This window comes from Paenibacillus sp. FSL H7-0442 (assembly GCF_038593105.1).
Classification (GTDB): Bacteria; Bacillota; Bacilli; order Paenibacillales; family Paenibacillaceae; genus Paenibacillus; species Paenibacillus polymyxa_D.
On record NZ_CP151963.1, the window covers coordinates 3106371 to 3164041 of the forward strand.

Annotated in this window: 56 protein-coding genes, 3 pseudogenes and 1 riboswitch (1 of these 60 only partly in view); of the genes and pseudogenes, 16 read left to right on the top strand and 43 right to left on the bottom strand. The window is 42.9% G+C overall.

The window, feature by feature from the left end:
* Nucleotides 1-51: 51 nt before the first annotated feature.
* Together MHH57_RS13435 and MHH57_RS13440 are read left to right on the top strand one after the other, a co-directional pair.
* Nucleotides 52-693: a thiamine diphosphokinase gene (locus tag MHH57_RS13435; RefSeq protein WP_341070909.1), complete on the top strand. Its 642-nt coding sequence runs from the start codon at nt 52-54 to the stop codon at nt 691-693.
* Between the two features lie 279 nt (nt 694-972).
* Entirely contained in the window at nt 973-1470 is a 498-nt protein-coding gene (locus tag MHH57_RS13440; protein ID WP_069011717.1) for a C40 family peptidase, read from the top strand.
* 66 nt (nt 1471-1536) lie between these two features.
* Here the strand turns inward: MHH57_RS13440 and MHH57_RS13445 are convergent, their stop codons facing one another.
* The 26 genes from MHH57_RS13445 to metH all read right to left on the bottom strand — a co-directional run bounded on the left by MHH57_RS13445 (nt 1537) and on the right by metH (nt 29175).
* Complete coding sequence (locus MHH57_RS13445; protein ID WP_341070910.1) at nt 1537-2229, bottom strand: response regulator transcription factor; 693 nt, start codon at nt 2227-2229, stop codon at nt 1537-1539.
* Nucleotides 2230-2371: 142 nt separating this feature from the next.
* Nucleotides 2372-3433 carry a ThiF family adenylyltransferase gene (locus MHH57_RS13450; RefSeq protein ID WP_342434204.1) on the bottom strand — a complete coding sequence of 354 codons (1062 nt, stop codon included), beginning with the start codon at nt 3431-3433 and terminating at the stop codon, nt 2372-2374.
* On the bottom strand, nt 3430-4197 hold the full coding sequence (locus tag MHH57_RS13455; protein ID WP_341070912.1) for a thiazole synthase: 768 nt from the start codon (nt 4195-4197) through the stop codon (nt 3430-3432). The genes MHH57_RS13450 and MHH57_RS13455 overlap by 4 nt, the downstream gene beginning before the upstream one ends.
* Before the next feature lie 2 nt (nt 4198-4199).
* A complete protein-coding gene (gene thiS, locus MHH57_RS13460; protein WP_029517436.1) occupies nt 4200-4403 on the bottom strand; it encodes a sulfur carrier protein ThiS in 204 nt (67 codons plus the stop codon).
* Entirely contained in the window at nt 4400-5548 is a 1149-nt protein-coding gene (thiO, locus tag MHH57_RS13465) for a glycine oxidase ThiO (protein WP_341070913.1), read from the bottom strand. Before thiO ends, thiS begins: the two co-directional genes overlap by 4 nt.
* Before the next feature lie 64 nt (nt 5549-5612).
* On the bottom strand, nt 5613-6206 hold the full coding sequence (locus MHH57_RS13470) for a thiamine phosphate synthase (RefSeq protein ID WP_029517434.1): 594 nt from the start codon (nt 6204-6206) through the stop codon (nt 5613-5615).
* A 265-nt stretch (nt 6207-6471) separates the two neighbouring features.
* Nucleotides 6472-6580: riboswitch (TPP riboswitch) on the bottom strand.
* Nucleotides 6581-6674: 94 nt separating this feature from the next.
* Nucleotides 6675-8228: an ABC-F family ATP-binding cassette domain-containing protein gene (locus MHH57_RS13475; RefSeq protein WP_029517433.1), complete on the bottom strand. Its 1554-nt coding sequence runs from the start codon at nt 8226-8228 to the stop codon at nt 6675-6677.
* 184 nt (nt 8229-8412) lie between these two features.
* Entirely contained in the window at nt 8413-9402 is a 990-nt protein-coding gene (locus tag MHH57_RS13480) for a hypothetical protein (protein WP_318627293.1), read from the bottom strand.
* Nucleotides 9389-9943, bottom strand: a complete 555-nt coding sequence (locus MHH57_RS13485) for a hypothetical protein (protein ID WP_165146629.1) — start codon at nt 9941-9943, stop codon at nt 9389-9391. The genes MHH57_RS13480 and MHH57_RS13485 overlap by 14 nt, the downstream gene beginning before the upstream one ends.
* A 1-nt stretch (nt 9944) precedes the next feature.
* Entirely contained in the window at nt 9945-10340 is a 396-nt protein-coding gene (locus MHH57_RS13490) for a hypothetical protein (protein WP_029517431.1), read from the bottom strand.
* A gap of 40 nt (nt 10341-10380) precedes the next feature.
* On the bottom strand, nt 10381-10860 hold the full coding sequence (locus MHH57_RS13495) for a hypothetical protein (protein ID WP_023988985.1): 480 nt from the start codon (nt 10858-10860) through the stop codon (nt 10381-10383).
* A 50-nt stretch (nt 10861-10910) separates the two neighbouring features.
* A complete protein-coding gene (locus tag MHH57_RS13500) occupies nt 10911-12995 on the bottom strand; it encodes a hypothetical protein (RefSeq protein WP_342434205.1) in 2085 nt (694 codons plus the stop codon).
* Nucleotides 12985-14820 (bottom strand): ATPase, T2SS/T4P/T4SS family, encoded by a 1836-nt coding sequence (locus MHH57_RS13505; protein ID WP_342434206.1) that lies wholly within the window; start codon nt 14818-14820, stop codon nt 12985-12987. Before MHH57_RS13505 ends, MHH57_RS13500 begins: the two co-directional genes overlap by 11 nt.
* Nucleotides 14821-15678, bottom strand: a complete 858-nt coding sequence (locus MHH57_RS13510) for a hypothetical protein (protein WP_342434207.1) — start codon at nt 15676-15678, stop codon at nt 14821-14823.
* A complete protein-coding gene (locus tag MHH57_RS13515; RefSeq protein ID WP_340885634.1) occupies nt 15675-16388 on the bottom strand; it encodes a hypothetical protein in 714 nt (237 codons plus the stop codon). The genes MHH57_RS13510 and MHH57_RS13515 overlap by 4 nt, the downstream gene beginning before the upstream one ends.
* A 22-nt stretch (nt 16389-16410) precedes the next feature.
* Nucleotides 16411-17397, bottom strand: a complete 987-nt coding sequence (locus tag MHH57_RS13520; protein ID WP_342434208.1) for an SAF domain-containing protein — start codon at nt 17395-17397, stop codon at nt 16411-16413.
* 40 nt (nt 17398-17437) lie between these two features.
* Nucleotides 17438-18931 carry a serine/threonine-protein kinase gene (locus tag MHH57_RS13525; protein ID WP_342435175.1) on the bottom strand — a complete coding sequence of 498 codons (1494 nt, stop codon included), beginning with the start codon at nt 18929-18931 and terminating at the stop codon, nt 17438-17440.
* A 179-nt stretch (nt 18932-19110) separates the two neighbouring features.
* The gene (locus tag MHH57_RS13530; RefSeq protein ID WP_039271278.1) at nt 19111-20169 is read right to left on the bottom strand and encodes an SAM-dependent methyltransferase; all 1059 of its coding nucleotides are present in this window, start codon (nt 20167-20169) and stop codon (nt 19111-19113) included.
* A gap of 22 nt (nt 20170-20191) precedes the next feature.
* The gene (locus MHH57_RS13535; protein ID WP_342434209.1) at nt 20192-20965 is read right to left on the bottom strand and encodes an ATP-binding cassette domain-containing protein; all 774 of its coding nucleotides are present in this window, start codon (nt 20963-20965) and stop codon (nt 20192-20194) included.
* Nucleotides 20962-21276 carry a thioredoxin family protein gene (locus MHH57_RS13540; protein ID WP_029517421.1) on the bottom strand — a complete coding sequence of 105 codons (315 nt, stop codon included), beginning with the start codon at nt 21274-21276 and terminating at the stop codon, nt 20962-20964. Before MHH57_RS13540 ends, MHH57_RS13535 begins: the two co-directional genes overlap by 4 nt.
* Nucleotides 21273-21611 carry a cyclic-phosphate processing receiver domain-containing protein gene (locus tag MHH57_RS13545; RefSeq protein ID WP_029517420.1) on the bottom strand — a complete coding sequence of 113 codons (339 nt, stop codon included), beginning with the start codon at nt 21609-21611 and terminating at the stop codon, nt 21273-21275. The genes MHH57_RS13540 and MHH57_RS13545 overlap by 4 nt, the downstream gene beginning before the upstream one ends.
* 71 nt (nt 21612-21682) lie before the next feature.
* Complete coding sequence (locus tag MHH57_RS13550; RefSeq protein ID WP_342435176.1) at nt 21683-22531, bottom strand: deoxyribonuclease IV; 849 nt, start codon at nt 22529-22531, stop codon at nt 21683-21685.
* Nucleotides 22521-23339: a DNA-formamidopyrimidine glycosylase family protein gene (locus tag MHH57_RS13555; protein ID WP_025724124.1), complete on the bottom strand. Its 819-nt coding sequence runs from the start codon at nt 23337-23339 to the stop codon at nt 22521-22523. Before MHH57_RS13555 ends, MHH57_RS13550 begins: the two co-directional genes overlap by 11 nt.
* 73 nt (nt 23340-23412) lie before the next feature.
* Complete coding sequence (locus tag MHH57_RS13560) at nt 23413-24261, bottom strand: TIGR01457 family HAD-type hydrolase (RefSeq protein ID WP_081317588.1); 849 nt, start codon at nt 24259-24261, stop codon at nt 23413-23415.
* A 464-nt stretch (nt 24262-24725) separates the two neighbouring features.
* On the bottom strand, nt 24726-25655 hold the full coding sequence (rnz, locus tag MHH57_RS13565) for a ribonuclease Z (RefSeq protein ID WP_029517417.1): 930 nt from the start codon (nt 25653-25655) through the stop codon (nt 24726-24728).
* Between the two features lie 79 nt (nt 25656-25734).
* Complete coding sequence (gene metH / locus MHH57_RS13570; protein ID WP_342434210.1) at nt 25735-29175, bottom strand: methionine synthase; 3441 nt, start codon at nt 29173-29175, stop codon at nt 25735-25737.
* Nucleotides 29176-29456: 281 nt separating this feature from the next.
* On the opposite strand from metH, the gene MHH57_RS13575 reads away from it, so the two are divergent.
* Complete coding sequence (locus MHH57_RS13575) at nt 29457-29999, top strand: cupin domain-containing protein (RefSeq protein ID WP_029517415.1); 543 nt, start codon at nt 29457-29459, stop codon at nt 29997-29999.
* Nucleotides 30000-30099: 100 nt separating this feature from the next.
* On the opposite strand, the gene MHH57_RS13580 is transcribed toward MHH57_RS13575, so the two are convergent.
* The 4 genes from MHH57_RS13580 to MHH57_RS13595 all read right to left on the bottom strand — a co-directional run bounded on the left by MHH57_RS13580 (nt 30100) and on the right by MHH57_RS13595 (nt 32362).
* Nucleotides 30100-30894: an HAD family hydrolase gene (locus MHH57_RS13580; protein ID WP_029517414.1), complete on the bottom strand. Its 795-nt coding sequence runs from the start codon at nt 30892-30894 to the stop codon at nt 30100-30102.
* 154 nt (nt 30895-31048) lie between these two features.
* Complete coding sequence (locus MHH57_RS13585) at nt 31049-31558, bottom strand: hypothetical protein (RefSeq protein ID WP_025724118.1); 510 nt, start codon at nt 31556-31558, stop codon at nt 31049-31051.
* Nucleotides 31559-31678: 120 nt separating this feature from the next.
* Nucleotides 31679-31885 (bottom strand): DUF896 domain-containing protein, encoded by a 207-nt coding sequence (locus MHH57_RS13590; RefSeq protein ID WP_029517413.1) that lies wholly within the window; start codon nt 31883-31885, stop codon nt 31679-31681.
* Between the two features lie 108 nt (nt 31886-31993).
* A complete protein-coding gene (locus tag MHH57_RS13595) occupies nt 31994-32362 on the bottom strand; it encodes a LysM peptidoglycan-binding domain-containing protein (RefSeq protein ID WP_049816988.1) in 369 nt (122 codons plus the stop codon).
* 187 nt (nt 32363-32549) lie between these two features.
* Here MHH57_RS13595 and lexA point away from each other — a divergent pair, with 187 nt between their 5' ends.
* From lexA to MHH57_RS13620, 5 genes are all read left to right on the top strand, one after another.
* Entirely contained in the window at nt 32550-33176 is a 627-nt protein-coding gene (lexA, locus tag MHH57_RS13600) for a transcriptional repressor LexA (protein ID WP_013310545.1), read from the top strand.
* 283 nt (nt 33177-33459) lie between these two features.
* On the top strand, nt 33460-33762 hold the full coding sequence (locus MHH57_RS13605) for a hypothetical protein (protein WP_029517411.1): 303 nt from the start codon (nt 33460-33462) through the stop codon (nt 33760-33762).
* Nucleotides 33763-33997: 235 nt separating this feature from the next.
* On the top strand, nt 33998-34162 hold the full coding sequence (locus MHH57_RS13610; RefSeq protein ID WP_013310546.1) for a hypothetical protein: 165 nt from the start codon (nt 33998-34000) through the stop codon (nt 34160-34162).
* 40 nt (nt 34163-34202) lie between these two features.
* A complete protein-coding gene (locus tag MHH57_RS13615; protein WP_165146693.1) occupies nt 34203-34343 on the top strand; it encodes a hypothetical protein in 141 nt (46 codons plus the stop codon).
* A gap of 228 nt (nt 34344-34571) precedes the next feature.
* Nucleotides 34572-35111 (top strand): GNAT family N-acetyltransferase, encoded by a 540-nt coding sequence (locus MHH57_RS13620; protein ID WP_029517410.1) that lies wholly within the window; start codon nt 34572-34574, stop codon nt 35109-35111.
* Nucleotides 35112-35332: 221 nt separating this feature from the next.
* Here the strand turns inward: MHH57_RS13620 and tet are convergent.
* Nucleotides 35333-36708, bottom strand: a pseudogene (tet, locus tag MHH57_RS13625) (Tet(L)/Tet(K)/Tet(45) family tetracycline efflux MFS transporter).
* 603 nt (nt 36709-37311) lie between these two features.
* Here tet and MHH57_RS13630 point away from each other — a divergent pair.
* Nucleotides 37312-37632 (top strand): hypothetical protein, encoded by a 321-nt coding sequence (locus tag MHH57_RS13630; protein ID WP_029517409.1) that lies wholly within the window; start codon nt 37312-37314, stop codon nt 37630-37632.
* A 985-nt stretch (nt 37633-38617) separates the two neighbouring features.
* Here the strand turns inward: MHH57_RS13630 and MHH57_RS13635 are convergent.
* From MHH57_RS13635 to MHH57_RS13655, 5 genes and pseudogenes are all read right to left on the bottom strand, one after another.
* Entirely contained in the window at nt 38618-38725 is a 108-nt protein-coding gene (locus MHH57_RS13635) for a sporulation protein YjcZ (RefSeq protein WP_080658622.1), read from the bottom strand.
* Between the two features lie 676 nt (nt 38726-39401).
* Nucleotides 39402-39791 (bottom strand): hypothetical protein, encoded by a 390-nt coding sequence (locus MHH57_RS13640; protein WP_039271255.1) that lies wholly within the window; start codon nt 39789-39791, stop codon nt 39402-39404.
* A 20-nt stretch (nt 39792-39811) separates the two neighbouring features.
* Nucleotides 39812-40729: a hypothetical protein gene (locus tag MHH57_RS13645; RefSeq protein ID WP_342434211.1), complete on the bottom strand. Its 918-nt coding sequence runs from the start codon at nt 40727-40729 to the stop codon at nt 39812-39814.
* 471 nt (nt 40730-41200) lie between these two features.
* The gene (locus MHH57_RS13650; protein ID WP_039271252.1) at nt 41201-42004 is read right to left on the bottom strand and encodes a discoidin domain-containing protein; all 804 of its coding nucleotides are present in this window, start codon (nt 42002-42004) and stop codon (nt 41201-41203) included.
* Between the two features lie 170 nt (nt 42005-42174).
* Nucleotides 42175-42309: pseudogene (locus MHH57_RS13655) on the bottom strand (sporulation protein); the annotation flags it as partial.
* A gap of 36 nt (nt 42310-42345) precedes the next feature.
* Between MHH57_RS13655 and MHH57_RS13660 the strand changes: the two are divergent.
* Nucleotides 42346-42651: a hypothetical protein gene (locus MHH57_RS13660; RefSeq protein WP_342434212.1), complete on the top strand. Its 306-nt coding sequence runs from the start codon at nt 42346-42348 to the stop codon at nt 42649-42651.
* 816 nt (nt 42652-43467) lie between these two features.
* Here MHH57_RS13660 and MHH57_RS13665 read toward each other — a convergent pair.
* The 4 genes and pseudogenes from MHH57_RS13665 to MHH57_RS13680 all read right to left on the bottom strand — a co-directional run bounded on the left by MHH57_RS13665 (nt 43468) and on the right by MHH57_RS13680 (nt 45346).
* A complete protein-coding gene (locus MHH57_RS13665) occupies nt 43468-43791 on the bottom strand; it encodes a hypothetical protein (protein ID WP_342424938.1) in 324 nt (107 codons plus the stop codon).
* A gap of 232 nt (nt 43792-44023) precedes the next feature.
* Nucleotides 44024-44218: a copper amine oxidase N-terminal domain-containing protein gene (locus MHH57_RS13670; RefSeq protein WP_238437740.1), complete on the bottom strand. Its 195-nt coding sequence runs from the start codon at nt 44216-44218 to the stop codon at nt 44024-44026.
* A 98-nt stretch (nt 44219-44316) separates the two neighbouring features.
* Nucleotides 44317-44976: pseudogene (locus MHH57_RS13675) on the bottom strand (glycoside hydrolase family 25 protein); the annotation flags it as partial.
* Nucleotides 44954-45346 carry a phage holin family protein gene (locus MHH57_RS13680; protein ID WP_238794834.1) on the bottom strand — a complete coding sequence of 131 codons (393 nt, stop codon included), beginning with the start codon at nt 45344-45346 and terminating at the stop codon, nt 44954-44956. The pseudogene MHH57_RS13675 and the gene MHH57_RS13680, both read right to left, overlap by 23 nt.
* A 623-nt stretch (nt 45347-45969) precedes the next feature.
* On the opposite strand from MHH57_RS13680, the gene abc-f reads away from it, so the two are divergent.
* From abc-f to MHH57_RS13700, 4 genes are all read left to right on the top strand, one after another.
* The gene (gene abc-f, locus MHH57_RS13685) at nt 45970-47457 is read left to right on the top strand and encodes an ABC-F type ribosomal protection protein (protein ID WP_342434213.1); all 1488 of its coding nucleotides are present in this window, start codon (nt 45970-45972) and stop codon (nt 47455-47457) included.
* Between the two features lie 937 nt (nt 47458-48394).
* Nucleotides 48395-50011: a spore germination protein gene (locus MHH57_RS13690; RefSeq protein ID WP_069010592.1), complete on the top strand. Its 1617-nt coding sequence runs from the start codon at nt 48395-48397 to the stop codon at nt 50009-50011.
* Nucleotides 50012-50023: 12 nt separating this feature from the next.
* Nucleotides 50024-51250 carry a Ger(x)C family spore germination protein gene (locus MHH57_RS13695; RefSeq protein ID WP_342434214.1) on the top strand — a complete coding sequence of 409 codons (1227 nt, stop codon included), beginning with the start codon at nt 50024-50026 and terminating at the stop codon, nt 51248-51250.
* Nucleotides 51251-51279: 29 nt separating this feature from the next.
* Nucleotides 51280-52377, top strand: a complete 1098-nt coding sequence (locus tag MHH57_RS13700) for an endospore germination permease (protein WP_342434215.1) — start codon at nt 51280-51282, stop codon at nt 52375-52377.
* Nucleotides 52378-53283: 906 nt separating this feature from the next.
* Here the strand turns inward: MHH57_RS13700 and MHH57_RS13705 are convergent.
* On the bottom strand, nt 53284-54027 hold the full coding sequence (locus MHH57_RS13705; protein WP_340955641.1) for a collagen-like protein: 744 nt from the start codon (nt 54025-54027) through the stop codon (nt 53284-53286).
* Nucleotides 54028-54266: 239 nt separating this feature from the next.
* On the opposite strand from MHH57_RS13705, the gene MHH57_RS13710 reads away from it, so the two are divergent.
* Nucleotides 54267-54701, top strand: coding sequence for a hypothetical protein (locus MHH57_RS13710; protein WP_029517855.1), 435 nt, complete (start codon nt 54267-54269; stop codon nt 54699-54701).
* Between the two features lie 122 nt (nt 54702-54823).
* Nucleotides 54824-55036 carry a DUF6199 family natural product biosynthesis protein gene (locus tag MHH57_RS13715; protein ID WP_342435177.1) on the top strand — a complete coding sequence of 71 codons (213 nt, stop codon included), beginning with the start codon at nt 54824-54826 and terminating at the stop codon, nt 55034-55036.
* A gap of 594 nt (nt 55037-55630) precedes the next feature.
* On the opposite strand, the gene MHH57_RS13720 is transcribed toward MHH57_RS13715, so the two are convergent.
* Together MHH57_RS13720 and MHH57_RS13725 are read right to left on the bottom strand one after the other, a co-directional pair.
* A complete protein-coding gene (locus tag MHH57_RS13720) occupies nt 55631-56029 on the bottom strand; it encodes a YmaF family protein (protein WP_081317533.1) in 399 nt (132 codons plus the stop codon).
* 1296 nt (nt 56030-57325) lie between these two features.
* Nucleotides 57326-57671: the 3' portion of a nuclear transport factor 2 family protein gene (locus MHH57_RS13725; protein WP_342434216.1), read on the bottom strand. 68 nt of this gene lie beyond the right edge of the window; the window shows 346 of its 414 coding nt (coding positions 69-414); the start codon falls outside the window, past its right edge — the gene reads right to left on this strand; its stop codon occupies nt 57326-57328.

Below are 57671 nucleotides of genomic sequence, written 5' to 3' on the forward strand. Positions count from 1 at the left end.
TTAAAAACGATGGTATATATAGGATAGTATCAGAAAGAAAGGATGTTGATTATGACAAAAAAACGAGCGATTGTATTTTCAGGTGGTCGTCTTAATGAAGAAGATTTACATCAAATACAGCCCGATGATTTTATTATAGGTGCAGATAAAGGTGCTCTTTTCCTGATCGAGCACGGTATTACACCACATATCTCTGTAGGAGATTTTGATTCAATCACACCAGAGGAAAAAGAAAAGGTAGAATCAGCAAGCCAACGTATGATTGCGTGCGATCCAGTACTTAAAGACTTAACAGATACTGAGCTTGCTTTAGAAATCGCTATGGACGAACAGGCAGATCATGTACTGATGCTTGGTGTGACTGGTACCCGGATGGACCACACATTGGCTAATGTTCAAATATTGGTACGCGCAATGCAGCATCATATTAGCTGCGCTATTATGGACGCACATAATTATATTGAGCTCACCGGATCAACGCTTGAGATCCAGCCTATGGGCTATACATATACATCCCTGCTTCCTATGACCTCCGAAGTAACAGGCATACAACTGGAAGGATTTATGTATCCGCTGCATAATGCCACCCTCAAAATGGGACAATCGCGTGCTGTCAGTAATAAGCTAACGGCTTCAAAAGGTACGATTTCCATCAAAAGCGGTCTACTACTCGTTATTCAAAGCAAGGATTAATTATGACATTGTTGTAACCATTGTATAAATTGTTTTTCACCCAAAACCCTTGATGAACAAGGGTTTTTCCGTTTATAGAGATTTATGAATCGATATATTTTTTACAAATTGTAATTTTTAATGGTTTTTTAATAATCACTGTGTAAGTCTTGTCCCTCAAGCATTTGAGCGTTCTTTTCCAACTATTAGGCGGCTTCAAAACTGTTATACTCAACGCTGTCAGTTAGTTAGCAACTCAGCAAAATATTGCACAAATCAATTTTTGGAGGTACTTACAACATGAATATGCAGAAAATCATAAAAAAGGTAATTATAGCAGGGGTCGCAGCCACGATCGGCTTTGGTACTTTTGCAATTGAGGGAACAAATACGGCACAAGCCGCCACTACGACTTCAGTAGGCCAAAAAGTAATTAACTACGGTGAAAAATATATGGGAACTCCTTATAAGTTTGGAGCTTCCACAAGCACTACACGTAATTTTGACTGTTCTTCTTTCATGAAGCACATATTCAAGAAATACGGAGTAAATTTGCCGCGTACTTCTGTTCAACAGTCTAAAGTTGGACATGCCGTATCCAAGTCCAATTTGAAAAAAGGCGACTTAGTTTTCTTTTCAAGCGGTAGTCGTGCTACAGGACGCAACATTACCCACGTAGCAGTCTATATGGGCGGGGGTAAAATTTTGCACACTTACGGCGGACCTGGCGTGACCATCTCCGATTTGAACTCTGGCAACTGGAAAAGAACATACATTAAAGCACGCCGCGTGCTGTAGTATGAAACTCATTTTGAAATATGCGAGCCGGGACGAAAAGTTCCGGTTTTTTTTATATGCCCAATACTATTCTGATACGGTTGGTGTTCTGAGTGAATAACCAATACCTCGTTCCGTACGGATCATTTTAAACTTATACCCCTTATCTACTTTAACCCTCAAATGTCTGATATAGACGTCTACAACGTTCGTATCAACGATATAATCATGTTTCCAAACATCCTTCAGAATTTGCTGTCTGCTACAAACTTGGTTAAGATGTATCGCCAGATGAAGCAAAAGATCGAATTCTTTCGGAGTTAATTCCAGCTTTTGTCCCGCTCTGCTCACCATTCTGCTTGCATTGTCTATATGTATATCACCCGCCTCGATCGCCCTTTTCACATCACGTTCAATACCAAAAATTCGCAATAAATTAGCCACTCTAGCCTGAAAAACCCTAGGATAAAAGGGCAGAACGATCACATCATGTGCTCCTTGTTCAAAACAGGAAACAATATGGTCTTCCTCATCTGATGAAGTCATTGCTAATAGCGGGACATGAGGATGGTATTGCTGCCATGTGCGAAGCAAGCCTTGCGAAACCGTCTGTTCTTCTTCTATATTGAGCAGTAACAAATCCACAGGATTATGGGCTACATAAGAGCTTGCATCCGTCGTATTGCTAACATGTACCACCTGATAACCTGCCTGCTCCAATGGACGAACAATTACGGGAGACGCTTCATTTACATTCACAAGCAAAATTAACGGGCTCATCTTTTCACCCACCTGGTTTGGACATAGCATTACATATTGGATACGAACAAGTTTGTGTTATAATCCATTAAAGCATATTAATATTATTGTAACAAAAAAGCAGAAAATCATTCTCCAAAGAATGGCTTTCTGCTTTTATGGTTTAACCCAAATAGCGATGATACAGACTTCTTGCTTTTGCCACGTCCTTTGTCCCATGGATCAGCGCTCTGCCATCTGCAAAAACAACCAAGCGATGCTCGCTTGTACTAAAGGAAACCAAAAACGGATTTCGCTCTACTTCCCCCTCTCCCAAAGAAGCAAATCTATCTGCCGTTTCTGCAAGATTCAGATGTATCGGGTTTGCTGGTCTAATTTGAACGGTATCCCTGCCGCACAAAACATCTGTTTTCTGCCGATGAGAGGCCGACAAATATGGATACGTCGGTTGGCTACCGCAAGAAGGACAGTTCTCCTTTTTAACGCTATTTACTGCTATCGCTACATACTCATTTTTCCACAAATCAAACGAAAGTAGCTTTCCTCTCAAATCTTCCGGATATCCGCCAAGAAGTTTGAAGGCTTCCGTAGTTTGGTTAGCCGTTACCATCTGTACAGCCTGCGGAATAATCCCGGCGGTATCACAGGTTTCCCCACCAAACGGTACAGTTCCCAGCAGACAGTGAAGACAAGGCGTTTGACCCGGTAAAATGGTGTAGGTTACACCATAACTGCCCACACATCCCCCATAAATCCATGGAATCCCATGCTTGAGTGCCATGTCGTTCATAAGAAGTCGGGTATCGAAATTATCGGTTGCATCCATTATGAGATCTACCCCTTGAATCAACTCTTCCAGTTCTTCCACCCCAACATCCAGTACATGCGCATGTATAACCGTTTCCGAATTAATATCCTTTAATCTTCGCTGAGCAGCTACTGCTTTGGGACATCTTTGCGCAGCATCACTTTCCTGAAAAAGCTGCTGACGCTGCAAATTGCTCCATTCCACGTAATCCCGATCTACGAGGCTCACCGTACCTACACCCCCGCGAACGAGCGTTTCCGCAATACCTGTACCTAACGCTCCGGTACCTATGATTAGTACGTGAGAGGAAGCAAGCCGGCGTTGTCCTGTCGGTCCAAAGGGCGCGAATCTTTCCTGTCTGGAATAACGATCACTTGGATGTGTTCCTCCTGCACCGGATTTGTCAGTTACCTTCATGCCTGAACCATACCTTCTGTCGGACTGCTTGCTGAAGCGTAACGCTTTACAGGAATCATGCCCGCCTCAAAACCATATCTTCCAGCACGAACAGCCAGTTTCATGGCCTCGGCCATTTTTACCGGGTCCTTCGCTCCTGATACGGCTGTATTCAACAAAACAGCATCTGCCCCTAACTGCATCGCTATTGCCGCGTCACCGGGTGAGCGAATACCCGCATCGACAATAACCGGAACCTCCGCCTGTTCAATAATTAGACCTAATGAAAACGGATTAAGCAAACCATGTCCTGTACCAATCGGTGAAGCTCCAGGCATAACGGCATGTACCCCAAGCTCTTGTAGCCTCTTTGCTAGAATCACATCGTCCGATATGTAGGGCAGCACGATAAAGCCTTCTTCTAACAGCTTTTCACTAGCTTTCAACGTTTCAAATGGGTCCGGCAGCAGTGTCTTGCTATCCCCAATGACTTCCACCTTAATCATATCGCACAGGCCGGAGGCTTTTGCCAATTTGGCAATACGAATCGCCTCCTCTGCTGTTGTAGCCCCTGCTGTGTTGGGAAGAAGTGTATACCGGCTCAAATCCAGCATATCGAGAAAATGCTGCTTATCCCGTTCCTCCAAGTTCAATCTCCGTACAGCAAACGTCAATATTTCCGTCTCAGCAGCCTCTACGGCTTGGGATTGGATATCTAGATCAGAGAATTTTCCTGTTCCCAACAACAACCTCGAGGTAAAAGATGCTTTTCCAATGGTTAACATAATCAACCGCCTCCCACAAAATGTACAATCTCTAGGCAATCTCCATCTTTCAGTACCGCTTCATCATGATCTTCACGGGTCAATATATGCCGATTCAGCTCCACCACTACGGTTTTCACCTTTACATCAAGCTCATGTAGCAATTGATTCACATGAGTGATTCGATTAGAAAAGGTCAGGCTCTGGCCGTTAATCGTCAGCTTCATAAGCTTTTCTCCTTGAGGAGCTCAGAAGAAAAACTACTTATCCCAAATTCTGCTGCACAAGCCCCATTAAGCATAGCTGCCATCGCACGCCCGGTAGCATCACTCAGCAGGACACCGTTGCGATAATGCCCGACTGCAGCATATACGCCCTCGACCCCAGGAACAATGCCTATAAAAGGATGACCTGATACAGCCTGCGGACGTAAGCCCGCCCAAGCGCGTATAAAAGAAGCTTCACGGACGCGCGGCAGCCAGGCAGAGGCACGTGCCAGCAACCCCTCCAAGCCTCCTACGGTCACCTCTTCGTCATATTGATGTGGAAGGCTCGTTGCCCCAATCCAAAGCTCGTTATTCTGTTTAGGCACGAGGTAAATATCATCAGCATAAATGGTATATTCTAACGGGTGATCCTTCAAGGAGACCGCTACCGCTTCGCCCTTGACCGGATAAAGTGGATATTCAAACCCAACCTGCGCTAGCAATTTCATGCTATCCAAGCCTCCGGCAATAATGACCTGATCGCAGGAAAAAAAGCCACTATCTGTTCGGACACCGCAAACTCGACCATCCTGTATGACCAGTTGCTCTGCCTGTGTACCAGACCATACCGTTGCTCCCAGCACCGCAGCAGCACCTGCATAAGCACGGCAAAGCTGGACAGGAGCCACTTGTGTCTCCTTTGAACGATATATTGCCCCGATCGCTTGTTCATCCAAACCTGGAATTCGTCGGGCCAATTCTTTCGCATCCCACCAGATAGGACAATCACCCTCTCGCGTTTTAGCAGCTTTCCAGCGTTTTTGGCCTTCAGTCTCCGTACGGAAAGGGGTCACAAACCCTTCAGTACGGAATTCCACCGAAATACCTGACAAACGCTCTAGATCACAGACAAGCTCAGGGAATGCATCTCGACTTATGCGAGCAAATCGTGATAGCTCAGAGTCGGTGAACTCTTCACTTTCCGCTGCCAGCATTCCAACCGCTGCTCCTGAGGCTCCCTCACCCGGGATCAATCGTTCCAGCATAATCGTACTTCTTCCCTCCTTGGCCACATGATAAGCAATGGAACTGCCGATGACACCTCCACCTATGACCAAGCATTCAGCGTGTCCAATCACTCTTTCCTCTGTGTGTATCTTTAGCATTTGTTCCGTATCTCCTCTCCATAAACCCTTCTGCTTTCAGCTTGCCTCTACTCTCGTTTTCTCGCTACAGGCTGTGAACTACAAGGTCTGCCATTCGCCTATACTCCATTGCAGCTGCAACGGGCGACTCAGCCTCCCATATACCAGACATCACCGCAATTCCGCTTGCTCCGGCCCTATAAAGCTCCGGGATATGATGCGGTTGTATGCCGCCTAGCGCAATCACCGGAATGTTTGACAGTCTGCAAATATGTTCAAGCTGAGCTAAACCCCGCGGTACAATACCGGGCTTACAATGGGTCTCATATACGTGACCATAAAGTACATAGTCCGCTCCTGCCCGCTCAGCAATTTGCATCTCCTCCAAGGAATGTACAGACACTCCACAGCGTGTACCCTTTGGAAGTAGGCTTTTCACATCCACAACAGGTAATCCATTAGCTGGTAATTGAACGGCTCCGACCAAAGTAAGTAAAGCTACATCCACACGATCATTTACTACAATTTGTTGCAAAGGAACTTCCTGCTCCACCAGGCTGCGAGTCAAAGAAAGCAATGCAGAGGCACCATTCTGTTTTAAACGTGCGTGTACATAATGAACATACGGACAAATCACAGCAGCCACTTGGGCGGCTTGTGCAAAAGTGCCCTTTTCCATCGAAATTGCGTGTAATTCGATTTTGTCTTCACCTCACATTGGACTAAAGGATCTAAGCTTAGCCAGCCACGTCTACCAGCAGGAATGAAAGGGGATTATATGTGAATCGTCTACGGAAGCTCGAACTACTTAAAATGAACGAAACGCAAAAAAACCACTTCCCCAAGGAAGTGGTTTAACGAACGTCCAATAATCGAACGGACCATGATATCCGTATACGTGTATCGTCCCACGCACAAACAAAAATAAAGATGGTGTTGCCTTGTTTGTACGGCGCTCACTTCCCTACGCTGGCATAACCCAGATCAGGTGCAAAGGGTCCGAAATCCATTTATTCCGTCTCAGCCGCATGGGCGGCTCCCCTAGTGTGACTATTTTATTGTATAAGCTAAAGATAGCTTAGCATATTTTTCTAATTCTGCAAACCCCACTTCGTGTGAAATTTGCTGGAACTGGATTTAGCTGATTTTAGTTAACTTTACTTGACCACTCTTCCACATTCCACGTTTTGGTTACCCAATCCTCGTAAAAGTCCGGTTCGTGAGATACAAGCAATACGGTCCCTTTGTATTCCTTCAAAGCACGTTTCAGCTCATCCTTTGCTTTAACATCCAAGTGGTTGGTAGGCTCATCGAACAGTACCCAGTTGCTTTCACGCATTAACAGTTTGCAAAGACGGACTTTAGCCTGTTCTCCACCACTGAGCGCAGATAGCGGACGCGTGATATGCTCATTTTTCAAACCGCAACGCGCCAAATGCGCTCGTACTTCATGCTGGTTCAAATGCGGAAATTCATTCCACACATCGTCAATCGGTGTAATTTTCTCGGCCTTTACTTCCTGCTCAAAATAAGCGGGCTGCAAAAAATCACCTTGATAGGTTTTTCCACTGATTGGCGGAATTTTTCCCAATATGGTTTTGAGCAATGTCGATTTACCGACACCATTGTAGCCGACAATTGCAATCTTTTCGCCACGTTCAATCGTCATGGACATTTTAGGCAAAAGGGCATGTGTATAACCAATCTCAAAATCAATACCCTCAAATACCGTCTTTCCGCTTGCACGTGCCTCTTTGAATTGAAAGGTTGGTTTTGCGGCTTCTTCAGGCTTATCAATACGTTCGATCCGATCAAGCTGCTTTTCACGGCTCTTTGCTCGGCCTGATGTAGAGGCACGCGCTTTATTACGCTGAATAAAATCTTCCTGTTTCTTAATAAAATCCTGTTGCTTCTCATAAGCATCAATATGCTGGGCTTTGTTCAGATCCGCCATTTCGAGAAACTTTTCATAATTAGCTGAATAACGGGTCATCTTGGCAAATTCAAGATGGTAAATAACATTAACGACCTGGTTCATAAATTCAGTATCATGTGAAATAAGAATAAAAGCATAAGGATAATCCTTCAAATAGCGCGTAAGCCATTCAATATGCTCTACATCCAAATAGTTGGTAGGTTCATCCAGCAACAGGACGTTCGGCTTTTCCAACAGCAACTTAGCAAGAAGAACCTTTGTCCGTTGCCCGCCGCTAAGTGCGGATACATCCCGATCCAGTCCTATGGCCGACAGACCTAGTCCATTCGCCATCTCTTCAACCTTTACATCAATGAGGTAAAAATCCCCCATATCCAGTTGCTCCTGAATTTCCCCCATCTGTTCCAGCAACACTTCCAACTCATCAGGAGAAGCATCCCCCATTTTGTCAGTAATCTGCATCATTTCCTTTTCCAATTCCAACAAAGGAAGAAAAGCATCCTTCAATACATCACGTACCGTTTTGCCCGGTGTCAGCTTGGTATGCTGATCCAGATAGCCGTAACGCACACGTGGAGTCCATTCCACTTTACCCTCATCCTTAAGCAATTTTCCAGTGAGAATGTTCATGAGTGTCGATTTACCAACACCGTTAGCTCCTACCAAACCTACACGTTCCCCCGCAAGCAATCGAAAGGAAACATTTTTAAATAATGCGCGGTCCCCAAAGTTGTGGGATACATTTTCTACAGTCAATAAACTCATAAGCTGTTTTTGGCTCCTTATTGTCATCGGCATTGCCGACTGTTCTTATTTCATATGCATTTCGTTTCTCTCAAAGCTTTATTGTAGCACATTCTGCAACCATATCGGAATATTGAAAACAGTGAATTTTAAGGTTTTTTGGTATGGATCTGCCTAAAAAAAGAAAAACCACCCATGAGGGTGATTATTTTAAGCCATTATAACATTTGTACTCAAAGTAACCCGCAGCTGCTGCAGATTTTTCATCCGTGAAACGTTCACTCGCTTTAAAGGGAGCTGGACATGAATCTCTATAAAAATACTTTATTCCAGTATCTGGTTCTATGCCACCGATAATGTCTTGCTTTCTAACGACTCTCCCACCACCAAATCCATAGTTATTGTAATACCTGTCTCCAACCGGAATGCCTTGGATAAACGCGATCAGCCCCACATCATCTACCGTGTTGTACCACTCCTCTTGCGGAATGATCGGTAGCGTGAACGAATAAGTTATGCCGTTACGCGCTGCTTTTTCGTTATGGACATTAATAATTCGCGCCAAGTCCTCTTGAACGCTGCGAACAATGGTGGAACGACGTATTTGCTCAAAAGTTTCTGAATTATTCAGCAAAGATATAGCGGTCTGATCCTGAAGTTCCTTTTGAAAGCCCTCTATCCACCTGTGATTCCGAGCATCGTATGCGTGCACATAATTATCCAAGGTGAACCCCACACTGTTGCCTACTAAATCAACATAGGCATATGGCTTTTTTTCGCTCCATTTGTGGCCAATAGCAGCTTGTCCATGCTCGTCTGTATAGGCTTCTGAGGTGAACGCATAATAACCGTCATAATCCAGAATTACAATAGCCGGTATGTAATCCAATAATGCACGTTGTGCTACTATATCCCCATCAATGCCTACATTAAGAAAAAGGGTGTGCAGGAACGTGTTCAGCGCTGCTTCTTTATCTACCCGAAAAAACTTATCCGATCCGTATCCGGCCTCGCGTTCCTGACGTTCATTCTGTGAGAGCACAACCCCTGCATCCTGAACTGCGGTACGGAGAGCCGACGTATATTTCATTTCTAGCTGCTGCACTTCACGCTGATTCTGCACCCGTAAGTCACTAACTACACCAAAGGGCAAAAACAAAAGTATAAATATGACCGCAAAATCAGTAATCCTCATTCAGAACCATGCCCCCGTAAGAAGCTGTAACTGCTGGCTTGCCGCTATCTGCCCCACCAAGAAGCCATGATTTGTACAAGTCCGCAGGAGTCCGATTCGTATTATGTACCCGGACCGTAAAATAATCCCCGGCCATCAAGGTATATCGACGCGTCTGATCTGATTTTGGCTGCTGATTGTCAGGAAACAGTACAGGAAAAATTTGCGAATTATAGTACCCATCATATACAGCTTCATAATTGCCCAGAAAACTGTCTGGCTTCGCGGCATCTGCATAGTCCGGTACATACTTTTTGTGCATATGCTCCAAGTCAACTTCGTACGTATTGCCTGTCAATTCCAGATCACGCATAAAATCGTTATACATCGTCGGTGTAATGTAACCCTTGGTTCTTACCATATCAACAAAACGTACAGTTGCATGATATGTATTTAACCCGGATATATCATCCTGCCGTTCAGCAGCTTGAGCTGCGGGTACGATGTACAAAAGCAATACAGCGAGCAGCGCCCCCAACAGCTTCGATATTGTTTGAACCACTTCAGTCTTCCCCCAATTTCTCAAAACGTACAGATGTTATGTCCCCATTCCCATTACGCTGGGGGTACATGGAATATAATGAGGAAGCATCCAGGGTCGATACATCAGGCTCAAACGGTTCAGAAAATACATCATACTCTGTCCCGTCGACTTGAATCGAAATCCCCTCCTGTAAGTTCATGCGAATTGCCTGTATGACCTGAGTTCCTTTAATCCGCTCCGGCAACCCCACCCCAGCAGTACGGGCTATTCGCCCTTCAGAATGCTCCTCTTGCTGTGATCTTAATTCCAGTGCACCATCCAGCTGGCTGGACAAGTCTGCTGCCGTTACACATGCGGTTATGAACAGAATAACTGACACACCAAGCCGCAGCATACTTGAAGCGTGATCAGACATACTCTCATCCCCTTTATGATTATTATCTCTGCTGTAGTGCTTAGGACTGGGTAAACAACAACCCACGTACCACGTTCGATTTGTCTTTGACGATTTCAGCTTTAAATTTACCACTCGGATTTACGTATTCATTCTCTTTCTCATTAAGTGTATTCGTGATTTTACCTGTCTTATCACTGCCACCATTCACGGCGCCATACTGTTCACTGTCTGGGCTAATGTTCAGAGCATTACCGTACCACTGGCCTGCCATATTTTTGCCGGTTTTAATCTGAATGCCGAATTGGTCCTTCCCCTGAAACTTCCGCAGCGCATTGGTCACCTGGGAACCGCTAATCGTTGTGCCGTCATATACCGTAAAAGAGGCTTGAGACAATTCGGTCTGAATATCAGCAAAATTATTTTGTGCCGTTTTAGTCGCCTCCTGGGCTGAAATAAATAGTATAACTACAATCGTAATTAGAGCGATGGTCAAAAATATCCCAGCGGCTACCTTTAAAGCTGTTGATGCGTTATTCATTATTTTTCTCCCCTAGCTTGTTATTTTGTATTAGTCATAGGTTAACTTTCTTACTGAATTTTTTGTATTTGTTCATAATAGTTATCCATTTGAACAAAGCTCATGCCGATCAACGGAATCACCAAATATAAAAAGATAAGACCATACATCGGGGCAAAACCAATCATCCTTCCCCAGATAGCCTTACTGTCTATTATTTTTTCATACTCCTGTTTTCTTTGTTCGAAATAGTAGGACATATGGGATTCCAAATCATCAAAGGCCTCTCGAATCGTAATTTTACCTAAAGACAAATGAAGCTTATCCACGAGACGTTGAAATTCCGGCAAAGGCGCTTCTTCTTTTAGCAAGTCGAGAGCTGCCTCTGGCCCATGTTCATAATGAAGCAAACATTTTTGCAGAGGTCTTTTGAATATAACTGAAAATCTGTTCAGCCACTCCAATATTTCCTCGACAGACATTCGTTCCATAACCCGTAAAATGGAAATAACTGTTTGAAATTGATACACCTCATGCCTCATATCCAACCGACGCATTTTTCGTTGCAAATATAATAAAAGCATAGGCATTTGATAGGCTGCGTACCCAACAATCAAACTAATCAGCACTTCCCACCACTTGATGTATTCATCATTCCAATCTTTTAGCTTTTGGAGGATACGCCAAGTATTTGTGGATAACTGTTCAGGAGTAGCAGTTCCATTAGCATTATGCTCTAAAACAGCGTACGTCTGTTCGTATGTGCTGTTCGACCTCATGTTCAGCGAATGCATGATTTTGCGATCAATCTCACTCTGCTTCAAAGCTTCTTTTTGCTCCACCGGACTTAAACGTCCAAACATTTGACCCGATTGCACTGGTGCGTGAAGGATATGCGTTCTCTCAGCTTCATGTAAAAAAAATATCGTACTGATACTGAGCACCAATCCTATGATACAAAGAGCCATTCTGCGTATGTAGAGCCACTCCAGCCTAATCTCCGCACCACTTTCCTTTAATAGGCGGGTTATTTGAAAATAAGAAGACATATTCTGACGCGGAATTAAAGAATCCACCACATTACGAATGATAGGAAAACGGTATAGCTTCTGCTCCCAAACCCTCCGTCCTCTACCCGCACGATATCCTGTCTCGTCGGTCTGTTGTAGCTTCTGTAATAGGAAATAAGATACGATTATCACAATATAAACGGATAATTTTGTGATATAACCCAATTTTCCCTGATAAAACTCATCCATGGAGGGAAAGCTGGACCTCGCCCATGTCTCGATTGGGGTGGTAAAGAAAACTGGTGCTAGTGCGATCACGTTTAGACTTTTTAACAGATAGTCCAGTTTATTTCTTCGCAGCAACTCCAACTGGATTTCGCGTGCGAGACTGCCGAGCCCCTTCAAGTAAATGGAGCCGCCCTCCTCAACCCGATCACCAAACTCCATTACCATATACGAGATACCGGCAAAAGCTTTTAAAAATCGATTAGGAGCCGATTCATAGTATCTTTCCAATGCTTCGTGCGGATCAACATCTGTTAGCGCCTCATGGATGAGTCGTGCGTGTCTCCCGGCCTCTGCCTCCGCCAAATCGGCCGCTTCGGATATAGCTTCCTCCACCATACCGTGCTGATGGTAATAGTGACGCACATTGGCGAATAATTCGATCATCTGTGCAAGTAGCCTTTTTTCCATCCGGCTAATGGCCATATCCAAAATAAGACTGTTGATTACCACTCCGCATAAAACGGCTAATATAGCAAACTCTATTCCTGGCTTCATCATGATCAGCACAACACCACTGCAAGCAAAAGCTCCCCAGATGAACAGTGTCATCTTCATCGTCTGTAGGCGAAGCTTGTACTCATCGTAGGCATGCTGACCAGCTAGTCGCTTACGTATACTCGTGATGTATCCGGATAAGAAAGGGACCTTCATACACAGCGTGTACAACTTATGCAGTAAGGCTTGTAGCTCACGTTGCAGTACCGCTTTTCCCTTGCGACCTTCCTTCACAGAATAAATTCGTCCTCTGCGAACTGCATGACTACTGCGCTTACGCAACCCCCATAAAGCTATATATAGAAGCGTAAAGCCCCCACCTGATATAAGTAAAATCCATAATAAAATTTCTTTAAGACTCATAGTCTTCCTCCCAATAGCGGGTCAAAAAACTGCGGAAATCTCTGGCATCATTTACATTCATCTGCTCATACATTTCTTGTACACTTTTGGCTGTTAAGGGCTCCATCGGTATATAGCTTCCGTTCCGATATTCCATAACGTGGCGATAACTGTAGCTTGATGAAGCATTGGAGCCTGCATCCGTATGATCCGGGTCACGCGGCACACATTCTGTGATCCGTTCGATGTAGCGTCGCCCTTCCGCATCACGTTTGAGATGCACATCAAAGTTAATGACATGAACTACCTGTTCCTCAGCAATGCCTTCATGCTGAAATACTCCTGTTTTGAGCAATGAATTACGAAGTGAAAACACGAGATCACGAAATGTTTTGGCATGATGAGTAAAAATGGTGAATAGACTGGCAACCTGCGACATTTGAATCATCCAAGCAGCTACTTCATCACTTGCTACTTCGCCTAGTATATTGACGGTTCCATCTGTTTTTTTCTGTAAGTCAAGCCCTTGTTGTCCTGAAATATGATCCGTTTCTCGAAAGCTAAGAATGTTACGGCGACTGTAGATGCTGCGTAGATGCAGTTCAAAAGCCATTTCCTGAACGCGAAGCGTATACGAAGCATAAATGTGCTTGACCATCGCCATTAACAACGTCGTCTTACCTGAGCCCTGCGCGCCTGTGATAGCAGTAATCCGGCTGCCTTTCATTAAATAAGAAAGTAGCTGGATTGGAAAATCAGCATTTTGTCCCTTAATTAACTGTTCCAGCGATACGCTTTGAATATCAAATTTACGGACAAAGAAAGCCCACGATTCTGAGAAAGGAGGTCGTACCACCACTACCCGTGACCCATCCTTCATTTCATTGACCTTATAACCATTCGCTTCGGAAAGCTGTCCCGGGTAATTGTATTTGTAAATATTTTGGCACACCCTTTTAAGTTCACGCTCAGATCCGAAAGAAAGGAATGAAAGATGGATCGTTTTACCTTTATAAAAAATCCATACGCTCTCATAACTATTGGCAGTAGGCATAGTTGTTTGTTCAAATACATACCCATCGGAAGCCCAGTCTGATGATGCAGGAATCCCACCTTCCGGCATACCACTGACGCCCCCACTTACACCGTCGATCCGCTGGTCACGAATATCATCAATGACGGAAAAGCCTTTGTAATGCTGATAAATCCGCTGGACAATAATATCCACCTTCTCCAAAAAGGAAAGGGGCCGGTACTCACAATCATAGATATAACGAATGTCCTCTGCGGTAACGAGATAACTTCCATCTTCTTCACCTTGCTGTGAATATCTCATTTCGGCCAAGTCATAAGTATCCAGTAAACGTGATAGTGCATCAGCGCCAAACTTCTGCTGGTATTGGTAAAATATAATTTCGAATTGATCCTGTATGCTAAACAACTCAGGTCTGGAGAATGGCATAACAGTATCGACGATTTTCTCGTTTAAGCCGTAACCGTGAATCAGAAGCTCAGCCATCAGATTTTTAACAAAACGTTTATCTCCACTGCTACCATTGGCACAGTCCTTTAATGCCCTGCGTAGTTCCGCCCTTTGATGGATACGCCGTCTATATTCCTCTTCATGCAATCCGGCATCCGCCATCTGGCTATGACTTAGTTCATGAAGTGCATTTTTGATATACTCTATTAATGTTTCGAATGTGGCATCTTCATTCTTTTTTTCTACCCGAAGGGTTGAATGTCGCGAGTGAAAATTCCCTCGATATTTTACAATAATCAGTACGATGCACATCAATACTATACAGGTAAGAATCAATCCGTTGATCATTTGAGCGGACAGCATTTAAGCGCCCCTCTCCAAAGCCTTGAGCCGAAGATCGGACTCTGCCGCCTCCAGAATAGCTTTGCTGATATGACGTATACTCTGCGCCCATCCTACAGTCATAAAAAGCTTACGAGGCTGCCCTTTTCCACTTCGTACCTCACGCTGCACATGGCCGATCACATCCCTGCGGTTCCATGCGTCCATAAATCCGGTGTTATAAGGGACTGTATACAGAGCACCTTTGTAGCCATATCTCCTGCGAATATTCGCTTCATTCACTTGAGAATGCACATCATATTTTCCAAGTACTATTAATAAGGGTAACGATGAGTAGGTAGATAACGGAGACACGGATTCAAAATAAGCGTCTAACTCTCGCATATTCTGAGTGAGTGAAAGAACAGCCAGTTTGGCTCGTGCACATGCTTCATGCTGTACAGCCCCCCATCCTGCTCCACTTCCTGCATCAATTAGCGTTAAATCATAATATTGGTTCGCTGTATCTATTACTGCCCGTACAAGCACTGGAGACAGTAACGGCGGTGCAGCTCCAAAGCTGGAGGTTCCCTCAAGTACATCCAAAGTATGTTCGAGTACAGGTGTCGTATAATTACGAATATTTTCTTTAGACAGTGTCCCTCGCAGAACTAAACGTGCGGCAGCATCCCAGCCCCCTTCATGAAGCTGTAGGGTTGGATCATCCATACCATACTCTTGTATAGGTAATCCTGATTCAATACCAGTATGTCTACGACCCAAATGAGTCAATAATAGTCTTCCTCTATATAGATTGCCTATGGTAATTGCTATTGCTGCCGCCAAAGAGCTACTTCCACTAGCCCCCTTAATGGGGCTCCAAAACAAAATGGTACTCATGCTCTACTCCTTTCCGCACGCTTTAGCGCACGACGAATCACCTTTAATTCCCAACTCATCCATTCCCCAATACAACGGCATAGTTCTTTCTTATACATTCTGGATAGCGGTTTTAGTATTAGCTGTTTTTTATGCTCATTTTCCAGTTTCAGAGCAAGCAACCCCTCATCCCATGGCAGTATATATGGCTCTTGCTGCCAAGATGCCGGGAAATGATTCATGTATTCCCACAGATACGGCTCCTCCAGACCACAATCCACGGCCTGTAAAAATAGCTTGTGAAATACAAGATCTTTGGGAAATTCAGGTTGACTGAATAAATGCTGAAGCCAATTCTGTCCGTTATGCATTAGCATGCGGCTATAATCACTGACCCAAACTCGCAGTTCTGCCCTTTTCCAAACAGAAATTGGACAAAAATCAAGTAACTCTACATCTAAAATAACAATGTCATAAACCTGTTCTGCCTTCTGATCAGCCCTCATACCTATATGCAGGTCTTCCCATGCTGTAAATCCAATTGCTACATCAAAACCACTAAACTGCGTAATGGGAAGTGGTTTGTCAAGCATCCCTATGCTATACCGATACCGTCCCCGCAGCGTAGCATCTACAAGCAGTACTCGTTGGCCGGAAGCTGCTAATATGCTGCTGATGTATAACAAGGTATCACTTTTGTCACAAAGCCCGGCAAATATCCATGTTTTCATACTTCCGTTCCTTTTCTCTCATTTATTTGGCATACGGGTCAGAGCTTCCACCCTGCGTCAGAATCTTTGTTTGTTCTTGATGATCCTGCTCATTCTCATATTCATTTCTTGTAACATCAATCCCGCTTGTTGGGTTTTCTATAGTAGCACCCGCATGTTGAGCTGCAATTTCCTCACTCAGACTTCTTTCCACGGGTGTTGAAATTACACTGTTTGATGAATTAATTGCATTTTCAAGGGAATCCCGCAGCTGCTTAGACAGCTTTTGTTCAGCAATGTGTATCAAATTCGGATCACTATTCATTAACGCTAATACCTGCGCATTAGGCGGATAGGTCGGGACTGCCTTGGGCTGAAATTGGGGATCCACATATGTCAGAGCATAAATGGATGCTTTATGCAGGTAGGCATCAACAATCGCGCTCGAAAGCGATAATATTTCCTGCTCATTCAAAGTGACCCAGACAATTGGACCTTCCAGTCGGGAAATCTTCTTTTTGGATAATAGAATGTAATCCTGACCTGTTGGAAATTGTATGCGGATATCTACTTCGTCCCCCGACTTTAGACTGTTGGGTAGTACCACCACCTTTAGCTCACGGTTGCGTAAATCTTTAGGTGTGGGTTCATCAGCAGTAATCATAGACGATGTAAGCACAGATCCTTTTTTAAGCTCAATCTTGGCTGTGGTTCCGGAAACTTCACTTTTATTTGCCAGCAAATTTGATGGAGCCTGAGAACCGGGAACTTTAATTCCCTTCAAATCATTAGATGCAATCTGTTCACCTGGAGAAATGTCACGGACAACCGCCCAGCCTTTTTTCGCGGTTCGTTGCTCTTGTTCATACACTTTCCATTTCAGTTCTGCCTCTACCTCAGCCTGTTTCCTAACCTCATTCATTTGATGGATATTAACCATAAGATAGCCGGCAAAGATAATGCCAACAATCCCAGCGCCAATGCAACCGGCATACAGTTTTTGTTTACTGCTTTTTCTTAGCTTGGACACACAACTTCTCCCCTGCCTCTTTTTGATATATACTTTCTATTTAGCGCCGTCGCTTAAGGAATGCGAAGCGTCTTCTCCGGGTGTCTGGAATAACTCCGCGAAACAGCTCGTCCAGCACCTGATCCATCTCATCATCCCGTTCGAAGGGGTCTGAGTGGAACGGTAGAGCAAATACTTTATCGTGATCCAGCTCCTTACGAAGCCTGCGAACCGCCTCCGAAGTTGCCAATGGCAAGCAGTAATTCCATTTGTGCTGTGGGTGGCGCTGAAGAGATCGGGCTAGCCCTGCTATATCCTGAACCCTCCATTCGGCCCCTGAGCCAACGACGAGCGGATAATCGGCTCTCAAGAATTCTTCCAGACGTTCATTATCCTGCCCACTCCCCAGGTCCAGTACGATAAATCTGTAAGAACCACCCAACAAAGAAATGACATCCGCACGCGATGTTTGTCGCCAGTAATGTACTCCATCGACTTCAAAACGCCGACTTGAACTCATTTGTCCAACGGATGTGCCTTCTACGACTTCTTGAAGTCGGGCAAATGCTTTGGCTGTGCTGTGCAGCTCAACCAAAGCTACGGAGCGGGATCTTCGAGCCAGATAGTGGCTCACCGTAATTGCTGTATGCGTAGCACCGGAGCCGGCAGATACACCCAGTACAGCCACTACCCTTGTGCCTGCATAATCCATTGAGGCATCATTAACGGATATTTCTTGTTGAGCAGGTTGAAAATCAGCACTGCGACGCAGTTCTCCAATGACCTCCGCGGCGGATTGAAATCGTTCCTCAGGATTCTGACGCAGCAGTTTTCGAATTACTGGAATCAAATGACGAGACAATTCCCCGCGTATATATCCTTCTACTCCTGCAGTCCACTCGCTATATTTGCCTCCTGTACAGAGATACAATAGTAGCGCTCCCAAACTGTATAAGTCTGAACGAGCATCCGTCTGACCTGCTCCATATTGCTCCGGGGCAGCGAAGCCCACTGTGCCCAGCTTTACCGTATCTTGATCCAGCTCAGCCTTGTAGCTCCTCGCTATTCCAAAATCAATCAGTATAAATTCCATTTCCGGTGTCAGCATAATATTCGTTGGTTTCAGATCCCGGTAAATGACTGGTGGTTGACGGGTATGCAAATAATCCAACACATCCAGTACCTGCAAAGCGAATGGGACGATTTGCTCCTGTGGAATATAGCCTTGGTAGCCCTTCATATATGCTTCCAGCGTAATTCCTTCGATGTAATCCATAACCAGGTATACCGCTCCAGATGGGGGATGCTCAAAAAAATCAACAATTCTTGGTAAACGTGGATGGCTTAGTGAAATCAGCATCTCTGCCTCCGTGCGTACAAGCTTCATCACTTGTGGCTCGGCAACCGACTCCTTCACTGCCCATTGCTTGCCTGGCAGTTTTAAATCCTCTGCCATGAACACGCGGCTCATTCCTCCCGAACCCAATGTGCGCACAATACGGTAACGCTCACCAACAATTGATCCGAATTCCAACTGTGATGGTTGCTTCATTATTCTCCTACCTCCTTTCTTAAGCAAACAACGCAAAAAAGGGAAAGCTGCCGCAAAATCAAATTTCCATGTCGCCATGAAAACCGTTTCGCGGGATGCTTTCCCTTGATTTAAACATCATTATTATTTTTAAGGAACAATTTGGATTTATTATATAGCACACCTGTATCTATTGTAAAGTGTTATTTTCCATACTTAATCATGTACAGGGTAATCTCATCTCGATTATGGAATAGCTGCTTAGCTCGCTGAATCTGCATGCCGGACTCCTCAAATGAAGCAATTACATCATGAATGAGCGCCAAGGGCTTTTTATGCATTAGCTTGACCGTAACGATAGCAGTACCACCACTTCGCAAACTATATAGTAAATCAGTAACAAGCCTTGCCATTTGCTTAGGACTCCAGCTCATATCACAAACCAGCAGATCGAACGAATTCTCTTTAAATTTGACTTCACTTGCATTTTTACGCAAAAAAGTCAGATTGGCGTACTTCATCAGTGATGGCTCCATCTTTGCCGGATCAACCGCAGTAACTTTCAGTCCCCGCTCCAGTAAGAAGGAAGTCCATCCACCCGGTGCTGCCCCAATATCCAGTCCCTGATGGAAAGCGCCAAAATCTATGCCGAACGTTACTTCTGCTTCCAATAGCTTGAATTTGGCACGGGAAATTTGTCCGTCTTCTTTCTGAAAACGAACCGCACCTCCGCTCCAATCCGATAGGTTGTCCTCAGGACGTGATACACCTGCATACCACGTATCTGTATCTGCAAAAACGGACACAATAACATCGGCGCCTTGTACTGTTTGCTCCATAGGTAGATCACTTAATTGTTCACTCAAAGCCTGCTTAAGTGCACCTGCGCTTTCAGTCCAGCTGCTATTAGATCCTTTGCGCACCTGTAAAGAAACACGTTGATCCATCAGTTCCTTGCGGTTACGGATGAATGCAACCAGACGCTCCTGCACCTGAACCAGATCCGTTCCTTCTTCCTGAAAATGAACAGGAAACAAGTGACGTAAAAACATCGGCGGCTGACCTGTAATTGTCCTCACTACCTCAATTTCTTCCGCAGGTAATGTAGCCAGAAAAATTTCACCAGGTAAAAGCATCGTACTTTTCACAGAGCCAAATATTCTTCTAAGCTCCTCTTGAGCATAGGGTGCAAAACCGTGATTGGCCGTACAAATAAATCTTGATGATGACAAAGTAGATTCACTTTGTTCATCTGTACTCATATATAGTTCCTCCAAAATAACATTACCCTCCAGCGCACACCCGAATCCAGGGACGTTCTCCATCCCAATCCAGCTCAACCGAAACTTCATATGTGTGCATAATCAATTCTTTCGTTAAAACTTCTTTTTTCGGTCCAGCTGCTGCAACCTTACCATCACGAATCAATGCAACATGTGTAAATAGGGGGACAATCTCCTCAATGTGATGAGTCACATAGACCACTGATAAGTCCCGCTTGCGGAGCCGATCAATCTCGACCAGCATTTTTTCCCGCTCAAATAGATCCAACCCAGCACAAGGCTCGTCCATAATTAGCAGACGGGGTTCCGCCATCAGTGAGCGGGCCAACATCACCTTTTTACGTTCTCCTTGAGATAACGTCCCCAGCGGATGATGAATCAAGTCACCTAAATTCATACCCTCCAGCAAAGAAATGGCCTTTTCTTTTGCCTCTGTTGGAATTTCCTGATAAAAGCGCAAAAAAGCATACGCACCTGTAGCGACTACTTCCCAAACTGGATCTTTTAGCGCCAGCTTTTCCAATAAGGTCTGACTGATATATCCGATCTGCTTGCGGACCTCCCGCACATCACATTGACCATACATTTGCCCAAGCACTTCAACCGTACCACTACTTGGAAACATATACCCTGTCATCATTTCCAGCAAAGTTGTTTTACCGGAACCATTGCGACCCAGAATAGCCCAATGTTGACCTTCTCGTATATCCAGGCTTACATCGTCCAATATCCGTCTTTCTTCCCGCTGCAACGTAATGCTCTTCATGGATATCATTCCATCACGCTCCTTATTTTGCTCAGCAAGTGTTCTACAGATTCCATTTTGTAGATGATTTCAGGATTATTGTTTTCACCATTATATATAAGAAGCGCGGGAACGCTGGATATCCGGTACTCCTGTACCAGTTCAGGAATATAGTTAATGTTGCTCTGCACCACTGCTCCTTCGGGGAGCAAATGCTCTGCTACCTCCAGCATCTTACGGGCAGCCGCGCATGTTCCGCACATGGGAGTGTACACAAACAAAGCCAGCTTGCATCCCTCCCATATGGCACGGCGCGCGTCTTTTTGTCCGATCTCTTTCATTGTTCAGACCCTTTTCTGATCTCTCGCATACGCTCCTCGGGTATGGGCCCATTATGCACGGTGACTCCCTCTGGCTTATTCGCATAGAGCAGCTCATACATGGCTCGCCGCCCCTCTGGACTGGAGGAATGCAAGTAAATTTCACGCGGATATAACCGTTTCCCTGCGATAGCAGCAGCCACATCTTTTCCCGTGGGTTGACCTGAACCCAAATCATAATCTAGCGATAGTATCGTAATAGGATATTCATGAAGCAGCAGCAGACACTCTTCCGCATCTCTTGCCAGCTTAAAGCCCGGAGGACAAGGCCGATAATCGTCCATAAACAAATACATCAACTTCTCCTCCTTTTCCCATATATGCAAGCTCACAAGTCTCAAAGATAGTTATTATCAATCAGACTGATTTACTCCCAGCTTAGAATCATTTGAATATCCTCCTGATGTGTCCCATCAGGTCCCGTCTCACTCTCCAAAACGATAGGAATGCCTCTTACAGCCTCCTGATCTGTCATCCAGCGCATGCCCTCAGTACCAATGTAGCCTTGCCCCACACGAGCGTGTCTGTCTTTTTTAGAGCCATACGGGTATTTAGAATCGTTCAAATGAACTCCGCATAGAGCTGACCAATAGCCGAGACGGTTTCCTTTATCGATCAAAGCCTCGTCCATTCCACCGTTCCACAATCCTGCTGCATACGCATGACAAGTGTCCAAGCAAAAGCCGATACTGTCAGGATACCGGCACAACTGACGGATTTTCACCATTTCCTCAAGCGTGGTTCCCATAGGTCCATGATCCCCCGCCTGATTTTCAATCAATATTTTAGCATTTCCCTGCCAGCCTTCCAGCACATCATTAAAACAGTTAATGATGTTACGATAGCCCTCTAGAGGGTCTAACGAATGCATGTGACCAAAATGAACGACAATCCCTTTTGACCCACAGGCTTCAGCAATATCCAGATCATTGCGTAATGAAGCAATCGTCTGCTCATAAAGTTCCTGACCACTATCGGACCCATGAGCCGGATTAACGGGATATGGCGAATGAGCAATGGAATGAAGCTGATGCTCTATACAGTAAGCGTTGCAAGCAGCAGCATCAGTAGCACTCCATTCCTTCAACCTAAGACTACGAGGATTTTTCGGGAAATATTGAAATGAACGCCCCCCCTGCTCTCGCGCACGCATAGCGGCTTTGGAAAAGCCACCACGCGTACTCACATGGGAGCCAATGAGCAATTTAGGCATCATGCTGCTGTACCGGGCAATAAAATGCTTTTTTCCCCGCCAGTTCAACCCTTACAATTTTCCCTCCACTTGGAGATTCTTCTCCTTCGCGGTCATATACTCGACACTGATGATCAAATCCACCTGTTAGTGTGTCTCCCTCCATTAGAGGCATTTCCATGTACCCACCTTCCGCAGTAGCTTCACGTAGTACGGATTGAGTGGCATGGTATAGCTTTTCCACTTTTTCTGGCGACTGCACAATGTTTTGTACTTTGGAACCCGGTGTAAATCCGGCGATATAAGCAATTTCGTCCGAATAACAATTGCCAATACCTGAAAAAATCTGCTGATTCACCAGTGTTGTTTTTAAAATCCCCCGGCGTCCCTTCAGCCGTGCTGTAAACTTTTCCAACGTCATGCGGCGGTCTAACGGGTCAGGTCCCAGGTCTGACAAAGCCTCCTCTGTTTCTTTAGCCGTCAGCAAGTGCAGATAACCTAAGCGCAGTCCGATAAAATAAAGCTTTACTCCACTAAAATCTAATTCGATCTGAACTGTACGATCTGGACGCTGCTCCTCCGTTCCCAGAAATAACAGCCCTCCCAACATCAGATGAAGTACGAGCCGCCCGCCCGTGTTTAAATGAAAAATCAAATGCTTGCCTCGACGCTCTAAATATACAACGGTCGTTCCGAGCAATTGCTTCTCAAACGTTTCCACTTCAGTATTAATGGACTTTTCACGGCTAACCGTCACTCCAGTAATCGGAATGTCCAAAATTTGTTTGGATAATAAGATTCTGTAGTTTTCCATTTCAGGAAGTTCCGGCATATCAACATCTTTCCTTTCGTAGCTACATAGCTTTTAATGCTCGCAAGTTTTCTAAGACATATACTTTTTTCTATTATCTCAGCTCTTCTTTCATCCAGTCCTGCAATTCAGCGAGATTTTCAAACATCAGGTCAGGTTTTACTCCAACGGTACGCACATGCTCGTCCATATTAGCGCGGGTCGTCACGCCCGACAGGATCAGAGCTGTTTTACAACCTGCTGCTGCACCTGCCGCAATATCTGTAAGCATATTATCGCCCACAACCAGAGCTTCATCCGCCCTAATATTTAAGCGGTTCAGTGCATAATTCATCAATACGCTTGAAGGCTTACCGATGACAATAGGCTTTACCTGTGAAGCCGCTTCAATTGCTGCTCCAATCGTACCTGCTCCTGGCGTTAGCCCATCATGTGAAGGCAATTGGAGATCCGGGTTTGTCAAAATAAAAGTGGCTCCTTCCCGAATCCAACGCATGGCAGCGGCCAGCGCATCATATGTAAATTGACGATCTATCCCCTGCACCACATAATCAGGATGGTTCTCAACAAGCTGCAAACCGGCTCCTGTGAGTGCATCACGTAATCCTGTCTCACCAATACAATATACACGAGCTCCAGGACTTTGCTGTGCTACATATTGTGCAGCTGCTAACGCCGAAGTATATACTTCATGGCTGGCCGCTTTAATTCCCATACCAACCAAATGCTCAGCCACCGATTCGGGTGTGCGTGAAGCATTGTTTGTAACATAAGCATAAGGTATCTGGTCTGTACGCAATCGGGATATGAACAGATCCGCACCCTTGATCATCCGATTTCCATGATAAAGGGTTCCATCCAGATCAATTAGTAACGATTTTATCGCAATCCCCTCCCCCACTTCAAATCCATTCACATCATAGCATTGAAAATTATAATTCATCCTATGAACGATGTTCTCCTTCTTATTTAACCACCTTAATGATTCAGGTCATAAAATAATCGGCCGTCTCCATTCATCTCATCTATCTTAAGTCAAAAATGCTTATGAAGTCCATGAATTGCTGGTAAACCGTGCAAAATAGCGCCATTCCTCGCTAAAAGCCGTCGCTTTCACATGACATAAGTTCACATCTTCGTCGAAATCCATCGAAGGCGCTATTTCCTCAAAGGAAATCTTCTGTATTTCCTGGTCATGCTCAAGACATAAAATCCTTTAAATTCGATATATAGAAACGCGAATATGACATGCCTCCATATGTGGTAGAACAAATTCATCCCCACCACCGTGTGCGGGTTCTCATCTCTTGTCGCATCCTGCGCTTTCCCGGAAAATAATTTCGGTGAAAAACAAAGGCACCGGAGCAAGCCCCGGTACCCATGCACATATCTTTCTCCAATCGTTTATTAACCGATATCGGGTACCGGTAACAACACATGCTGCTCCGCAAGCAATGAATTGGGAAATATGCTTCGCGCTTCCTCCAGCAATGGCTGAAGCTGCTCCTGATCTTTATACCTAGAACTAAAATGTGTCATGATTAGCTGACCCGCACCTGCGGCTTTTGCAGCCTCCGCTGCCTGAAGCGCCGTACTATGATGATACTCGTACGCTGTATCTGCCAGTTCATGCAGAAAAGTGGCTTCATGAACGACGACAGTTGCATCTTGAGCCAGCACTACCGTATTCGGACAAGGTCTCGTATCCCCCAAAATCGTGATGATACGCCCCTTTTTCGGCGAACCCAAAACATCCTGAGGGTGCAAAATAACTCCACCCTCTACCTCCACGCTTTCCCCACGCTTTAACTTACCGTACACCGGGCCGGGCTTGATTCCATATCGCTCCAACAGTTCTTGGTTAAGCTTACCGGGCTTATCCATCTCTACAACTCGGTAGCCATAGCTGTCGATCCGATGATCCAGCAAAGCTGACTCTACCCGGAATTGTCCGTCATCAAACAGAACCCCGCCCGTATGCTCCACAATATGTAGTTGGTAATTGATACGCGATTGGCTGATCCCTAAAGATAGCTCGATATATTGCTGGATTCCAGGCGGTCCATATACCGTCAGTGGTGTCGTTCCCCCCTGGTACGCTCTGCTCGACAGCAGCCCCGGCAGACCAAAAAGATGATCCCCATGCAAATGGGTGATAAATATTTTTTCAAGTCTGCTTAGTTTGAGCGGCGAACGCAATACCTCTTGTTGAGTGCCTTCACCGCAGTCGAACAGCCACATGCTTCTTCGTTCTTCCAGCAAACGAAGAGCGATGGACGTTACATTTCGCTGAATCGTAGGCACCCCTGCATTTGTACCGAGAAAATAAAATTCCATAACATTAACCTTCTTCCTGCTGACCAGCAAAAAACCTCCGAAGCTCGGAGGGTATTTGCTATCCCATCTGATAAAGGTGTTAAACCTTTTCGACGTTAAAATACTGCGCCTGAGGGTGGCTGAACACCATGGCTGATACAGAAGCCTCCGGTTCCATCATAAACCCTTCCGTCAGCTCAACGCCAATATCCTCAGGTTTTAACAACTGGAACAACGGCCCCTGTTCCTCCAGATCTGGACATGCAGGGTAGCCAAAGGATACCCGAATGCCTTGATATCTGGCACCGTGCCGCTGTTTCATTGTCATATCGGCAGGGTCCGGAAAACCCCAGCTATCCCTGATAATATGGTGAAGCCGTTCCGCTAACCCTTCTGCTACTTCGAGTGCTACCGCTTGAAGTGCATGCGAGCGCAGATAATCCCCTTTATCTTTCCACTGGGTAGATATCTGCTGAATCCCATGACCAGCTGTAACGACCATGAAACCCACATAGTCCATAACTCCGGATTCCACTGATTTCAAGAAATCAGCCAGACACAGATAAGGCTCTACCTGCTGGCGCGGAAATGTAAATGTGTGCAGTACCTTGCTCACATCCGACGGATCATAGATCAGAATTTGATTCCCTTGCGACTGCGCTGGAAAGAAACGATACATGGCATGTGCCTGGATGATTCCGTCTGTCACAGCTTCAAACATGATGCTGTCCACGGTTTCCTTCAACTGAATCGCTTTCGGATCTTCCGAAGCCAGCAGCTGCTCAACATTGCCTTTTAAACCAAGATGATGCCCCATTAGCATCTGCATATTCACGTAAGGCAAAATATAATTCAGTGGATAGTTACGCAGTACATGGCGATCCGTATCTGGTGGAATATAGACGGGCAGATCCTGAGCAATGTTAGAGCGCACAGCTCGAGTGAGTTTAGGGAGCGGCTTGGCTTCCACGACGATTGCCGCTTCAGCTTCTCGCTCAGCCTCCATCTCCTCGGCCATTTTTTTACGGGACTCAGGATTCATAAGCTTATTGGCAATATCTAGGCCATCCATAGCATCCTTTGCATAGGCAACCAGACCATCATACTCAGGACGGATACGATTTTTAGTGAACTTACGTGTTAAAGCAGCTCCACCCACCATTATTGGAATATCAATATTCGCATTTTTCAAATCCTGTGCGGTCAGCACCATTTGTTGTGCCGATTTAACAAGCAACCCGGATAAGCCAATCATGTCGGCCTTTTCTTCACGGTAAGCCTCAATAATGCGTTCTGGTGGTACTTTTATACCCAGATTCACAATATGGTAACCATTGTTGGATAGAATAATCTCCACCAGATTCTTACCAATGTCATGCACATCACCTTTGACTGTAGCCAACAAAATCTTACCTTTTACTGAGGATTCATTCTTCTCCATGAACGGCTCTAAATAAGCCACGGACGCCTTCATCACTTCAGCGCTTTGCAGCACCTCTGCTACAATCAATTCGTTATTGTTAAACAGTCGTCCTACTTCCTCCATCCCCTTCATCAGCGGGCCGTTAATAATCTCCAGCGAAGAATATTTCACAAGCGCTTGCTCCAGATCCGGAATGAGTCCCTCCTTACTTCCCTCCACTACGTAGGAAGCCAGTCTTTCTTCGAGCGAAAGGTTTGATATCTTTTCTTTTTTCTCCACTTTCTTGTTACGAAAAGCTGCTACAAAAGCGGATAAAGTATCGTCATTTGTTTTATAGATCAAGTCTTCCGCAAGTTTCCGCTCATGCTCTGGAATGGATGCATAACGCTCAAGCTTCTCAGTGTTTACAATCGCATAGTCCAGACCTGCTTTGGTACATTCATATAAGTAGACGGAATTGAGCACTTCACGACCCGCTTCCGGCAAACCAAAAGAAACGTTACTGATGCCCAAGATAGTATGCACTCCGGGAAGCGCCTCTTTAATAATGCGAATACCCTCAATCGTTTCCTTAGCTGAACCGATATATTGCTCATCACCTGTTCCTACTGGAAATACAAGCGTATCAAAAATTAGATCCTCCGCTGCCAAACCGTAACGGTTCACCAACAGATCATAAGAACGTTTAGCTACCTCAAGCTTATCCTCACGTGAAATAGCCTGTCCGCGTTCATCAATCGTACCAACAACAACAGCTGCGCCGTACTTATGAATAAGAGGAGCCATGTTCTCAAATTTCTCTTCACCATCCTCCAGATTAATGGAGTTAATAATCGCCTTACCTTGCGAATATTGAAGTGCTTTATCAATGACTTTAATATCCGTTGTATCTATCACCAAAGGTACTTTTACCTTGTTTACAACCAGTTTCAAAAACGCTTCCATATCCGTCATTTCATCGCGGTCCGGGTCCTGCACACAAATATCAATGACATGCGCTCCGCTTTTTACCTGAGCACGGGCAATTTCAGACGCCTCTTCATATTTGCCTTCCACAATCAAACGCTTGAATTTGCGGGAGCCAAGAACATTTGTTCGCTCACCAACCATATACGGACGATTGTCCTGTTCAATATATACAGGCTCAATGCCTGATACGGCAGGAGGATGATGACCTACCAGCGGACGCGGCTCAAACTGCGACATACTTTCACTCATAACTCGAATATGCTCAGGCGTGGTACCACAACATCCCCCAGCAATATTCAACCAGCCTTTTTCAGCGAAAGCAGCCATTTTACGTGCTAATGAATCAGGCGATTCATGGTATTGGCCATTTTCATCGGGCAAGCCCGCATTTGGATAACAGCTAATAGCTGCAGAGGACATTTCAGACAGAGAGCGAATATGATCACGCATAAACTCTGGACCCGTAGCACAATTCAACCCAATCGAAATTGGATGTAAGTGTTCCAGTGATATGGAAAAGGATTCGATATTTTGTCCGGCCAACGTCGTTCCCATAGGCTCAATCGTGCCTGAAATCATTAGCGGAAGCTCGATACCTGTCTGCTCAAAAGCCTGCCGAATTCCGATACTTCCAGCCTTGACGTTAAGCGTATCCTGTGAGGTCTCCAAAAGGAGTACATCCACGCCGCCTTCAATAAGTGCCAAGGCCTGCTCTTGATAGCTGTCAACCAGCTCAGCAAATGTAACACCGCCTGTGACAGACAAGGTTTTCGTGGTTGGGCCCATAGCTCCTACTACAAAACGAGGCTTGTCCGCAGTGCTGTATTTATCCACCGCGTTACGCGCCAGCTTGGCCGCCACCAGATTAATTTCACGGGCACGTTCTGGTATATCGTAATCCGCCAAAACGACGGATGTTGCTCCAAATGTATTCGTTTCAATTAGGTCTGCTCCGGCCTTCAAGTATGCTTCATGAATCCCTTGAATGACATCCGGTCTCGTTAAGACCAGCATTTCATTACAGCCCTCCAGCTCTTCCCCACCAAAATCATCGGGGGAAAGGTCTTCCTGTTGAATCATGGTGCCCATGGCCCCATCAAGAAGGAGTATTCTTCGTTGTAATGCATCCTGCAAGCTAACTTTATCCAAATTTCTTCACCCCCGCAAAACGTTAAATCCTAGTTTAGCAGAAACCGTATCATTTAGATAGATTGAAGTAAAAACATACGTTTTATACAGGTTGTTCTTTGTAAAAACGACTTCTCTTATCCATTTTTATAGTTTGTAGCATTATTAAACGTACTTAACCCTGCATCCTTTAGCTATGTTCATTTGCATTATAAAATGTTGAAATCCTGTATTGTACAACGTTTCAAGACATGGTATTCTTTATACAACATTAATCCAAGTGGAAAAGAGGGGATAAACACATGGCCGAAATCTTAATACGTAATACGAATGAAAGAATTAGCGGTGAAGAACAAGTACGTGAATTTCTGGAGAGTCACGAGATATTGTATGAACATTGGGATGCTTCCAAATTGTCCGGGGAACTGCAAGAGAACTTTACCTTAACAGATGATCAAAAGGCCGCTGTTCTCAAAACATTTGAACCCGAAATCAAGGATTTAGCCGCACGTCGCGGATATAAAATATGGGACGTTATCACTCTATCTGAAGCAACGCCGAATTTGGACGATCTGCTGGCCAAGTTTGAGCAAATTCACACCCATACCGAGGATGAAATCCGTGCCATTGTCGCTGGTAAAGGCATCTTTATCATTAAAGGACCTGAAGAGATCGGCTATTTTAACGTAGAGCTTTCACCGGGGGACGTTATCTCCGTACCCGAAAATATACCTCACTTTTTCACTTTAATGGAGAATCAAAAGATCGTGGCAGTCCGCTTGTTCATTGAAGAAAATGGCTGGATTGCGGAACCGTTCGAAGATCCAACCTTCATTAAAGCATAATTACGAATTTATCCTTGTGTAAATAAAAAACTCCCTCTGCTCTGTGACAATCGAGCGAAGGGAGTTTTCTTAATACTCGTTTCCAAAGACTGTGGATTTCTTACTTTAACGATTGAATAATTCCGTCCAATTCAGACAGATGCTTGATTTGGAACTTCGGCTTGATCTCTGTGGTATTGGTTTTGGCGTTTCGGTTCACCCACACCGAGTGAACACCTGCTGCCAACGCTCCTTGAATATCAGTCGTCAGCTTATCTCCTACCATTAAAGCATGTTCAGGCTCAATACCAAGAAGCCCCAACGCATGCTGGAATATAGACGGATCAGGCTTGCCTCGACCAAATGAACCTGAAATGACCACATGATCAAAGAAAGGAGCTAATTGAGGAACTCCATCCAGTTTCTCCTGTTGTAAATCAGGGGAACCGTTTGTCAATAATAATAGCTTGTATTGTCCCTTCAATTGTTCTAGAATTTCAAACGTTTCTTCATATACATGGGGACGTGCGCGTCTTTCCGAAGCAAATTGGGTAGCCAGCTTTTCCGCCAACTTCTCATTATCTATCCCTAGTTGCTGGAGTCCTCTGCGCCATGATTCCTTTCGATAAACAGGGGCCAACTGTTCCAATTGACGGAATTCAGGTTGCTCACCTGCTGTAAAATTCGCCCACAATCCTTCAAACGGATTAATGCCGATCATTTGAGTAAAACTAAAAGTTTCATAGGATTCATACAAAGCGCGTGCTTCTTTACGTACGGCTTCCTCCAAAGCTTTTGGATCAACACCTGCTTCACGGGAGCCTGTTTGACACGCTGCATCAAATGCCTCTTCTACACTACGTTCATCCCACAAAAGGGTATCATCAAGATCAAACATTACCGCCTGAATCGTCATCTGAATTATCCACTCTCTTTCCACAGTATATGTACGCCTATTTGCTTGATTAAGCATTTGAATCGTTATGTGTGCCCATATTAAGCAAGCGGCCGCAGCATGTTATATGAAATAACATCATACGGCCTTTGTTACAGAGTACAGGCTAAATCAGTTATTTCTTGTCAACCTGTATCTGATTGGATAGCGCAAACTTCTCAAGTCGCTCTGCAATGGCATCCGTGTCATAGCGACCTAATGATTTTGTGAAAATAAAATTACCACCCTTACCTTTTCTTTCAACGGTTACGTAACCCTTTTCAATCTTGATGGCTTTCATGTCCCCAGCGGTCATTGGACGTTCCCTACCACCTTTCAGCATATAGAGAGTATCCTTTCCCACTTTCAGATAAGGACGACGGATAAAAAAGATAACAGCCAGCATCAAGTACAGGCCGAATACAAGCCAATCCATCCCTCGCATACCGGTCTTAGTCAAAAAGTAACTCATAAGCATGTACAATACAGAAAGACCAGCCAGCATAATTGGCACAGTAATGTTACGTCCACGGAAAATATCCATTGCAGAACCTGCGCCGCTAATGGTTTGAATACCTTGCTTTTTGCGCGATTTATTTAAATGCGCTGTGTTTTTGCGTACTTTTCTTTCAAATGATCGGGCCATCTCTCAATTCCTTCCCAGATATATTACATTAAAACAATTGCCTCAAAGCTGATCTATATAGATACCATGAGAGGTACCTAAAACAAAAGGCAAATTGCAGGCTTGGGCGCTTTAACAACATTAATGCTTCAGCCCGTCATTTCCCTTCGATGTATCATCGTCCACAAATTCAATCGTTTCTAGCTGCTGCCGAAAATTACGGCGAATGTTACCTAAATAAATTTCCCGAAGGTTGGCACGTTCTGTGGTTTCCTCTTCTGTTAATCCCTCGGATTTTGCTTTGCGCGCTAATTCATTAATGCGCTGTACCAAGCTGTCTATATCCAAATTGTGTCCCCTCCATAAAAGCAAAGATATAATACACTTTGACATGTAGAAAAGAGCTTGTCAAGGCTCCCGCATTACGCTCCCTGACAAGCTCTAATAGTCTATAGATCATAAGTCAGGAAGCTTGAGTACCTGACCTGCCTGCACTCCCCGATCCTCTAAACCGTTAATCCGCACAATTCCTTCTATATATACCCGTGTATCCATTCGTTCCGGTTTATGATTCGCGGCAATCTGCCACAACGTATCCCCAGGTTGTACTGTCAGTTTAGTCACTTCTTCCTTGGAAGCTGAAGGAGCCGCGAAAACCGTAAGTACACCTGCTCCTGCAATCCAAGCAACAATCATTATAATAAGAAGCTTAAGTAAAAGAGTATGGGTAATAATCTGCATAAAACGCGCCCTACCCTCTTTTCGGGTCTCCTGTAAATTTTCTATATTCATTGGAAAAATACTTTGATAGGTGCTATATTTCATCATGGTTGTGTCCTCCAAACGTTTGTTCTTATGTTTTCACAATATAACACGAACGTTTGTTTTGTTCAATAGAAAAGAGAACAAAAGTTCGCAATTATTTTTAGGGATTATTTAGAACTTATGTTTGTACGAACGGAGGTTCTATGCTATAATTTTCCCAAACGTTACTAAATGGGGTTGATACGGTATGTCTAAGATTTCGAGCCGCCAGCAGGCCATTCTTGAATTTATCCGCAATGAAGTGCGTCTAAAGGGATACCCCCCTTCTGTACGCGAAATAGGCGAGGCTGTCGGATTGGCCTCCAGTTCTACGGTTCACGGTCATTTGGATCGTTTAGAGAAAAAAGGACTCATTCGCCGCGATCCTACAAAACCACGGGCTATTGAGTTACTCGGTCAAGACGAATCGGATAACAGCAACTTGATTAATTACTCCATTAGTCGTGTCCCCGTCGTCGGCAAAGTAACCGCTGGTCTTCCTATTACGGCGACAGAAAATATTGAAGATTACTTTCCTCTTCCCCAACACTTTGTTGGTGAGGATAAAATATTCATGTTATCTGTTGTAGGCGAAAGCATGATTGAGGCTGGGATTGCTAACGGAGACTATGTAATCGTACGTCAGCAGCAGACCGCTGATAATGGCGATATTGTTGTAGCTATGACAGATGAAGACGAAGCTACAGTTAAAACCTTCTACAAAGAAAAAGATCATATCCGGCTTCAACCTGAAAATCCAGCCTTTGAACCGCTTCGTCTGACACACGTCAGTATTTTGGGCAAAGTTGTAGGACTCTTCCGGGACTTCCACTGATTTCTCGTTCTTCCTTCCCCGTTATTCTATCCCCTAATACAAAACCGGCTGCCTAGGGCAAGCCGGTTTTGTATTGTTATTATGCTTACTATGTATCTCACAACTATTCTTTCCTTTTTGCAACCTATTCCTATTGTATCTACTATAAAATCAGCCTCATCATCTCAAATAATCCCCCACTGATCTTGAACAGCTATACTGTTATGGGAAAAACTAATAGATCTTTCTTTCTTTTAGCTAAATATGGTATATTAATTACTCATAGCTCTGTAGGAGGAATTAAATGAAAAAAATAATAATTTCAGCGTTTGTTATGATATTTATCGTCGTAAGCTGTGCAGTTCCAACAATGGATCATTTGTATGCAGAAGAGAAATCACACATAACAACCTACGATCGTATTCAGTACATACAAATACTCATCCATTTCAGGTATTTAGAAAAGCAACTTGAAGCTGTAATTTCCGAAAGAAATAATTACCCAGAGGCCAGCCAAGAATATAAACAGCTCTCAGAACAACTGAATCATATTCTTGCCCAAGAGGCATACTACGAAAAAAAACTTAACACCCTTAATAGTAAATAATTTTCATACAAACTGCATATTATCTTTATTCTACACATTAGACTCATGCCGACCTGCCTGTAACATCTCCTGCAACGTAAAGTTGAAAAGGCGAAGACAGGTTCGCATGAGTTTTTTTGTTAACCTTTAGGGATATAGGTACTAGCTTCTTTTTGCTTCTAATAGATTTATGCTGATACATTACTATCACAATTGACATATATATATAGCAGAACTAAGCAAAGGAGATATGCAGATGATCAGAAATAGAGTTAAAACGTATAAGCATCGCATCGGGAAAAACAGATATCTGGTCGTTAAAGTCTTTCAAGCCGCAGCTGCTAAAACAGGAAGCGGAAATGCACTAGCAACCAATGCCTTGAATATCAAAATTTCCAAGCGTAAGCATAAACGCCACTAAGATTCAACCGCACCTTCATTTCTTGAAGGGAGGTGATATTATGAGCAGAAGACATTGCAGACGTGATTTAAGAAGAAGAAGATTGAACATCCGTTCCAATCAAAGAGCCACTGCGCGTGCAAGAGGTAACGCACTGGCTGTTAATTTGTTTAGCGTAAACGATAGACAACGCAGACGTTAATAATCGTTTTCATGCAAAAAGCGGGAGAAATTCTTCCTGCTTTTTTGTGTTAAGCAGCACACCTAACTACTGCTATGAATCGTTTAAGCAAGCGGACGAGATCGTAAATATCACACATAGTTGAACAGTCGCTACTATTTTACTCTTTTATAAATCTAACAGACAGGAAAAAGTGGTTCTCTTTTAGAATAATGTGCATAGAGAAATTAAACCAGAAGGAGACAAGCCATGATAATTAAAATGTCACTTTCAAATATGGGGGATTTTAAAAAGTCAAATGAGAATAACGGCTTTATTGTGTCAGGAAAAATTATACCTAAATACGAGAACAACATTTGGTCATATATAGAAGAAAGTTTTCCCGAACCATATTTTAAACAGTATGAGGATGATGACGTCGATATCAGTTATATTAATGAACAAGGAAAATCTATTTTTTTATATTATGATGAGAACGACTGTGTTGGGAAAATTAAACTTTGTACTAATTGGAATGGCTATGCTCTAATTGAGGATATTGTCGTCGCTAAAGACTGGAGACACAAGGGAATCGGAGCAGCCTTATTGAGTAAAGCAACCGAGTGGGCTAAGCAGAATAATCTTGTTGGCCTTATGCTTGAAACACAGGATGTGAATATTTTAGCTTGTCAATTCTATGCTAAAAATAACTTTGTAATCGGCGGAGTTGATACTATGCTATATTCTAATTTTTCCACAGCCCATGAGAAAGCGATTTTTTGGTATTATAAGTTTAAGTATTCAAATTAGCCTATCCTTCTGTAATAAGGCCGAATTTAAAAACAATACTATCTTGTACGCACACTTTGCATTGCTACTTTTCCCGTATCTAGTAAAATCAAACTGATCAGCACACAAAACTCTGCCGGCCAATTAAGGTTAGCAGAGCTTTTGATTTATTTTCAGAGTATTCACTTACTTCAAACGTGAGGATGCGATCATTTTCAGCATGTAATCCTTTTTTGCTCTTATCAGGAATCTGAAACTGAACGTCTATATACAATAACAGATAAAATCCCGCTAATTATAATGACCACTGAAAAAATCAATAACATATTGCTATATAAATAAGCAGATGGAAAATTAATGATTGGTATAAATTTTTGATGAATAAGACGTATTGACAATAAGCCTCCTACAACTGAAATCCCCGTTCCTTCTGATAAAAAGCTTATAAAATTAAGCAAGCTCATTCCTGCGCCAGCTTCTTCTTGTTTTAAACTACTTGAAACAATAGTGGATATTACTGTTTTAATAAAAGAAAGACCACCGAAAACAAAGACTAGAATAATAGACATCAGCCAAGGTGTCATTTCAATAAAGAAAGCAGCTACCAAAAAACTGACGGCAAGAAATGCAACGCCGACTGCTAGCACATGTAAGGAACCTTTCTTATCAACAAGTGCTCCTCCAAGAAAACCAAAGAAAATAACACTTATCGTTCCAGGAAAAATAATTCCACTGCCAAACATTGCGGTACTTAAGTGGTGAACGTCTTTCATCATATAAGGGACCATAGAAACAAATCCAGCTACGGTACCAAACATAAGCCCGCCACAAAGGATTCCTATCATAAATGCAGTATTTTTCCCCAATGAAGGATCAACAAAAGAATTGGTTACTTGTCTGATATGTTTTAAAAAGATCAAGAAAAATAGAACACTTATCACCAGAAAAGAAATTCTGTAAGAAGTTGTATACAACATAAACAATACAATACCTAGAGATATAAGCACGATTCCTGCAATGTCAAACGAGCCCTTTGAAATGACTTCCTTTTTCAATAATTTTATCAGGAAGGGAACAGTTACAAACGTTAAAACAGGAAGAAGCAGTAAATAAGCCAATGAATATAATGAGCAATCACCCCACCAATAGCCGGTCCTATCCCTTCACCCATTGCTACGATAGACCCGATGAGGCCATATGCCTTTCCCCTGTTTTCTTTTGGGATATAGCGAGCAACTACGACCATCACAAGTGAAGGAAATGCAGCTGCACCAATCCCTTGTATAAATCGCCCCAAGATAAGTGTTGGAAAAAAAGTATGTCCCACAAATCCAATTAATGATCCTATGCAATTCACTATGATTCCAAACAGGAGCAACCTTTTAATACCTAACTGATCAGATAGCTTTCCGTATACAGCTGTTCATATAGAAAAGCTTAGCATAAAGACAGTATTCACCCAATTTGTAATGGCAGGTGTTTTATTGAATTCATCAGCAATATCAGGTAAAGAGATATTAAGAACCATTTCATTTAACACACTTAAAAACGAAAGAACACAAAGCCACATTAAAATTTGGTTATGGCGCAAAACGGACTGTGAATAAGGGGTTTTCACTTTTGACCCTCCAGAAATAATATACATTCAAGACATGAGTGTAGCCTTGCTCCATATCATTGGAGGTTTAATACAGCGCCTATTCCATACGAGAAAATGTAATGATCTTTTGGTCACCATCCCAGCCCCCTATGATTACAATATAGAGCGTATATCGCTCTTGTGGTCCCCTCTTCCAAAACCAGCAGACGCGCCTTTATGTCCATCACACTGCTACCTGTTTTTATCTCCAGTCCTTCATGTTGGACCACGTCATTGCTCAGTAGAATAATTGTACAGTATTGGTAATAGCGTTTTGATATCGGGTAACAAAGCGTTCAGCTTCTTTATTACCTGTCGTTTTCCGTATACTGTACAGATCAGAACAATGAACGATAAAAGCGGATACAACTATTGTGCAACAATAGCGGAATTAGACGGTTGCCAAAGTGACACTGAACTTTTACAGATGTTTATGATGGTGTACGTGAAGCCAAGGAGAAGAATATGGGGGCGATATTCCTGTGCCAGTAGGATAGACAAGAACCTAATTAAGCGTACAATCGCAGCACGTTAGATACATTTAAACTAATCAGGAAATTATCCAAGTAGGAGGGAATAACCATGGCATTTGAAGGTTATAGAGAAGACAAGCGAGGACAATGGTTTGACTGGCCATTCCCCTTATCGGTATCAATACTGTATGTGGATGCGGATGTAGATGAAACAGAAACGAAATGGTACCTCATTATCGAACAAGAAAAACATTTGATCCGAATTAGGGATGAAAAGCAAATTGAACTGCTTCATCACTGCATGTATGGAATTTTGTTAAATGACGAGAATATCAACTGGATTATTGATAAAAATGGCGGTAGATTTACCTATCACGACAGTGTGCAAGATTTCATCAAATTCCAGAAAGAATACCTGGATATATTTTAAAAACCGTGAACAATTAAAAGCTCTGCCGACCAATTAAGGTAACAGAGCTTTTCGATTTATTTAGAGTATTCACTTACTTAAATACACTTTTGGAATCAAGCCGACTTTAGAGCAGTGGAAAAGGCTACGATCCGGCGTGGATCAATCGTTGTCAAGCGGTTTGCCGACCGTTAATAGCAGTTTCATAGTCTTAATTTTCACACTCTTGGTACTAACTTCTCCATATGTATTAGTTGTGATTTCGTACTGGCAAGGTCATTATTGTGAGTTATTGGTGCTTTTTGGGCAATTAGTTAAAGCTAAAGCTCACGTATCGTCACAATACATGTATGGGCTTTGGCTATTTTTTAGAACCCCCACCGTTGTCGTGAAATTCACTATTCTGTACCGTTACGTCGGAAAATCCTTTTATATGGAGCCCCATATTTGTATTTTAATCTCTATGTTCTTTCTCAAAGAGTACCTTATCGTTCACATAGCTACTACCTTCCAACGGAATACCATAATTTGCAATTATATCATAACTAGGTGCTTTATCAGGCTCGGTTGCTGCTTCACCATCTACTGTTAAATTTTAAATAATTACATTCAATACCCGGTTTGAATTGTTCGAAGTTAAACCCTAGTTAGCATCAATTTGCAGCACTGTAGCCCCTTACCTACTGTGGTAAAAGTAACATTACTCTTTAGATATATTGGTTTTTTGATGCTGTAATTACATTTGTTTACTTCAACCTTCATCCTACCATCTCTTTGAGAATTTTATCTAACAGAAGCCTGATAAGCCAGCAGTGGTCTTGACTCGCTACTGAAAAGATAAAATGAAATACAATAAGCGCAAAACTATTATGGCAGGAATCCACCAAGTATTTGCCGAAAGAGAAGCGAATACGGTGGCTATTGCCAAATAGCTTATGCGCTCAATGGGCTCAACTATTGAATATCCATGAGTGAAGTGATATTTTCCAACAGTTCTTTTTACAAACTAAACCCAAAGTGATTTAGTGATGATAACTAAGAGAATAAAGAGCACTAAAATTGCCGCTGTAGAAGTCCATACACCGCCGCCACCTGTATTTTCATAGGCACCCATCTCTTTTAACCTCCTTTATTTGTCGTTACCTTAATATATGTTTAAATACGTTCTATGATAGGGCATGCAGGTAAATAAAAAAACACTAGCTTAGCTAGTGGTCAAGTCCCCATTTTATAGACACGGAAAAAAGCCCCTAGACTATAAGCTGCTTTCGGTATTCTTTCGGAGGCAACTTATTTAACTTTCGTTGTGATCGACTTTGATTATAAAATCGAATATAGTAGCCAGTTATGTGAGTCCTTCATTACTTGTAATTAAAGGAGATGGGAAGATATCTTTCGAATACATCGCTTTAAACATCAATATATCGGTCTATATATCCTGTCCGTATCTGTATCAATCACGAAACCAACATCTGTGTCATCTTCAAAACGTAATCGATCAAAATTATGAAGTCGACAAAATATATCAGGTAAATCTCTAATATTAAGACTCAGCATTTTTGCTTGTATATACTTTTGATATAGTTCTTCTTGTGTGCATAGGGGACCAGTAATCAAATTCTGAAAAAAGAAACCTTCAATTTTAATAATCATAATATCACCACTGGTGGTAACCATTCTTTATAAATTTAAAATACTTACATAACAATAGCTCAACTAAAGCGCATGTTAAGTTAACCTTTGTGAACAAGTTAAATCTCCCTTGCCACCACATTTGTTTATGATAGCTTCTATTTTTCCGTTAATTTATTAAATATCTCTCTATCTTCGGAAGTAAAGTCGGAAATCCGTTTCTTTTTCACGTATGTGTTGGTACTTGAATCCAATTTGATGAAGCCATTTTCCCCAACCATATATACGATATTTTTTTTTATCTTATATGACACAATATTATCAACAGCTTTTTCCGTTGGAGCAGCAAGATGATTATAAAGTATTAAACAGTTGTCCCGCCCCCCTCTCAAAATTTGAAAAGTCCCGTCACCAAAATATTCTACGGTATCTTTGCCATCTGGGTATTTATAGTTCGTATTATCCGCAAAATTTACTAGAAAAATTATAGTAGTAGTTATAACTAGTAGAGAGACCAAGATCAAAATAAAGATATATCTAAACTTCATCTGCAATTCACACCTCACTTCTAGGCTTTTCTTGTATCAGTTACTGTTACATAAGACGTATACTCATTGAGTGTTCCCCATGATTCCATTATATTTGTTAGATTGGCCGCAGCCCAACCGAGTTTGTTGTTCCCAGTAAACATTCGTTTAAAATTAAACTCGAAATTATATTTATCATAATATATTGTAGTAATTTTCCATTGCCCGTCAACGTAATCCCCATTTATTTCATAATACATGTTGTGAAAAGCATTATATAAATCTCTATCACTTTCTAATTGCGCAGATCCATTATAAGAAAAACTTTTAACTTTTTTACCATTAGCTTTTTTGACTTCATCATTAACTATTGCGATGTGCTCTTTAGATTTTTTAACTTGCTGCGCCTCATATGACCACTCGTTAAAGTGTAAATTTCCTGGTTTGTAGTCAAGTGAATGTTGAAGTAAATGGGCTGTGATGTCCCCGTACTTCTTTCGAGCTATAGGAACAGCTACTAATGCAAATGCTTTACGATCAGGATAATGTATTACAGTGTCTGTCGAATCTTTTACCTTCTCTACGCCTCGTACCCAAGTCTTTTCTAGTTCTACCATAGGATTTTCAAACGGAAAAGTAATATTTCCTGCATACACTAACATATTCTTACTATATGCACCTTCCAGTACTTTTGGCGAGACATCAGACTGATCCTTTTCTCTTGTTTCCTTAGATTCTAACTGAGGACTGTATTGAATTTTTCTCAATTGATCTTCTTTTTGTTTTAGAACAAGTTCAAACTCAAGGATCTCTTTACTGGTATCAATCTGTTCTTGATACTTAACTACATAAGCATGTGTAAACGTAATATCTCGGATTGTGTTTTCATTTCTATCGATTTGGATATTACATTTGCGATAGTAATCCTCACTATCAGGTTTATATTCTGTTTTGCCCATGTATACAGCATGTTGGAATTATCCGCATTGTCTATAACTGTAGGAAGCGAATGAAGCGGAATTTTGCTTCGAATATGTAGCGAATGAGCCAAGTTTGTAGACTTAGCTGAAAGGTTTATGGAACTATTATTCTTATAAGTAAAGCCAGTGATTTCACCTTTTACAAACTCAATTGGCTCACCACCGGATTTGCGTTCTATTCTTAATGAAATACTCATTAAAACAATCTCCTTTGTTAATTTAATCTGGTTTTGTAGGAAAAATTTATGAAAACTAATTTCCAAATATTAATATATACGAAAAATATTAAATAGTAAACATATTTTCAACGTGATAAAGGACATCAATTGAGTTTCGTAACCTCGGCAAATTATATGAAGAAGCTAAAACGAAATATAATTCAGCCTAACACGAACCTGTTAGAAACGTTAAAAGCTCTGCCGACCAATTAAGGTTAGCAGAGCTTTTTATTTATTTAGAGTATTCACTTACTTCAAACGTTAGGATACGATCATATAGCATGTAATCCTTACGGCTACTGAATGGGCCTTTATTGTTATCGTGCTTATTGATAGCATATGATGCTGATCCAGAACCAGCCTGCTTGCTTTCGTACCAGGCAATAAAGTCATTGACTTCTTTCATGCTTAGGTCGAATTCCTTTTCCAAACCAGTTGTCATGGTAACTACCAGAATTGCACGATCCCCGTTTGGAGTCGGTTCCTCTGTTCCTGGGTTAGGAGTGGAACTTGATACTTTAGACATCATCTCCAATTCGCTAAGAGCTAGATACTGACTTCCATTATTACCTGTAATATTAATTCTATAATCCTTGTATGAATTAGAATTAGAGAAAGCGAATTTTTTTGGAGTACTATCTACCCATCCACTGATATTTGACTGAGTGTCTAGCACGTTCCAAGTAACCCCATCATTTGAGCCTTCGAAAGTCCAGTCTTTAGGGGCACGATCAGTTGCCGTTGTCTGTGGATATATAACATATTGCTCAATAACTTCGGCTTTAGGAAAATCATATCTTAACCAAGCAGAAGTTGTACTTGATGTCCATGCACTAGCAATTGTCGCAAATTCCTTGTTAAACGCCTCATATGCATATGAATATTCATTACTTGCGCTTGCTACTCCAGATGGCAAAATGTTAGTTGTCATATGCGGAACCAGATTTTCTGAATACTCTGCTTCAGCCGCAAAAACATTCGATAAGGGTAAAGATAAAAGAACTAAAAATAAAATCGTTATACATGCTTTCTTCATTAAATGATCCTCCAATATGTTTGATAGAACTAAGAATAATTTAATTGAGGAAATGTGTCTAAACATAAACTTGCTTATCTATAAATATGTTCTATATTTTTGCATATTTATTTTTTATTGGGTATTAAAAAGGACTCATTCCAGCTTCTATACTGGTTGAGTCCTTGTTTTTATTTCACGATAAACCTCACTTTGATTCCATCAGCATACTTTTCTAACTGATGACTTACCCATGATCCTGCTCCCCGGTTATCACTAGGGGTTATGTATCTGATATCAGCACCTACGCCACCTTCTCCACACATTCTATCGTCACACTAAAAAAAGAGAAAATAACTTCAATGTCCAGCAGTAATGATAAGCTGCTCCTCATAACCACTCGATTCATTAATGGTGGCAATCCAGAGTATAGTCTGATTGATATTGCAACAGGTAAGCGCACCAAAATAAAGTTGCCTATTTTATCCCGCCAATTTGTCTATATGTCCCCGGACGGCAAGGGTATCTATTATTTGGGTAGCGCCTCTGAGAAAAATGAGGAGGACGGACGAGGCGTATATTATTATGATTTCACATCGAAAATTCAAACCCCCATTTTCATACAAAAAGAGGGTTTTATCAATAACTTCATACTGCTGAACAAGTAATTATTCTGTTGAACTATGCCAAAAAGCCGGAAAGAAGTTTACGCTTTCTCTCCGGCTTTCTTTATCTGATTCCAATCACTAAACCTATTGCGTAACTTCTCCCACAGTCGCACCTTTGAGCACTCTTCTCTTACTAGCTTGGCTTAGTAGAGCTTTTAGTGTTTACTTTGAAATTGTATCCGATTAGTCTATTCCGTAGTAACAGTCGTTTGTTCGGGTGTTTTTGGCGCAGTAATAGGGGCAGGAGCAGGACTTTTTGCACAAATCCTTAAAAACCAAGATAAGGGCAAAGGAATTACGATTAACTTGATGCGTACAGGATATTCCATCACAAGCAACTCTTAATTCCCATCTTTAACAGCCCCCCATCGGAGTACAAGATAGGCATAATGAGTAAAGGGAGCTGATATTATCTATAATTCATTCACTTCAATATTTTTCATTGTACTTGCTATAATAATTCAAATTACAATACGAAAATTGGAGCCTCGGATAAGTAAACGCACAATGTTGAAAGTGAGAATTGCAATAACAACAACAGTCCTGCTTATCGGAGTCGTATTGTATATAATTGACCCTCAGTGGTGGATCGTGATTGCTTTTGCAATATTTTTCTGTATACTGCTTTTTGTGAATTTTTTGAAAAGACGTAGTAAATCACATTGATTTATGATTTGCATGCTCAGCGTTTAATAAGAGCCTTCCTTAAATGGAGGGCTTTTATATTACATATCAAATCTTATGGGTACATCCTATATGACCAAAAACAAAAAAAGCCCCACCAGCCGAAGCCAGCAGGGCATTAGTTTTTTAGATTTACTCCGTAATGACTGGAGTTTGTACGGAATCTACTGATGCAGAAATAGGCTCGGGTGCAGATTGAACCTGAGCGTCTGGCATTACCTCAGCCGTAGCCTGTGCCAAGAAATCATTAAGCTTTGCAGCCAGATCCGATACAGCTTCCTTAGCTGCTACTTGTGCCGCTTCCTCATTTGGCTGTGCTTCAGTAGCGAGTACCGCTTTTGTTTTAGCCTTATACTCCAGATATGCCTTCTCAATTGCTGCTTGTAACTCCGTAGACGATACCACAATGCCCTGTTCCGTAAGCCGTAAGGATGCATACTGTAAAGCCTCTTGCATCTTATGAACCCCACCAGCATCTTTAAACGTAGTCTGGGCAAGTGCAAAGCCTCACCTGCTACTTTATGGATTACCTCACGTTGTGCTGCCGTTGTACGCGCTTCTAGCCACACGTTAACCTTAGTCTTGAGTTTAATTCAGACCTCCTAAAACAAATGCTGTAAGCACACCCGCAGCGGCTGTGACAATGGTATTTACATAGGCTGTACAGTTTCGATAATTGTTTGCATGATTACTTTTCCCCTTTCGTTTTCAACGATGCGATTTTATTTTTTGAATCCCAGGACACTACAGCACCGTATGCCGCCGCAACGGGTCTGAGCTGCACGTATGCCACTCCTTCGACCAGTTGGATAAATTGCAGCTTGGCTCCATTTAAATAAGCGACCTTGAGACTGGTGTCCCAATGACACGATAAGCCTAACACAGTAGCAAGCACACGCAGCGGAACATACGTCCTGCCACTATAGAGCAGCGTCTTCCCTACACCTGTTTGCCATTTACGACGAACGTACCGGACGTGACTGTCTCCGGCTGCTCAGGGCGCTTTGTGAAACGTTCACGCAGCTCGTCCGCCGTACCATCATACTCATTCATATCCACGTTCCCTTTTATCCCTGCTACCTTGCCGCTGTCGCTGTATTGCCAAATATCCCAACGTTTCCACGTCACTGTGTCGCTTGGGACACGAGTATCACTGTACCGAGCTATCCATAATGGGTAACCACCCAAAGAGGCGTTAAAATTCGCTGCAAATGCATTACCTGTATAGACAATGGGCTTGCGTCCTGTAAGTCGCTCCAGTTCGAGAAGAAAAGCCAAAGCTACAGCGCTAATAAGCGTTTTGGACAGGTTACCGGGATTATTTTCATAATCCATTACAGGCGGCAAGTCTAGCGTTTTCCCACCACCTACCTGTTCCAATACTTCGGCAAAATGCCGCGCTTCCGCTTTAGCTGCCTCAACAGTGGTGGCATCTAAAAAGTGGTATGCACCCGGCAATACCCCGACTGCTCTGGCTCCTTTTGCATTCGTGGTGAATGTAGGATCAACGTAACGTTGCCCCTGGCTGGCGTTAATAAAAGCAAAAGATATACCATCTGCCTTGACCGCCTTCCAATCAATCTTTCCTTGATAACGGGATACGTCGATCCCTCTTGCATTACGGCTGTTTCGTCGTTGCATCCTCTTTCTCTCCTTCCTTACCACCTTTACTTTTCAAAACTTCTACGGCCTGTCGGATCACAGGCGGGATAGGAGCGCCGAGTCTGCCGCCATTCTCCAAAATGGACAGCAGTTCATTTGCCATATAAAAATAGGCGACCGCATCCCGGAAAAGGTGCGAATCGCCTAAGACTCCATTGATTAGATGAGATACAGCAACTATTGTAAAAATAAATACCTCTCGAGCGATACCGATAAGACCAATCTTGCTTTTTAAGCCGGGTCCGGTTCCCTTCTTACCTTCTGCGCCAGCGGCAAATAATCTGGTCACATAATCAATAATGACCAGCGCGAGCAACACCCCCAATACTATATACAATCCTTTAAGTATTTTTCTTTCCGGTGTGCTGGCTGTGAAGCAATGACAGCAGAAATGACTAACAGTCAATTCTTCAACTGGTCTTGTTAGATCCAGTTGTATATATCCATGTTGACTTTATTTTGCCATGGGTTTCATCACCTCCTCAAGACGCAAAATAAGCCCCTGAGTTATCAGAGACCTTCCATACTTAAATATTAAATTGGTTCTGCTGCTATAACGCTAGGTATTTTAAAAACCTATATGTTATCAACCTAATACGAACGAGCAGGATAGTTAAATAACAGTAATCAATCTAAGGAGCATGTCGAACTACGCGAGGCTTCAGCCTAACAGGGCTACGCAGGTTGTAGTTAAATTACTATTGTGATAAACTGGATGTAATTTGATGACGGGAGTTGAACGGATACATGTAGAACTTTCTTGCTTTGAGATCACGAAAAGAACGGACTCAGCGATCGGCTGTGGTCGTTTTATTCATCTCTGCAAGAAAGGTCTGCGTTTCGTTTGCGCTCCCTCTCCGGACAGTCATACGGCCCCTTGAAATGGGGCCGTATTTCCTCGTATGGATTAGAGCCGCAAGATAGCACCTTTCTTGCGGCTCTTTTTTATTTCCAAACGAAAGGATGACTGCCATGCCCGCCATTCAGGTAACCAATCTTACTTTTGCCTATCCAGGCAGCTATGACCCCATATTCGAAAATGTTCATTTTCAAATTGATACAGACTGGAAGTTGGGCTTTACGGGGCGAAACGGTCGGGGGAAAACGACGTTCTTAAACCTGTTGCAGGAGAAATACGAATACAGCGGTACGATCTCCACACCAGTCGCCTTTGATTATTTTCCGTTTCCCGTCGATCACCCGGAGTATTTGACCTTAGACGTCGTCGAAGAGATCGTGCCAAGCTATGAGAGCTGGAAGTTGATGCGCGAACTGAACCTCCTTATGGTTTCAGAAGACGTGTTGTACAGGCCATTCGAATCGCTGTCCCAAGGAGAACAGACGAAGGTATTGCTGGCCGTGCTATTCATCCAAGACAATCGATTTCTGCTCATCGACGAACCGACCAATCATCTCGACTTGCACGCACGCAAGCTTGTCGCCGATTATCTGAATACGAAGCGCGGTTTTATTCTTGTTTCACACGACCGGGCTTTTCTCGACCGCTGCGTGGATCATATTCTATCGATCAACAAAACGAATATCGAAATCCAAAAAGGCAACTTCTCCAGTTGGTGGACGAACAAAACTCGCCAAGATACGTTCGAAATGGCACAAAACGAAAAGCTGTACAAAGACATACAGCGTTTATCTGCTTCTGCTAAACGTACTAGCGGCTGGTCTTTCGAGACCGAAAAATCGAAGAACGGCACACGAAACTCCGGCTCCAAGCTTGACAAGGGATACGTCGGGCATAAGGCAGCGAAAATGATGAAACGCTCGAAATCCATCGAACAGCGGCAACACGCCGCTTTAGAGGAAAAATCGAAATTGCTCCGAAATATCGAACAGTCAGAAAGCCTTGCGATCTCTCAGCTCGTGTATCCCAAATCGGAATTGGCTATGCTGGATCACGTCACGATTTACTACGGGGAAAGAGCGGTTTGCAAGAACATTTGTCTGACGATCGAACCAGGAGATCGGATTGCAATTTCAGGTCCAAATGGTTCAGGTAAGTCTAGCTTGCTCCGCCTGCTGAACGATGAGACGCTACATTATACAGGTACGTTTCAGCGGGAGCCGCAGCTTCGCGTTTCCTATGTATCCCAGAATACTTCTCATCTGCGAGGAACGCTTTCCGATTATGCAGCAGAGCACAGAATTGACGAAAGCTTATTTAAGGCCGTGTTACGTAAGCTAGATTTCGCCCGCATCCAGTTTGAGAAGGATATATCGGCGTTTAGCGGCGGGCAGAAGAAGAAGGTTCTAATCGCGAGAAGCCTATGTGAGGAGGCTCATCTGCATATTTGGGACGAACCGCTCAACTTTATCGACGTGATTTCCCGGATGCAAATTGAGGAGCTGTTGCTTGAGTACACGCCGACCATTGTATTCGTGGAACATGATCGGGAATTTCATGACCGTGTCGCCACGAAAACGATTGAACTCGGTGGAGATTAGAAATTTACAAAGTGACTTGGAGTAAGACATGATTTAAACGGCAGAAAGCTTTGCACAACAACTTTTATGAAAAGGGAAGCGATTGAACTTAAGGGACACGAGAGTTCAATAGAACATCGGCAGTCTAGGATTTTATTTTATTTTCTTATCCATGGCTGCCGATTCTTTCTATTGGGGGCATTCTAATAGTTATTTCACTAAGACTGAGAGCTATATTATTCTACAGCGGGTTTTGCTTCCATAATATCGTCTCCCCTTATAAAAGAGTAAAAACCTCTCCAAACTGAAGCGACCCCTGTCAAGTGGACAGCTATCAAAAAGCAATATTTAAGTGCTCTGCCTCCCTCACGGTAGCCAACGAAAAATGACATCTGGCAAGAATGTCTTTAAATGGTGATTTCCGGAGGACTTTTTTGTGCTTTAAATAACTTCGCAAGTGCTCCTCTTATGAGCCAGATGCTTCATTTGATTTTAATTCATTCTTTGCAACATGTATTAGAGCAGCCAACGATGTGAAAATCCACTTTTCCCGATGCCAGAGCATTTGCGCAGAAAATGATATATCCGGTAAATCCTATGGTAAAGCAACCAAATTTGTTCTCTGTGAAAGTCATCAACAATCAATGAGGAACGAGATGCCAGCAGATGATCTGGAGATACCACCATTCGAAATGACTCATCTTTTAAAAACTCTGAATGAAGGTCTTTGGCTACAACGAATCCATCCAATACAAAAACGACATCCGCAAGCCCTTCTCTTAGACTGTGTCTATACCGGCCAACAATTTTTGCCGTATGCCACTAAAAAAGCTTCTACTATTGTAAACATAGTTGAAATAAATTGATATAAAAACATTTTTTGGAAGGTGTGTACATATAAATCGTGGAATAGCAACATATTACAGTTAACCGCTATCTAGAAGGGAACTGTATTGCTATGGTTGACAAGTTAAAAAAATGGCTGTTTAAGCAGCCTTCACGATCTAAAAATGGCACGAGCTCTGAACCAGTTAATGATAAAAAAACGACTGAGTTATCCAAGGAACTGAGTGGCACGCTTAAGGACAACGTGACCTTGCTGAAGCAGGAAATAGGACATAGCACGGATTTCATTCTTCGTTGTTTGAACGATAAACAGGGCAATCCGGTTCTCGCTGTAGGTTTTCTTCAAGGCCTGATTGATCAGCAAATTTTAACGACACTGCTGGAGGAACTTACTGCAGGTATTCGAAATGGGGATCTCTCCGATCGTAATGTTGAAAGTTGGTTGATGGATCGTATTCCTATTGGGGGCATCACTTGCCTTAAAAATGAGAAAGCACTTATCCATGCCGTTCTTTATGGACAGGTGGTTCTCCTTGTCGAAGGCAGCACCAAGGCCTTTGCTGCTTCTATGAGCGGGGGGGCTAAAAGAGCGGTTGAGGAGCCAACATCGCAGACAGTAATTCGCGGTCCTAAAGAGGGGTTTACAGAGGATATATCCACCAATATCGCACTCCTCCGGAGAAGGATCAAATCAACTGAACTCCACTTTGATTCTCGAATTATCGGATCATACACGCAGACGAAGGTATCGGTGGCATATATTCGAGGCATTGCAGATCCAGAGGTGGTTAAGGAAATCTCCAGACGATTAGATTCCATTAACACGGACAGTATTCTCGAAAGTGGATATATCGAGGAATTTATTCAAGATGGGGTATGGACCCCCTTTCCAACCATATATAACACTGAGCGCCCGGATACTGTAGCAGGCAGCTTGCTTGAGGGGTTAGTAGCGATATTGGTTGATGGGACTCCATTTGTATTGATTGCTCCTGTAACCTTTTTTCGGTTCATCGCATCCAGTGAAGACTACTACCAACGTTATGATCTGGCATCTTTTCTTCGAATCGTTCGAATGGCATCCTTTTTCTTGGCATTGCTATTACCCTCATTCTTTATTGCAACAACAACGTTTCACCAGGAAATGCTGCCTACAACAATGCTCATCACTTTGGCTGCGCAGAGAGAGAATACACCATTGCCAGCCCTGCTTGAAGCAATGCTAATGGAGCTGACCTTTGAGGTTATTCGCGAAGCAGGAGTACGAATGCCGCGCGCCGTAGGGCCTGCAATCTCTATCGTTGGGGCATTGGTTCTTGGACAAGCTGCTGTACAGGCGGGATTGGTTTCTGCAGCTATGGTGATTGTGGTTTCATTCACAGCTATCTGCAACTTTGTACTACCTGCGATCAATATGGCGGGGGCTGTTCGTTTGCTCAGATTTGGACTAATGCTGTTAGCGGGTTTATTTGGATTATACGGCGTTTTGGCGGGCTTGGTTCCCATCCTCGTTCGATTAGTATCTGTGAATTCGTTCGGCGTTCCTTATATGATGCCGCTCGCACCTTTCTATACGAGCAATATGAAAGACCTGTTTGTGCGTGTACCTTGGTGGAAGATGAAGAAACGGCCGAAAATGATTGGGGATGTCAATCCAGTAAGACAGGCAACGGAACAGGAATCATTTGCAGAACAAGCGGGGGAACACAGCCGAGATCCCATGGCGTAAGGAGGAACCGATATGTCCCAATTAGGCAGATTTATTTTGGCCTTGGTCATATTATTCATTTTGGCGGGTTGCTGGAACCGAGTCGAACTGAATGAGCTGTGGGTAACTGCGGCTACAGGAGTAGATATGATGGACGACGGACAGTGGATGATGTCCTATCAGATTATTATTCCCTCCGCCCTTGCAAGTGGTACCGGAGGAGGAACGGGAGGGTCTTCTCAACCGGCATCCCATGTATTCTCAGTAAAGTCCAAAACCTATAACCAGGCGTTATCGTACAGCAATTTAAAAACATCAAGACAAATCTACATAGCACATAATCGTGTTGTATTTATCGGTAAGAGAGCGGCTGAGAAAGGAATGGACCGTTTAATTGATTTTTATCTTCGTAATACGGAAGCAAGGGAGATGGTAACTATGATTGTAACGGACGGCTTAGCATCCGATCTATTAAAGAAATTACTGCCGCCTGAAAAACTTCAAGGCGTCGCCATGGCTGAATTAGTCGACAAAGAGAGTGATATTTTATCGGTGTTTCCGAAAGTTAGGGTTTATGATTTCGTATTAAGCATGAACTCGGATTCCAAATCTATTGGAGTACCGGTCGCCGAGTTGACCGGAGAAGGGGACTATCAGGATGTGAAGGAAGCAGAGAGTCTGGATGTCTTCAAAAAAACCTCGGCCCCGCTCAAACTGGCATTGACTAAATTGGCGGTATTCCAAAAAGGAAAGCTCAAAGGGTTTCTCAACAAGGAAGAGAGTCTGGGTGTATCTTATCTGTCTCAAAAGATTAACAACAGCGAAATTTCGTTCCCATGCAGCGAACAGCCCGGTAGGGAAATGTACTCTTCCATACTAGTAAACTCTGCTAATGTAAAGCTTACACCCAGAAAAACCAGTTCTCATTACACTATGCAGGTTGGAGTGAAAATTAATGGGACTTTAAATGAAACTACATGCACTAAGGATATTTCCAAGACGAAGACCATACATGATCTGGAAGAAGAGATTGCAAAAGAAGTGACCAGTACGATAAATAAGGGCTGGGCTAAACTTCAGGAACTTGGTGTAGACGCAACTGGTTTTGCTGACCGGATTCACCGGAGGTTCCCAAGGGAGTGGGGAACGGTGAAAAAAGACTGGGATCAGGAATTCAAGAAGATAGAACTGGACATTCGAGTGGATGCACGGATTCAGCGTCCTGGCCTCCTACAGAAGCATATCGGAAGTCAAACCTAACCCATTTTGTATAAAGGGGCTTAAAAAGTATGAATAAAACCGTCACCAGGGTATCCGGGTTAGCTATCGCTTTTTCCTTGTTTCAGGTTGGCAGTACAACCTTATTCCTCTTGGGAGCTACAGCCAAGCAGGATGCATGGCTAGCCATGCTGATCGGCGCACTTGTAGGCTTCGTCTTGCTAATCATGTATTTATACATGCATAAACTTGATCCACATCGAGATTTGTACGAGCTCCTATGCCATTATTGGGGAAAATGGATAGGTAGTCTGGGTGGTCTTCTGTTCATCAGTTACTTTGCTTATGAAGCTTCCAGGAGTGTCAGGGACATTGGTGAGCTCGGCGCATTGACATTACTTAACAGAACTCCTACCGAAGTTATTACGTTTATAGCGTTAATTGTCTGTGCCGATGTAGTGTGGTTTGGACCGAGGGTCTGGTTCCTTCTATGTCATATCTTCCTTCTTCTATTGGTTTTTGGTTATGGGATTTTATTATTGCTTACTCCTTTTACAGGACTCATTCACTTTGAATTTTTATTTCCTGTATTGGAGAATGGTCTAACTCCCGTAGTGAAGGCTGCCATTCCCGAGATCGTGTCTTTTCCCTTCGGGCAGACGGTTCTTTTTCTTGTGCTGTTCAAGATTGTTACGGATAAACGTAAATTACAGCGGTCAATCGTCATTGTTTACTGGATCACTGCTGTGTTCCTTATTGTAATGAATGAACTAACAATCCTGGTTTTAGGTCCGGAATGGGCAGCATCAAGCACCTATCCCTTATTTGAGGTTACACAACTAATTCAGCTACCGAAGATCGTTGAGAGAGCTGATGTCCTGTTTTCGATGATTCTATTTATTGGAATCGGAGTCAAAACGGCTGGTTTTATGTTTGGTGCCGTCATTGGGCTTCAAACGATAACCCCCTTTAGATACAAGCCTGCTTTACTGTTGCTAAGTATCATCATATACGCCCTTACGTTTCTCTCCCCTAGGTTAACCGAATTTTTGTGGTTCGGTCTTCATGTAGCCTTGGTTCGAGTCTGGCCTATCTTTCAGATTGCTCTGCCTGTCCTCCTTTTCCTGACCATGCTAATTCGGAAGAAAAAGAGAAGGACTTATAGTTAGCTATAGCCCTCTCAACACTGTCTAATTTTTTCTTTGTCTTAGCCACATTGGATTCTCTAATGACTAATGTTGAAGAACTTACTGATGTTTTCGACAATTTGTCAGCAATCTTTAGCTTCATGATTCGATTGCCTTTGCTGTTTTACTATGCTATGCCTTTATGCTTACCACTATGGCATTTTCAGAAAGAGAATTTCCATTTACCTTGAAGGTGTCTTGGTTTATCTCACCAATGGGTCATATCCCCTAGAGCCCCAAGGGGTTTCACTATTTAGTAAAGTACAGATATTGATCACGTTCCCACTGATGAACTTGTGTGCGATACAGATACAAGCAACTCCAGCAAATCTCCATTAGTGTGATTTTGTAACTTAGTCAGGTCAATTATGTACGCCCGCTGATACTTTTTTGACAGCCAGTTAAAAATGCCCCACTGATTGGAGTTACTTGGAACTGTCGCCCAACCAATGTCCTTCATTTAATGCTAACCGATGCCGGATGGACTGCATTTGCAAACTTCTATAAATACAGAACAACGTCTAACTTATCCAGATTTACTATTGATTTTCGAGCGAATAAACTTCTTTTTTTAATGTCACAACAAAAAGAAGGTAGGAAAAGTTCCCCAACCTTCTTAGCATTCATATTTCAATGTTTGAATAATATCATTGTTTTTTACAATGTTACTGCGTATTTACCATTTTAACTTTAAAGATAGGCTTTGGAGTAGTGATAGTGTTTAATGGATCTTATTCCTGCCACTACGTCCTCTTGCCATGCTACACAATCCCTCCCCCATAAATACGTCTGCTTACTATAAGTGAATTAGACAAACTGACGATATGAAATCGTACAGTCTTTTCTAAAGCGGCTACATATAATGTTCTATATATCATTAAAAATGGCTTAAACGGTCAACTTTAATATAGTAAGAGTAGTATTGGTAAAGTTATGAAGTTGGGCTGGGGTTGCATTTGCATTTACCAATTGAATAGTTGTAGGAACGACCCCTACAGTAATAATGACTTCTGCCGAAATTGGTCCGCCACCGTTACCCGTGAAGGGAACAGGAGTAACAGGGATTCCATTTACGGTAAGGTTAAAGGCAGCATCACCTTGGTTATGAATTGTAAAATCTATTAGATAGCTTCCCGTTTCGTTGATTGTTATCGTTGTAGATGGAGGAGTGAAAGTAAATGCACCACCAACATTAGCCAGAACTCCAGTAAAGGTAATTGGTGAGTTACCCGGAACTGTGTCCGTTCCCGTACCAGGATCTGCTCGGAAGACACTTAAGAAGTCTGATATCCCGCCGCCTGCTGGCCCTGCTGCCCCCGTTGCTCCTGCGGGTCCTACCGCTCCTGCCGGTCCCACTGGTCCTGCTGGCCCCACTGCTCCTGCTGGCCCTACTGCTCCTGCGGGTCCTGTTGGTCCGGGAATTCCTTGAAAACCTTGTAGCCCTTGCTGGCCTTGAGCACCTGGAACTCCCTGTGGACCCGGCAGTCCCTGCGCTCCCTGCGGTCCCTGAGGTCCTTGAGGTCCTCGGATCCCTTTAACAATAACTTTCGGTAAAACTTTGACTTTTTTAACTACACATCTTCTAAATTTTCTCCGATGCATTTTCTTTTGCCAATAATAATGTCTAAACATAATTAATGATCACCTCCAAAGTCTAGTCAAAGTAGCTTATTGTGCAATTAACCAAAAAGATTGGGCTGTTGACTTGATCTTGGGAAAATAGGCATAGGTCTGACCCTATCGTGTTAGATTATTACTGCTTATCCTTCTAAAGCTTAATAGCCCTACTATCAACCGATCCAGCCCCTGCACAGTATGTATCTTTCTATTTCCAGCTTGCAAATTCTTTACCCAAAAAAGGAGATGAGATAATGACTAGATTGTTAGATGCTCGAACATCTCAAAACGCAAGTTACGGTAATACGATCTCAATCTCCATGCCAGCCAATACTCCTGTTGCCATCGCAGAGCTTGGCTTAGACGTGACGGGCGCTGGGGAAAATATGCGTGTACAATTATCAGGGATTGCTGAGCTTTCATTTCCCACTACTCCACCTTTTGACTCCGTTATTGCTATTTCTATTGTTAGAGGCACTCTCGACTCTCCTGTTGCATACGCCCTTTACTCTGTTAGTGTCTCCGAAGCAAACCCAAACGCTGTACAGGTCGTTACCATTAATGCATCCGATTACAATGTCCCTCTACCACCATCAAATGAATTAGTGTATACCTTATATTTATTTTGCACAGCGGATGCCACCCGAATAGGAATAGAAAGTTTTAATGCGGTTGCCTATTCAGATTAACATTACACCATCATATGGAGGGCAAAGCCCTCTTTTTTTCCATCTATCCTTGAGGGACGACACTTTCCATCTGTCGTTCTTTTTTGGTATAGTTTACTTAAGGAGTTGATCAAATGGGATTCATGCTTATTTTTATCGCGATTATTTTTTTCTCACTTGGTATTTTAAGTAAACGAATTCCCACTTGGGGATGGCGTGCAAACGAAGCCTGGAAGATCAAAGGTGACTCAGAACCAAGCGACGCTTACATTGACGACATGAAATTTAGAGGCTCTGTATCTATACTCTTTGGGTCCTTCTTTTTAGTATGTGGACTTTTGGTTATCTTCCTATAAGTTCCACTACCTGTTACCAATCACCAAAATACCCATATGGAAACGGAATTTGCTGTTTGGCTGATGCTCCTAAAATATCATTTAGCATATTTTCAAAACAGAAATCTGTCTCTCATCCAAAGCTTCCAGTAATCGAATTTCCTTAATCTTCTGAGACCGACCTGCCGCTGTAGTAAGTAGTAAAGATCATTTTTCTCGCATAGTATTTATTCATCAAACTAGCCATCCTATAAGGAAGAACAATGTAAAACTCGACTCGTCACTCTCGAGAGTGAGTGGTTTAGAAGAGCTAGTATACCCGGGTGTAATGACTTGTTTTCTTTCTAAGGCTTTCAAGGCATCCAAGGAACAAGAAAAGACGAGCCAGTAGTAGCTCGTCATTGTTACTACTGATTTTAAATTGTTTGGCCAATTACACTGTACTCATAAAGTCGAATCTTCAGTAACCTGTGGCTGAGTCCTTTAAGCATTACAACCCCCAAGTATCATAAGCAGTATAAATAGTACGAGAATAACCCCGACACTGGTAAACATGCCGCCATAACCAACTCCATCAGTCCCACTATTTGTATGGGGATGAGTTTTTCAAATTGATTAATATCGGTAGTCTTTCTCATCTCCAGTATTTCCACTGTACCTATGGGCGTGAGGAATTCTACCGTTTACTGTTGTATACCCTTCAAAATGATGGTAATGCCCACCACCTGTCAAGTGAATGGCTGGTCCTGTAGTACCTCTAATTAGATGCGTATGTTGATCGTTAAATGATGTTTCTGCATAATAATTATGAACATGCGGAACACCACTTGGAGCTGGTTCTGTTACTCCAGCGTAATGGTGGTAGTGTCCTACATCAAGTGATGTATTCCCACTAAAAGGATGTACGTGAACATTAACTGGTCTACCGTCCCACGAACTAATAAAAAGCTTATGCGAATGGTTAGATTCGGAATCACGGGAATGAACAACAAAACCTGTTATTGGTATTTCCATCAGTAGCCACCTCTCTTTATCAACTGCCATATACTATGAAAGAGGTAGTGTAAATGTTCAAAAGGCTATTTGAGTTGAGTTGGTTTCCACTATTCGGGTAGCAGGGTAGCAGGATAACAGGCTGTCAGAGCGTGTGTATGCCCTCTCTCTGCTCTTTGCTGTACTCTTTCCGGTATTCGTCCGGATAACGGAAAAAGTGCTTAGAACAACTCACATATTGGCGTATAAGAGCAAAAGAAAAAGCACCTCAATGGGTGCTTAACATTCTACCACGATGGTCGATGACCACATAAGGAACCAGCAGGTCCGACCTCGTCAATGTTTTGTGTATTATTTGATAAAGAAACGAACTTCCCATCAATAATTCTTACATAAGTCATATCTCCATAGTCTGGTTGTGTTTTATCTGTCTGCGGAGACACATACGTAATAAAGACGTTACAAAGACGGTGTCCATTACTCATCCTCATATCAACGGCTTGATTCAGGTAATTTTTAACCTGATTTGGATTTATAATATGCTGTTGTGGCGGTCTACCTGCTGGGTAATACTGTATTCCCCCGTGGGTATAATACATTTTTGTCACACTCCTCAGAAAGTTTTTACTTCCTGATAGCCTATGCATAGAAGTGTAACGTTGTGTAAGGCAAGATATTTTAGATGGGATTAATTCATTCTTTCACACAAGCTGTACGGGAACAAAACTGCTTAACCCCCATCCCACTTCCCCCATACACAACCTTTGCATTTTTTTGGCTTTTTTGGTGGTCCTTTCATGTATAGCAAAATTCCTTTCTTCTGCTTCTTCTTCAAACCAAAAATCCTTTCAAGGCAATAAAAGAAGCCACCCAAATGAGTGACTTGTATCTGCCTATGTATTTAGAGCACCAAATGAACCGAGGCGCTTATTTAAAACCCGAAAAAAGAAACAGCGATAGGTTCTATTCCCGCAAGCGGGATGCAAAACGCTACGCTGTTGCATAAAAGCATTTGTACTTAGTAACTAGAGAGGAGAGATAAGACCATTTTACAAATTGCTAAAAATGGCCGTCAAAGAACAAAAACCGGACAATACCGGAAAATGGGCAATTAAACCATTATAAGCTGGCTTTTGCTCACTTTCTCGATTACTCGCTATTAAGTAAAAATAAAGTCTTAGACTGCCGCTGTTATCATTCAACTAACGTTCTTCGTTAGCGTAACGCATTACTTGACCAAATTCGATATGTTGCCGGCCAATAACCTACGTTTTCGTATGATTACTCAGCATAGTGATGTGTAGCTGCACTAACATATCAACAGTCTCTTAAATCAAAAGCTTCTTCTAGTGCGGCAGTATCTTCGAAGATTTGAAAAAACCTTATCTTCTCCTGTTCTACTTCGCAAATAATTGCCCAATCACTCTCGAACACTTTCCCGGTTACATTGACCTTGATGCGGAAATTCCCCCATGCACACGCTGCTTCCTGATTACCGATGAGTTTGTGAAGGATAAAACTCTCTATTTGTTCTGCTTCCTCTAATAAGTTTAAATAATCTCTAACACCTTCTTTTCCATGAAATGTGCCGTATAAAGGAATTTCATTAGATGGCTCTTTTTTAAGAATAATAAATTTCGCTTCATCATGAACCAATTCGATC

What these genes read in the sequence shown, in the direction of transcription:
- MHH57_RS13435 (WP_341070909.1), top strand. Translation starts at nt 52, where the DNA reads ATGACAAAAAAACGAGCGATTGTATTTTCAGGTGGTCGTCTTAATGAA.
- MHH57_RS13440 (WP_069011717.1), top strand. Translation starts at nt 973, where the DNA reads ATGAATATGCAGAAAATCATAAAAAAGGTAATTATAGCAGGGGTCGCA.
- MHH57_RS13445 (WP_341070910.1), bottom strand. Translation starts at nt 2,229, where the DNA reads ATGAGCCCGTTAATTTTGCTTGTGAATGTAAATGAAGCGTCTCCCGTA.
- MHH57_RS13450 (WP_342434204.1), bottom strand. Translation starts at nt 3,433, where the DNA reads ATGAAGGTAACTGACAAATCCGGTGCAGGAGGAACACATCCAAGTGAT.
- MHH57_RS13455 (WP_341070912.1), bottom strand. Translation starts at nt 4,197, where the DNA reads ATGTTAACCATTGGAAAAGCATCTTTTACCTCGAGGTTGTTGTTGGGA.
- thiS (WP_029517436.1), bottom strand. Translation starts at nt 4,403, where the DNA reads ATGAAGCTGACGATTAACGGCCAGAGCCTGACCTTTTCTAATCGAATC.
- thiO (WP_341070913.1), bottom strand. Translation starts at nt 5,548, where the DNA reads ATGCTAAAGATACACACAGAGGAAAGAGTGATTGGACACGCTGAATGC.
- MHH57_RS13470 (WP_029517434.1), bottom strand. Translation starts at nt 6,206, where the DNA reads ATGGAAAAGGGCACTTTTGCACAAGCCGCCCAAGTGGCTGCTGTGATT.
- MHH57_RS13475 (WP_029517433.1), bottom strand. Translation starts at nt 8,228, where the DNA reads ATGAGTTTATTGACTGTAGAAAATGTATCCCACAACTTTGGGGACCGC.
- MHH57_RS13480 (WP_318627293.1), bottom strand. Translation starts at nt 9,402, where the DNA reads ATGAGGATTACTGATTTTGCGGTCATATTTATACTTTTGTTTTTGCCC.
- MHH57_RS13490 (WP_029517431.1), bottom strand. Translation starts at nt 10,340, where the DNA reads ATGTCTGATCACGCTTCAAGTATGCTGCGGCTTGGTGTGTCAGTTATT.
- MHH57_RS13495 (WP_023988985.1), bottom strand. Translation starts at nt 10,860, where the DNA reads ATGAATAACGCATCAACAGCTTTAAAGGTAGCCGCTGGGATATTTTTG.
- MHH57_RS13500 (WP_342434205.1), bottom strand. Translation starts at nt 12,995, where the DNA reads ATGAGTCTTAAAGAAATTTTATTATGGATTTTACTTATATCAGGTGGG.
- MHH57_RS13505 (WP_342434206.1), bottom strand. Translation starts at nt 14,820, where the DNA reads ATGCTGTCCGCTCAAATGATCAACGGATTGATTCTTACCTGTATAGTA.
- MHH57_RS13510 (WP_342434207.1), bottom strand. Translation starts at nt 15,678, where the DNA reads ATGAGTACCATTTTGTTTTGGAGCCCCATTAAGGGGGCTAGTGGAAGT.
- MHH57_RS13515 (WP_340885634.1), bottom strand. Translation starts at nt 16,388, where the DNA reads ATGAAAACATGGATATTTGCCGGGCTTTGTGACAAAAGTGATACCTTG.
- MHH57_RS13530 (WP_039271278.1), bottom strand. Translation starts at nt 20,169, where the DNA reads ATGAGTACAGATGAACAAAGTGAATCTACTTTGTCATCATCAAGATTT.
- MHH57_RS13535 (WP_342434209.1), bottom strand. Translation starts at nt 20,965, where the DNA reads ATGATATCCATGAAGAGCATTACGTTGCAGCGGGAAGAAAGACGGATA.
- MHH57_RS13540 (WP_029517421.1), bottom strand. Translation starts at nt 21,276, where the DNA reads ATGAAAGAGATCGGACAAAAAGACGCGCGCCGTGCCATATGGGAGGGA.
- MHH57_RS13545 (WP_029517420.1), bottom strand. Translation starts at nt 21,611, where the DNA reads ATGTATTTGTTTATGGACGATTATCGGCCTTGTCCTCCGGGCTTTAAG.
- MHH57_RS13550 (WP_342435176.1), bottom strand. Translation starts at nt 22,531, where the DNA reads ATGATGCCTAAATTGCTCATTGGCTCCCATGTGAGTACGCGTGGTGGC.
- MHH57_RS13555 (WP_025724124.1), bottom strand. Translation starts at nt 23,339, where the DNA reads ATGCCGGAACTTCCTGAAATGGAAAACTACAGAATCTTATTATCCAAA.
- MHH57_RS13560 (WP_081317588.1), bottom strand. Translation starts at nt 24,261, where the DNA reads ATGAATTATAATTTTCAATGCTATGATGTGAATGGATTTGAAGTGGGG.
- rnz (WP_029517417.1), bottom strand. Translation starts at nt 25,655, where the DNA reads ATGGAATTTTATTTTCTCGGTACAAATGCAGGGGTGCCTACGATTCAG.
- MHH57_RS13575 (WP_029517415.1), top strand. Translation starts at nt 29,457, where the DNA reads ATGGCCGAAATCTTAATACGTAATACGAATGAAAGAATTAGCGGTGAA.
- MHH57_RS13580 (WP_029517414.1), bottom strand. Translation starts at nt 30,894, where the DNA reads ATGACGATTCAGGCGGTAATGTTTGATCTTGATGATACCCTTTTGTGG.
- MHH57_RS13585 (WP_025724118.1), bottom strand. Translation starts at nt 31,558, where the DNA reads ATGGCCCGATCATTTGAAAGAAAAGTACGCAAAAACACAGCGCATTTA.
- MHH57_RS13595 (WP_049816988.1), bottom strand. Translation starts at nt 32,362, where the DNA reads ATGAAATATAGCACCTATCAAAGTATTTTTCCAATGAATATAGAAAAT.
- lexA (WP_013310545.1), top strand. Translation starts at nt 32,550, where the DNA reads ATGTCTAAGATTTCGAGCCGCCAGCAGGCCATTCTTGAATTTATCCGC.
- MHH57_RS13605 (WP_029517411.1), top strand. Translation starts at nt 33,460, where the DNA reads ATGAAAAAAATAATAATTTCAGCGTTTGTTATGATATTTATCGTCGTA.
- MHH57_RS13610 (WP_013310546.1), top strand. Translation starts at nt 33,998, where the DNA reads ATGATCAGAAATAGAGTTAAAACGTATAAGCATCGCATCGGGAAAAAC.
- MHH57_RS13615 (WP_165146693.1), top strand. Translation starts at nt 34,203, where the DNA reads ATGAGCAGAAGACATTGCAGACGTGATTTAAGAAGAAGAAGATTGAAC.
- MHH57_RS13620 (WP_029517410.1), top strand. Translation starts at nt 34,572, where the DNA reads ATGATAATTAAAATGTCACTTTCAAATATGGGGGATTTTAAAAAGTCA.
- MHH57_RS13630 (WP_029517409.1), top strand. Translation starts at nt 37,312, where the DNA reads ATGGCATTTGAAGGTTATAGAGAAGACAAGCGAGGACAATGGTTTGAC.
- MHH57_RS13635 (WP_080658622.1), bottom strand. Translation starts at nt 38,725, where the DNA reads ATGGGTGCCTATGAAAATACAGGTGGCGGCGGTGTATGGACTTCTACA.
- MHH57_RS13640 (WP_039271255.1), bottom strand. Translation starts at nt 39,791, where the DNA reads ATGAAGTTTAGATATATCTTTATTTTGATCTTGGTCTCTCTACTAGTT.
- MHH57_RS13645 (WP_342434211.1), bottom strand. Translation starts at nt 40,729, where the DNA reads ATGGGCAAAACAGAATATAAACCTGATAGTGAGGATTACTATCGCAAA.
- MHH57_RS13650 (WP_039271252.1), bottom strand. Translation starts at nt 42,004, where the DNA reads ATGAAGAAAGCATGTATAACGATTTTATTTTTAGTTCTTTTATCTTTA.
- MHH57_RS13660 (WP_342434212.1), top strand. Translation starts at nt 42,346, where the DNA reads ATGTCCAGCAGTAATGATAAGCTGCTCCTCATAACCACTCGATTCATT.
- MHH57_RS13665 (WP_342424938.1), bottom strand. Translation starts at nt 43,791, where the DNA reads ATGCAAGAGGCTTTACAGTATGCATCCTTACGGCTTACGGAACAGGGC.
- abc-f (WP_342434213.1), top strand. Translation starts at nt 45,970, where the DNA reads ATGCCCGCCATTCAGGTAACCAATCTTACTTTTGCCTATCCAGGCAGC.
- MHH57_RS13690 (WP_069010592.1), top strand. Translation starts at nt 48,395, where the DNA reads ATGGTTGACAAGTTAAAAAAATGGCTGTTTAAGCAGCCTTCACGATCT.
- MHH57_RS13695 (WP_342434214.1), top strand. Translation starts at nt 50,024, where the DNA reads ATGTCCCAATTAGGCAGATTTATTTTGGCCTTGGTCATATTATTCATT.
- MHH57_RS13700 (WP_342434215.1), top strand. Translation starts at nt 51,280, where the DNA reads ATGAATAAAACCGTCACCAGGGTATCCGGGTTAGCTATCGCTTTTTCC.
- MHH57_RS13705 (WP_340955641.1), bottom strand. Translation starts at nt 54,027, where the DNA reads ATGTTTAGACATTATTATTGGCAAAAGAAAATGCATCGGAGAAAATTT.
- MHH57_RS13710 (WP_029517855.1), top strand. Translation starts at nt 54,267, where the DNA reads ATGACTAGATTGTTAGATGCTCGAACATCTCAAAACGCAAGTTACGGT.
- MHH57_RS13715 (WP_342435177.1), top strand. Translation starts at nt 54,824, where the DNA reads ATGCTTATTTTTATCGCGATTATTTTTTTCTCACTTGGTATTTTAAGT.
- MHH57_RS13720 (WP_081317533.1), bottom strand. Translation starts at nt 56,029, where the DNA reads ATGGAAATACCAATAACAGGTTTTGTTGTTCATTCCCGTGATTCCGAA.